Origin of the sequence: Bacillus cereus (assembly GCF_002561295.1) — a bacterium.
Classification (GTDB): Bacteria; Bacillota; Bacilli; order Bacillales; family Bacillaceae_G; genus Bacillus_A; species Bacillus_A cereus_S.
In genome coordinates this window covers 1-57,671 of sequence record NZ_NTUG01000016.1, presented here as the reverse complement: position 1 = coordinate 57,671, position 57,671 = coordinate 1, and the positions used below count along the sequence as shown (strand labels likewise).

Here is a 57,671-nt window from a genome sequence, read left to right as displayed (position 1 = left end):
AATTGATAAAGAACGGCTGGGCTGGCATAGGGCACACCAAAACTCTTCAATCTCGCTATATGACTGCATAGGAAGAGAAAAAACAGAATGACTCCGTATAGTCCAAATATGGCAGCGCAAAACATGGCTACAAAACGAAGGATACGTAGTGGAATTGCTGTACTATAATGAGCGAGTGCAAAGGAAGAAATAGCAGTGGACGCTACTACAATTACCATAATTGGACTAACAATTCCTGCTTCTACGGCAGCCTGTCCAATGATTAATCCACCGACAATTCCCATCGCTGAACCAATCGGCTTAGGCAGGCGTAGCCCTGCTTCCCGCAAAATTTCGATGGCTATTTCCATAAATAATCCTTCTATAATTGCAGGAAACGGAACCCCTTCCCGTCCCCCAAGAATTGAAATAGCCAACTTGGTCGGAATTAATCCAGGATGAAATGAAATAAAGGAAATGTACAAAGCAGGTGCAAAAAGAGAAATAACAGCTGCTCCAAAGCGCAATAAACGAATAAACGTACCTGGAATCCAACGTTCATAATAATCTTCGGACGATTGCATCAACATGCTAAATGTAACGGGAACAATCAAGGCAAAAGGTGTTCCATCCAATAAAATCGCAACGCGCCCTTCCATCAATGCAGCAATAACGCGATCAGGGCGCTCCGTACTCTGTGCTTGGGGAAAAGGACTGAGATAATTATCTTCGATGAGCTGCTCCACATATCCTGATTCTGGCACATTATCAATATTGATTTTCTGAATTCTTTTCTTAACCTCTTCTACCAATTCCGAATTAGCAATCTCTTTCATATAGGCAATAACCAACTCTTTTTTTGCCCGCTCTCCTACATAAAACTTTGTTAATGACAATCCCTCGTTTTCGCCATGTAGCCGTAAAAGAGCGGTATTATCAGACAAAACTTCTGTGAAGCCTACCCGCGGGCCTCTAACTGATCCCTCTGATATCGGCTCTTCAACATTCCGTGTTTTCCCTTTTTTTGTACCAAGAATTAATGCGCCTGCTAATCCATCGACTAAAAGTGCCGTTGAGCCTATCAACACTTTTGACATCAACTCTTTCATAGAATAGACTTCTTCTATTTCACTAATAGAAAGAACGCGATTCTTAATAAACTCCTTTGAAATGGTACCTTCCACATAAGATGGTGCACTCTTATATTCTTCATAAAAATTAAACATCAATGACTTCAAAATATGCATATTAATGAGATCTTTATCCGACAGTCCTTCCACAAAAACAAGCGCCGCTCGAATGTTTGTTCCCCCTATGTTAAACTTTCGAAAGTGGGCATCCGAGTTATAACTAATTTCTTTTTTTACAAGCTCTAGATTCAAGGTAAAATCGCCTGTAAAATAACCTGTTACGTTTTGAAAAGGCTTATCCTGATATGTATCGGTTTGTTGCTTCATCTTTGATTCCTGTTCTTTCATCCTCATCACTCTTTCTCTAATGTACGGATCCAGCTAAAAATGCGCGAGATCACATAAGGAACGAAAAATACGATAAAAGCTTGTACAAACACCTTCCAGTCTGGAAGATAAGAAACAAGCGTTTTCCACATTTCAATCACCTAATATCAGCAGTCAACACTGCGATTTTTTATCCTAATTGGAATTTCTTAAGCATTATTATGTCTTATATGTGGAAGTTTAATCCAATTGAAATTCAAGAATCACCTTCTGGTTGATATTAGCTTTTATTAAAAACTTATAATTGGATGTATGATTGAACAAAAAATACATTTTGTTATAAAGATTGAGCCTTTTTTGTCTATTACTAACGATGAAGCATATCCTTGCACAATCAAAAAAGAAGCATAACCCTAAGTTATGCTTCCTTTTATACATTTAAAAAATTACATCAATTGAATTAATTAAGTTTCCCTTTTTTAAACATCGAAACGATTGCTACAAACAATATTGCAATAATACCACTAAAGACAAATAAATAACTTAATGGAATCAAGAAGAAAGGCTCTACCAAAGTACCGTCCGGTTCTACTCTTGAGCCAATTATATTGAAGATAACTAAACATAAAATCCCTAAAAATATTGGTGTAGAAGCTAATAAATATTTATTTTTCATCATACATTCTCCTCTGTTTACATGATTAAGATTCATTTTTTTTATATTCTAAAATATCACCTGGTTGGCATTCTAAAACTTCACATATCTTTTCTAAAGTTGAAAATTTAATTGCTTTTGCTTTTCCGTTCTTTAATATCGAGACGTTTGCCATTGTAATTCCTAGCCTCTCAGACAACTCCGTCACACTCATTTTTCTTTTGGCTAGCATTACATCAAGGTTCACTATAATCGTCATACGTTACACCTCAAATCGTTAAGTCGCTATCTTCTTTTATTTCACTTGCTTTTCTAACTAAATGGGACAGCAGAGAAGTGAATATTGAAATAACAACTGCAAAAAATAAGATGAGTAGCATAATCATTACAAGGTTTGCTTGATAGCTTCCAACGACGAAAAGATATAGTAATGCTCCAATGTATAAAACACATTCAATCATCGATAACATACTTATCTTTTTTAACCTACCTGCATTTCTAATCGTAAAAGCTTGATCCAAGCGAATATCCGAACATATTTGCCATCCTAAAAATAAAGCGATAAAAAAGGGGATCCCTGTAATCCAAACAAATACTACAAAAAGATTATATAATGCCTTCAAACTTTCCGAGTCTAACAGTATAGCCCTTCCCGTTTTCGGCCCAATATACATGCAGAACAATAATCCAAAACATCCGCAAAAAATAATAATCAACTTTAACCATATGGATAATTCTTTCTGCTTCATAAAAAGAACACCCCCTTTACTAACTATCTATATAATATCTCCAACAAAACTATAAAGCAACAAAAGTTTATCGTAAAACAATAAATTTTTGTTATAAAAAAGAAAACCTAACAAAAAAGTAGTGCAGACCAATTTCTTAGTCTGCACTACTTTTTACTTAATGTTTTTTCAAATCCCTCAAATTAGATATATATAAAGCAATCACTAAAATGAGAATAGCTCCCGCATACAACAATGTTTCAACCGGTTCTTCATGAGAAACAATGATTAAGCGAATAAGCGCTGTAATTCCTATATAAATAAAATAGCGCAATGGAAAATGATAGTTCGATTTAAAATACTTAATAATCAATGCGATAAATTCAAAGTATAAAAAGTAAACGATAATACTTTCAACTAATTTATACGATGTATATTTTTGCGTGGAAAATATGTATTGTATAAATGTTATTGTTTCGTTAATTAAAAAGATAGATAAAACAATAGATAATATGATAAGAGCTATATTTAATATCCATTGTAGAACACTTGCAATAAATTCATCGACATTAAACGATTTCATTTCTTCTAGCACTCCTTAACAGGTAAATTATACTTATGTATTATAACAAAGTTATTTTGATATGAGATTTTTCAGAATTAACATATCATTCCAACCTTATACCTTGCATTACAAGTTATTTCCATGTTATCCTTATTACAACACTTGCATTGCAAGGTATTATGATAATCATTTACCTTGTATTACAAGTCATTAAAAGAGATATACGAGTAGGAGGCTAAAATGGCTGACTCAACACAAATGTTAAAAGGAATTTTAGATGGTTGTATTTTGGCCATCATTCAAGAAGGTGAAGTATACGGTTACGAATTAACAGAGAAATTGCATAGCTACGGTTTCCGCTCTTTTAGTGAGGGCACAATCTATCCATTACTATTACGTATGCAAAAAGAAGGATTACTTACGAGCGTATTAAAGGAATCAACTGCTGGCCCTAAGCGAAAATACTATCAATTGTCCGAATTAGGAGAAAAAGAACTAAACAGTTTTAAAGAACGCTGGACTGATTTGAAAATATCGGTAGAACAAGTCATACATAAAGGGAGTGAATAAAATGCTATCAACAAAATCCGAACAATTTTTAATCGAACTTAGAATGTATTTACTGCAACGTGGAAAAAAAGATGAAGATATCAATACAATAGTGGAAGAGCTCGAAGTTCATTTAACAGAAGCTGAATCAAGAGGGCAAAGTGTAGATCATATCATTGGGAAAAGTCGTAAACAGCATATGAAAAATATAGGGAAAGAACTTCCTACAGACAAAGAAGGATTACTCATTTTGATTCCCGCTGCCATTTTAGTGATTATTGCTTTTATGTGTGTAGCTCCAGCTATTAGAGGGGATTTCAAAATTTCACAAAACATACTGCTATTTGGATCATTACCAGTCTTCTTAACGCTGGCGCTATTTGCAGTTGTATTTTTCAAAGGTCTTCCGAAAACATATCCATCTACGAAACATTCAATCATTCTTTTAATAGTAACGCAAATCATTACGATCGGCGGATGGGTCGGCTTTTATCTTTGGTTAGATGGCAAACTTGATACAGACTATTTCATCGCAACTCCTATGCAAAACTATACTATCGCAGGTGTATGTATTCTTATTTTCATTGTGTTTGCATTATATACAAAATCATGGGTTACAGTTGTAGCTGCATTTGTAATCTGTATCGGCCCACTTTTAGAACATGTCATTCCACCTGAAATAAATAAAGATCCAATGTATATTACACTAGCGATTATCGCTAGTATTGTCATAGGTATTTTATTAATAATCTATTTCTACAAAAAAGGGAAAGCCACTTCCAATACTTAAGGAGTGGTTTTCTTTCTATTCTTCATACTTCCTCCCTTTATTCTCGCCTATAAAAAGAAATGGCGTATATTATACTACAAATAGACTCTGCCACTGCTATTAATCAACTTGCCTCTTTATGTAATGAGAACACCAAGTGAATCATACGAAATATGTTCAAGTGCAATACATTCCCTTGTACTAGAAACGTCTCTATTCATTCTCTTTCAAATTGAAAAATATCCTGATTAATCATTTGATGAAAGTATCTATCCATTTCTTCTGCTGAAACACTTTTTCTATTTTGTAACCACCATCCATTTAATGTTGTAATTACACCCGAATGGAATTCGATAATTAACTCCATTGGTATTTCATGATTTTTACAAATCTGATTTAATGCTTGATTCTCCTGTCTCTTCATCTCACGGGTTTGATAATGTATAAAGTTAATAAATTGTTCATCGTCCATTTGCGCCTCTAGTATTTTACCAATTTCTTCATGATGTAAAAACTGCTCCATCACTTGAAATGGTTTCGTTAATCGATCTAAAAGCGGTATAGTAAAAGCTTCCTCTTGATATTGTTTAAATCCAAATGCCAACAATGCATCTTTATCTTCAAAATGTTTATAGAATGTTGTTCGATGCACCATCGCACGATCACAGATTTGATTGATAGTAATAGCGCTATATTTCTGTTTTGATTGCGTCATTAATGCAAATAAAGACCCCCACAATAATTTATGTGTACGTCTAATACGTAAATCCAGCTGCCCCTCATTGTTTTTCATCTACACTTCTCCTTTTCTGTAGATTAATTATACAACTGCTGAAAATTGATTCTCCCTATTTTTAATCTACACATGTATATTATATTACAGATGTTTTTTTGTATACAAATGTATCAAAAAGAGAGACAAATAGTAGGAGGAAAATCAATACATGAATATGACAACCACGAGTTCTACAAGTAGCAAAGTTGATCTTTCTAATATTAAACATACACCCATTTTAATTGCATTAATTTTAGGTGCAATGGTAGCGTTTTTAAACGAAACGTTACTTGGTAATGCTTTAACTGTATTAATGAAAGAGTTTGACGTAACAGCTTCAACAATCCAATGGCTTTCTACAGCCTACATGTTAGTTGTTGGGGTTTTAGTACCGATTACAGCTTTACTTCAGCAATGGCTCACAACAAGACAAATGTTTTTAACCGCCATGTTAACATTTTTAGTTGGTACATTGATTGCTGGATTCGCACCAACATTTTCCGTTTTATTAATCGGTCGTATTGTCCAAGCAATCGGTACTGGGTTAATTTCACCATTATTAATGAATACGATTTTAATTATTTGTCCACCTGAAAAGCGTGGTGCCACAATGGGCTTAATCGGACTTGTTATGATGTTTTCTCCAGCAGTTGGCCCTACATTATCCGGATTGATCGTTGATTCACTGAATTGGAGATGGTTATTCTACACTGTTATTCCTATCGTAATCATTTCTATCTTGATTGGGATGAAGTACATTCAAAATGTCACAGAGTTAACACGACCAAAAGTTGATTATTTATCAATCCTTTTATCAACATTAGGTTTCGGTGGGATCGTGTATAGCTTTAGTGCTTCAGGTGATCTAGGCTGGTCGGATCCTAAAGTGTATTACTCTTTAATGATCGGAGCTATATCGTTATTCATTTTTGTTGTTCGTCAATTAAAGATCGATAATCCAATTTTAGAACTACGTGCATTTAAATTTCCAATGTTCACTTTAACTGTTGTATTAATGTTCATCATCATGATGTCGCTGTTCGCATCAATGACATTATTACCAATGTTCTTACAAACGGTTTTACTTGTTACAGCCTTTAAATCAGGGCTAATCATGCTACCAGGTAGTATTGTTAGCGGCATAATGGGGCCAGTTGCAGGTAAGTTATTTGATAAACTTAGTCCAAAGACGATTATCATCCCTGGCATTGGGTTAGTAGCTGTTGCAATGTGGCTATTCAAAGGCCTTAACCCAGAAACAACATTGACACAAATTATCTTGATGCACAGCTTATTAATGGTTGGACTCATGTTTGTGATGACAGCACAAACATATGGTTTAAATCAATTGACACCAGAGCTTTATCCACACGGTACAGCGCTCTTTAATACGTTATCGCAGGTAGCTGGTGCAATTGGAACAGCTATATTTATATCTAAAATGTCTTCAGGCACAACTCAATATATGGAAAACTCGGCAAATCCAATGGATTCGGCAGAAAAATTAAATAGCCTAACATCCGGCTTCCAAGGGGCATTTACGCTCGGATTAATCCTTGTAGTTGTTGCGCTCGTTGTATCATTTTTCCTAAAAGGACAGAAAAAGAAAGCAAAAGCCACTCAGCTCTTACACAACGAAAATTAGAAAATCCTACATTTTGTATTAACTGTAGATTGATTTCATAAGAACATCAAAAAGACATCTTTACTAATTAGAGATGTCTTTACTATGTAGAATTTATCCCGCATTAACGGGCAGTAACTGAACTTTATGTTAAAGAGAGGTCTTCCAATGATAAAAGTAACTAGACTTTCAATAGAAAAGGCACGGATAGAATACGCAGTATTAAGGGAAACAAATCATACAAAAGCGATATTATTTCGGTTATATGAAGACGCTGATGATAAAATCGATAGGCTTTCTATTATACGTACTTATCCTAGCGAAGCATTTGTTGTTGCAGAAAAAAATGCTCCCCATTTAGTTGAACAAGGTGGTATTCACCAATTATTTCAGATAATCGAATAGCGATGATAAAACTATAAAAGGCACGAAATAGGGTTATATTTTCTTCTGATGCCTCCAATAGTAAGTTTTTTCTTGAATATATTTTTTAGTTAAATAAAAAGATATACATCCAGGAGAGCAATATCCTTCATAATGAAAAAGGCAGCATAAACCTGCATCCGATGCAAAATTATGCTGCCTTTTATAAAGTTTCTAAGTTATTCCTAGTGAATATCGTGTTTTTTGAAATTGCCGCCTTTTACTTCTGCTACGTCATATACCGTAACAAAAGCACTTCCATCAATTTCATGAATGATTTCTTTCATTTTACTTTCTTCTAAACGGTTAATTACACAAGTAATTTCTTTAAATTGTTCCTTTGAATAACCACCGTATACTTCGTTATACGTCGCACTTCGACCTAAGCGCTCTCGAATGGTTTCTACCATTAATTCAGGTTCTTTCGTAATAATTTTAAACGTTTTAGAACCACTTAAACCGACTTCCACAATGTGAATAACTTTAGACGCAATAAAGTACGCAATTGCTGACAGGATTGCCCCTTGAAAGCCAAACACTGTTGAAACAACAATAAAGACAAACATATTTAAAAATAAAATAAGATCACTTGTACCAAACGGTAATTTTCGAGAAAGTAATACAGCTAGCATATCGATTCCATCTAATGCACCACCATTACGTAATGCAAGTCCCATACCAAAACCGATGATAATACCACCAACGACAGTCACTAGCAGTGTATCACCATGAATAATAGTTTTTACGTCATGCATAAGAACCGTACCAATTGCTAGTGAAGCAATACCGATAATCGAATAAATAGCGAAATTTCTACCAATTTGCTTATACCCTAACCAAACAAAAGGGATATTAAAGATTGCAATTAGAACTCCTAATGGTAATCCAAATAATTTTGAACTAACAATGCTTAAACCCGTCACACCACCGTCTGACACGTTATTTGGAATTAATACTGCTTCTAGTCCGTACGCTGTTATAAATGCTCCAATAATAACTGCTAATACCTTTAAAGCGACTTTTAGTTTATTAGGCCTACGTTTTTTAATTGTATTCATCTCATTCCTCATTTCAAACTATTTTCTCTCTTTATTCCTAATTATTATTTTAACATATTCTTATTTTAAGTAGAAATCTTCACAATCTCTTCTAATCTAAAGATTTTAAATCATATCTTCTTCCCTTATTATCACCTGTATAAGGTAACTCCATCATTTTCATTAATCTTTTCACTACTGAACTCGATTCGACATTCAAAAATCCTTTCAATTCTTTATTTGTGACTGTCGTTCCTAAAAGAAGTGCATAATCTTGCACTGCATACTTATGTGCTTCTTTCGAAAAAGCATTACATTTTGTACAATGCCACCCGCCTCTTACTTTAACCATTGAAATAAACATGCATTTTGAACATTGTACACCTCTTAGTAATTCATCTTTTGTAATGCTATATTGTTCAAGAAGATCTTGCTGTAACGGCGAATGTTCCATCATAATATGTTGCACTAATTTTTGTTGCTTCTTTACTGATAATCGTTTCTTTACATAGACACTTTCTAACTGTTTAATTTTATTCGGGATATTTGCACTATGAGTAATTTTTTGAGGAAGCTCTTGATTATGGCATGAAGTTTTAACAATTGTACGCGGTGTACTAATTACAACGAGGGATTCAATTGGAAGATTTGAAAATCCATGAGAGTGTAACCATGTTTGCAGTTGCATCTCCTGCCTTTTAACTTGTAACAGCGGATCTGGAAATCCTTCTGATTTTTGCTCTGATATACGGATGAGTTGATGAAATTCAGTATCAAAAAGCAATGTACCCATTATATTTTTGATTTCAGGAAAAAGAATAAAATGTGAGGATATGATGAGGGTATCAATTTAAAAGTAGTGATCTTGAGCAAATAATCTTATATCATGTAAAATATTGTACTCCCTATTCGGCAAAAAGCTCAACGGATAATCAATGGCTTGTTCACCTTTATATCCTGCCTTATGTTTCGCAAATTTTTCGGAGATTATATCTCTTTTCGGATGATTAGTAGGCAATCTTCTCAATAATGCTTCTAACTGACGCAAATAAACCGGCTTTTTCCGCTCTTTTACAATCATTTAAGCACCCCTTTAAAATATATCAGCGATTTTTTAAATATATCGGCCAATCGACAAAAAACGCCAAACATCCCCTAGAAAAAATCAGCACAAAATAAAAAAACCACCAAATATGTATTGGTGGAGACGGTGGGAGTCGAACCCACGTCCAAAGATATTGGCACTTAAGCTTCTACGAGTGTAGTCGATATATTAGCATTTCGCGAACTCTTCGGCCTATCGACAGGCTTCCGAGTTGCTAGTCTGATTATTCTCTTCCTTCGCCCTCAGACGGCGAACTCCGGCGTAGTCCACTTAGTTTGAGTCCCTTACCCTACCACATGGACGATGGAGGGAGGAACCGCTAAGCTGTATTAAGCAGCTAAAGCGAAGTTGTTTTGTTGTTTGCCAGTTATTGGCTTTGACGTTTTAACGAGGCCGATCCCCTCGACTCGCAACTTAAGCTCAAACTACCCCTGTCGAATCCGTAACGTCCCCATATAAGAAATGGAGCATACGAAGTATATTCGTGATAGCTACTTAATGAGCTGTTTTTCAATGTTCACTGGCCTTACAAGACTCATTATATCATACGTTCGACATTTTACAAATGTAAATTTCTGTATTACATCTTTTGACGATCACGGAATGCACGTGCGATTTCACGTTTCGCTTCTTTCTCTTTTAAATCATGACGCTTATCATATTGTTTCTTCCCTCGAGCTACACCAAGTGCCATTTTCGCAAATCCATTTTTCAAATAGATCTTAACTGGTACAAGTGTATAACCTGTCTCTTTTGAATATCCAATCAGCTTGTCGATTTCTTTTTTATGGAGAAGTAATTTCCTTGTACGAAGCGGCTCATGATTGAAACGATTCCCTTGTTCATACGGGCTAATATGCATATTATATACCCACACTTCACCATTATGTATACGTGCGAAAGCATCTTTCAAGTTTACGCGTCCGGCGCGAATCGACTTAATTTCCGTTCCTTGAAGGACAAGCCCTGCTTCGTATGTTTCGTCGATGAAATAATCATGAAATACTTTTTTATTTTGTGCAATAACCTTACCACTACCTTTTGGCATGATCTGTCCCTCCTCTATTTGTATTATTGTAACAAATGTTATTAAAAAGCGGAAGTGGCTCGCTCAGTATATGAGCGAAGCCACCCCTCTCTTACTTACGTTTTTTCTTTTTCTTCTTAAATCCTGGAACATTTTCAAAGAATGGCTTTTTCTTTTTACCGTTGCCGTCTTTTTGTCCTGGACGACCAGATGCTTTTCCTTGTCCACCACGTTCGTGTTTACGCCCACTACCACGCTCGGTATTACGTTCGCCACGATCACCGCGTTCGTGCTTACGGCCGTTACCACGTTCCTCACCGCGGCCACTGCGTCTCTTTCTACCACCTTTTGGCTGTTCAATCACAACTGGACGATCTTTGAATTTACGTCTTGGCGTTCCTTTCATACCGACGATTTCAAAATCAATCGCGCGCTCATCTTTGTTTACATTAATAACGCGAATTGTAATTTCATCACCGATGCGGAAGACATTACCTGTACGTTCTCCAATCATCGCAAAGTGTTGCTCATCATAACGGTAGTAATCATCTGTTAAATAACTAACGTGAACAAGACCTTCAATTGTATTTGGAAGTTCTACAAATAAACCAAAGTTGGTTACAGAGCTAATCATACCGTCGTACTCTTCACCGATCTTATCAAGCATATACTCAGCTTTTTTCAGTTCATCTGTTTCACGTTCTGCTTCAACAGCGCGTCGTTCCATATTAGAAGAATGCTCTGCAATCTCTGGAAGTTTTTCACGCCATTTCGCTTGCGTTTCATTATCAACTTTACCGTTAATAATGTATTCACGAATTAATCGATGAACAATCGTATCTGGATAACGACGAATTGGTGATGTGAAATGCGTATAGAATTCTGTCGATAATCCGAAGTGGCCTAGGCTATCTGCATCGTAACGAGCTTGTTTCATCGAACGAAGCATAACCGTTGAAATCACGACTTCTTCAGGTTGCCCTTGAACCATTTCAAGAATTTGTTGCAGCGCGCGAGGATGAACTTCATTCGCACGTCCTTTTACCGCATAACCGAAGTTTGTGACAAACTCAAAGAAACGCTCTAATTTATCTTCTTTCGGATCTTCATGGACACGGTACATAAACGGTACGTTCATCCAGTGGAAATGCTCGGCTACTGTTTCATTCGCTACTAACATGAACTCTTCAATTAGCTTTTCTGATACAGAACGATCACGCATGACAACATCTGTCGGTTTGCCTTCTTCATCTACTAATACTTTCGCTTCTTTAAAATCAAAGTCAATCGCACCGCGTCTCATACGTTTTTCACGTAAGATTTGTGCTAACTGCCCCATTTCTTTGAACATTGGCACTAACGGTTCATAACGCTTCATTAACGCTTCGTCTTCATCTTCTAAAATGCTTCTTACATCCGCATACGTCATACGCTCTGTTGTTTTAATAACACTTTGGAAAATCTCATGGCTAACAACATCACCAAGATTGTTAATTTCCATTTCACAAGAAAGCGTTAGGCGGTCGACTTTCGGATTTAATGAACAAATACCGTTGGATAAACGATGCGGAATCATTGGAATTACACGGTCCACAAGATACACACTCGTTGCTCTCTCCGCAGCTTCCACATCAATTGGAGAACCTTCATGGACGTAATGGCTAACATCCGCAATATGAACACCAAGTTTATAGTTACCGTTCTCAAGTTTTGTTACTGTTACCGCATCATCTAAATCTTTCGCATCGGCACCGTCAATTGTAACGATCATTTGATTACGAAGGTCACGACGATCTTTTAAATCTTCTTCTGAAATCGTTTCTGGTACACTGTTTGCGTGTTCCATCACATCTTCTGGAAATGCTAACGGTAAATGGTGTTTATGAATAACAGATAAAATATCTACACCTGGGTCATTTTTATGACCTAAAATTTGAATTACTTCGCCTTCCGCACTTAAACGATCTTGTGGATAGCTTGTAATTTTCACAACGACTTTATGTCCTTCTACCGCACCCATAGATGCACTTTTCGGAATGAAAATATCACTTGTCCAGCGCTTATTATCTGGAAGTACAAATCCGAAATTCTTCGACTCTGTATATGTACCAACTAATTCTTTCGTACCACGCTCGACAATACGAATAATTGCACCCTCTTGGCGTGATCCACTAGATTGTGAACTAATACGAGCTAATACTGTATCGCCATGAAGTGCACCATTTAATTCTGTAGGCGGGATAAAAATATCGTCGTCCCCTGTCTTCTTCTCTTCTGGAACAACAAAAGCAAATCCACGTGCATGTCCAATTAACTTACCGCGCACTAAATTCATCTTTTCTGGAAGGCCATAGCGATTGCTGCGCGTTCGAACAACAAGCCCTTTCTCTTCCATCATAACTAATGCCTTTACAAAATCTTTAAAGCCAACGGAATCTACAATACCGAATGCCTCTTCTAATTCTTGTATCGTTAGCGGTTTATACGCTTCTTCTTTCATAAATAACAACAACTTATCAATATGTTCTTGAATAATCTCTTCCAAGCACAAATACCTCCTTTAAACCCTCATATTATTTAGTGTATCCGAAATACACACTATGTATAAAGTGAAACTTCTATAAACACTCGTTTTCCAGCATTTATTCTGCTACTTCATTCTCATCTTAAAAGTTCATTTCTATATAATTTTTTGATTTGCTAGCATCTAAGTCGCGGTTTCGAAAACGAAAGAAGACCTACTCTTACTTCCTCCTTCTGTTCTCACTCGGCATGGGGCTCAAATAGGCCCTTGACCGATTCTTGCCATCGGCGAATCCTCTCTCCCACCTAAAAAGAGTCGTTTTATATATGGATTTTTAAGCACCTAACCCACGGCCTCGAAAACGAAAAAAGACCTACTCTTACTTCCTCTTTCTGTTCTCACTCGGCATGGGGCTCAAATAAGCCCTGACCGCTTCTTGCCATCGGCGGATCCTCTCTCCCACCTTAAAAAGAATGGTTTTAAATATCTTTAATCCCCCATGAAAAAAAGAGGCAACTAGATCTTACCAATCTAGTTGCTCCAAGAAGTTATATACATCTTCGTGTAGCTCATCACGTTGTTTATCAAGCGTAATGACATGTGTAGAGTCTTCATACCACTTTATGTCTTTTAAAGTAGATTCTACGCCGTTATAAATAATGTTTGCACTATCTGTATTAATCATTTCATCATGACGCGCTTGTACAACAAATGTTGGAGCATAAATCATATCGATATTATTGCGTACGTCACGAATTAAGTCTTGTAGTGCTTTTAATGTATTCATTGGTGTCTTTTTAAATTCCATCATTTCTTCTGCAATTTGCTCTGGTGACTTCTGCTCACGTTTTTTATATTCGCGCGCATATGCCAATATACCTTGATACATAATTTCTTCGCTTTTAATGTACATTGGCGCACACATTGGGACAACACCTAAAATCGGTAATGTATAAGAAAGTTTTAATGAGAATACACCACCAAGTGATAGTCCAACAGCGGCGATTTTCTCATATCCTTGATCTTTCAAATGTTGATACGCAGCCATAACATCTTTCCACCAGTCTTCAGGACCTGTATGAACAAGTTGCTCCGGTGGTACACCATGACCTTTATAAATTGGGGCGTGACACGTATAGCCTTTTTTCTCTAAAAAACGCCCAAGCATACGTACATCAGCTGAATTCCCCGTGAATCCATGTAGTAATAAAACAGCACGGTCTCCACCTTCGAATGTAAATGGTTTCGGAGATGCTAATTTCATCATCATCTTCTCCTCTTTCTCTTCTGTAATCTAGTCGTATTGTTTCTATCTACATTTAGTTTACCATAGTTCTATTTCCATAATCTAATTAGAAACTTTTTTCGAATAATGAAATACAAGTGAACACAAAAAAAGAAGAACCATTAGTACGAATCCACTAACGCTTCTTCTTTTTCCTATCTTGTAAAAGCAAAGTCTTTACTATAAGCTCAAGTACGTAACAGCAATTGTTAGTGCGAAAAATAGCACAGCTAAAACCACAGTAATACGGTTTAATACCGCCTCAACTCCGCGTGCTTTTTGCTTACCAAATAATTGTTCTGCACCACCTGAAATAGCACCTGAAAGACCTGAACTATTACTAGACTGCATAAGCACTAAAACAATCATTAAAATCGATACAATAATAAGTAAAACTGATAATAACGTATGCACCGGGCGTACCTCCTACATAGATTCAGTTAATTTAAATGTTAGCACAAATCCTATAGAAAAGCGAGAGCTGTTCCCACTGCTCTCGCTTCATTTATTACATAAACATCGTTGCAAATAGTGGTCCAAGTAAACAAGTTAAAATCGCTGTTAATGTCATTGTTACCGATCCAATAACACCTTCATGCTCATTGTTTTTCATCGCTCTCATGACACCCATAATATGCGATGCACATCCAAAACCAATTCCCTTACCAACAGAGTTTGTAACGCGGCTCCATTTCAATAGAAGCGGACCTGTAATTGTCCCTGTAACCCCAGCTACAACAACGAATGCCGCTGTTAAAGATGGAATCCCACCAACTTCCTCTGATACACTCATTGCAACTGGCATTGTTACTGATTTTGGTAAAGATGATAAAATTAAACTTTTATCTGTTCCCATAAGCGTTGCAATCACTAAATCACTTGCAATCGCAACTGTTGTTCCGACCAATACACCGCCTGCAATCGGCACAATGTATTTTTGCAATACATGGCGCTGTTTATATAATGGAATTGCAAATGCTACCACACCTGGTCCAAGCAGTTCGGAAATCCAGCCACCACCACTTTGCATGTACGTTTGATATGGTATATCCAGCACAAGTAATAAAACAATCATTAATGCTGTTGCTACAAGCATTGGAATGGTAAATGGTGTTGGTAATACTTTATAAATCTTTTTAGATAATTGATATAATAACAATGTAAGAATAACCCAACCAATTCCGATTAATATTTGGCTCATCGCGTTTCTTTTTCCTTTCTATTCGCAAGATATTGTCCTGTATGTCCTGCGACAATAATAATTAAAAATGTGCTCGCTACAATTGTAATGAAAAGAGAAATTCCTTTACTCATAAAAAAAGCACCGTAATTCATTAAGCCAATCGTTGGCGGAATCAATAAAAACGGCATAATAGCAACGAGTGTTTCTGCTCCTAAATCAAACCATTTCACTGGAAGAACCTTAAGGCCTAATAAAACAAGTAATAGAAACATCCCAATCAAACTTCCTGGAATTGGAATATCTAACATTTCTTGTACCCATGTTCCAATCATGTAAAACACGTAAAGAGCTGCAACTTGGACAATAATCTTTGTAAACTTCATGTTCATCATCCCTCATGTTTATACGATCTTCTACTTTATATCCTTATCATAGTATAAATTGTAAAAACCTGCAATTTGGCAACTTGACAGCAAAAAGACCATATGTTATACGCTTACACCCTTGGTATGACTGCATTTCCAATCGAAATTTATGTCAAAAACCTTGACCTAAAATAAAAAGTTTATATTTTCTGAATTTTAATATTGATATTTCAGAAAAATAAATCACCATTAAATAAATTCTATTCACTTTTAAACATCATATATATTACTCATACCCTCCAATTTACTTTCAACTGCATTATTAATTGACGATGCTCCTATCATTCTCAGCCAATTGAAAGGATAGGTGATGGACATATGACCAAAAAAGTTTTGTTTTTTAGTGATGCTGGTATTGATGACGCCATTACCTTAATACTTGCACGCTTCTCAAACGAAATTGAAGTTATTGGTGCTGTCGCAGACTATGGAAATGTTTCAAAGGAGATCGCCTCTAAAAATTTGTATTATTTAATACACGAAGTAGGCGGAATACCTATTCCTTTAATTGGCGGTGCAGAAAGTCCTCTTACTAGTGCTGTTCCTACCTTTTATCCAGAAGTACATGGTGTACATGGGCTAGGCCCTATCATCCCTAAAGAAAATAAACATGCTAAAAAATTAGAGAATTTCTTTGAAGTCGTTAAGCTTATTCAGCAATATAAAGATGACCTCGTTATTGTCAATACCGGAAGACTTACTTCACTAGCAGTGTTATTTGTTTTATATAAAGATTTAATGAAAGAAGTAAAATCCTACTATATAATGGGTGGTTCCTTTTTACATCCTGGTAATGTGACCACTGTAGCAGAGGCAAATTTCTACGTTGATCCTGTTGCGGCTAATCTTGTTTTCACATATGCTCAAAATGTTTCTGTATATCCATTAAATGTGACACAATATGCCCTTATTACTCCTGAAATGGTGAATTATGTTGATGCCAAAGGGAAATCAAAACTCACAAAGCCACTGCTGGACCACTATTATTATAATTTTTACAAAAAACTATTTCCAAAATTAGAGGGGAGTCCTGTCCATGATTTAATGCCTTTTATGGCATTGCTTGATGATAAGATGTTCACGTATCATCATTCCCCAATTTATGTAAATACAGAAGACTTATCTCGGGGAGAATCAATTGCTGATTTCCGCTCTTCTATCAAGGAAGCTCCTTTTATCGATAGGCCAACTCAACGAATCGCTATCGACTTTGACTATTCTCTTTTCTTCAAACACTATATGTCCATCATGACGGATGAAGCATTTTAATATAAAAAAAACAGACCGTGATTTCTCACGGTCTGCCTTTATTTTCTACAATTATTTTTTTAGGTTGTAGAAAGATTTTAAACCATCGTAAACAGCGATTTCGCCTAGTTCGTCTTCGATGCGTAATAATTGGTTGTATTTCGCAATACGGTCAGTACGGCTCATAGAACCAGTTTTGATTTGGCCAGCGTTAGTTGCAACTGCGATGTCAGCGATTGTAGCATCTTCAGTTTCACCAGAACGGTGAGATACAACTGCTGTGTAACCAGCACGTTTAGCCATTTCGATTGCTTCGAAAGTCTCAGTTAAAGTACCGATTTGGTTAACTTTAATTAAGATTGAGTTAGAGATACCTTTTTCGATACCTTCAGCAAGTTTTTGTGTGTTTGTTACGAATAAATCGTCACCAACTAATTGAACTTTTTTACCAAGACGCTCAGTTAATAACTTGTGGCCATCCCAGTCGTTTTCGTCTAAACCATCTTCGATAGAGATGATTGGGAAGTCGTTGCAAAGACCTTCATAGAAATCAACCATTTCTGCAGAAGTTAGGACACGTCCTTCGCCTGCAAGGTCATATTTACCAGTTTCTTTGTTGTAGAATTCAGAAGAAGCAACGTCCATTCCTAAGAATACGTTCTCGCCAGCTTTGTAACCAGCTTTTTCGATAGCTTCGATGATTACTTCTAATGCTTCACGGTTAGAACCAAGGTTTGGAGCGAATCCACCTTCGTCACCTACTGCAGTGTTAAGACCTTTGTCATGTAATACAGCTTTTAATGCATGGAATACTTCAGCACCCATACGGATTGATTCTTTGAATGTTGGAGCACCAACTGGTAAGATCATGAACTCTTGGAAGTCAACGTTGTTATCAGCGTGAGAACCACCGTTGATGATGTTCATCATTGGAGTTGGTAATTGTTTTGCATTGAATCCACCAAGGTAACGGTATAATGGAAGACCTACGAAGTCAGCTGCTGCGTGAGCTACTGCCATAGATACACCAAGGATAGCGTTAGCGCCTAATTTACCTTTGTTTGGAGTGCCATCTAATTCGATCATAGCACGGTCGATACCAGCTTGGTCAGTTACATCGAAACCAACGATTTCTGGAGCGATTGTTTCGTTTACGTTGTTTACTGCGTTAACAACACCTTTACCAAGGTAACGAGATTTGTCACCGTCACGTAATTCTACTGCTTCGTGCTCACCAGTAGATGCACCACTTGGTACGATAGCGCGTCCGAATGCGCCGCTTTCTGTGTAAACTTCTACTTCTACAGTTGGGTTACCACGAGAATCAAGGACTTCGCGAGCATAAACATCAATAATTGTTGACATAATATTTTCTCTCCTTTTATATATACAATTTAATTATTTAATAATTGTTTTACCTGTCATTTCTTTCGGCTGTTCCACATTTAAAAGTGTAAGCATTGTTGGAGCGATATCTCCTAAGATGCCACCTTCACGTAATTCAACATCATTTTTCGTAACGATGAAAGGAACCGGGTTCGTTGTATGAGCTGTCATTGGTCCACCATCAGCAGTTAACTCCTGATCAGCATTACCATGGTCAGCAGTAATAAGTGCTACACCATCTTTTGCAAGAATCGCTTCTACAACTTTTCCTAAACATTCGTCAGTTGCTTCTACTGCTTTAATTGTTGGTTCCATCATCCCAGAATGGCCAACCATATCACAGTTTGCAAAGTTAAGAATGATAACATCATGTTTATCATTTTCGATTTCATTTACTAAAGCGTCGGTTACTTCGTAAATGCTCATTTCAGGTTTCAAGTCATACGTTGCAACCTTCGGTGAGTTAATTAAGATACGCTCTTCTCCTGGGAATTCAGCCTCACGACCACCGCTAAAGAAGAATGTAACGTGCGGATACTTTTCAGTTTCCGCGATGCGAAGTTGTTTTAATCCCGCTTGCGCAACAACTTCACCTAAAGTGTTATCAAGGTTCATTGGCTTAAATGCCACGTAACCATCTACAGTTTCACTGAAGTGTGTCATACAAACGAATTCAGGAATGTGAGGTACTTTTTCACCACGATCGAACTCACGGAAGTCTTCGTTTGTAAATACACGAGCAATTTGAATTGCACGGTCTGGACGGAAGTTATAGAAGATAACTGCATCATCATTATTGATTGTTGCAACTGGCGTGTCATCTTCGTTAACAATTACAGACGGCAATACGAATTCATCGTAGATACCATTTGCATAAGAGTCTTCTACACACTCTTCTGCTGATTTATAAGTAGGGCCTTCACCATTCACCATAGCACGGTAACATTTTTCTACGCGATCCCAACGCTTGTCACGGTCCATGGAGTAATAACGACCAGAGATAGTCGCGAATTGTCCTACTCCTGTTTCTTTAATTACTTCATTTGTTGCATCGATATAACCTTTTGCTGTTTGTGGTCCAACATCGCGGCCGTCTAAGAATGCATGGATATAAACTTTCTCCACGCCTTCTTTTGCTGCTAAGCGAAGAAGAGCAAACATATGGTTCATGTGACTGTGCACACCACCATCAGAAAGTAAACCGAATAAATGAAGAGCAGTACCTTTTTCTTTCACGCTTTTAATTGCATTTTGGAACGTTTCGTTCTTATCGAACTCACCTTCACGAATTGCAACGTTTACGCGTGTTAAGCTTTGATATACTACGCGGCCAGCACCGATATTTAAGTGACCAACCTCAGAGTTACCCATTTGACCTTCTGGAAGACCTACCGCCTCACCACAAGCTGTAAGCGTTGTGTGAGGGAATTTGTTCCAGTAACCGTCGAAATTAGGTTTCTTAGCTTGTGCTACAGCATTCCCGTAAGTTTCTTCACGTAGTCCGAAACCATCAAGAATAATTAAAGCTGTTGGCTTTCTCATTTTACCGCCCCCAGAAGACCTAAGAACGAAGCAGGCTCTAAGCTAGCACCGCCAACTAAAGCGCCGTCGATGTCAGATTGTGCCATATACTCTTTAATGTTTTCTGGTTTTACGCTACCGCCGTATTGAATACGAACAGCTTCTGCAGCTGCTGGAGAAACAGCTTCTGCAACAACTTTACGGATGTGCGCACATACTTCGTTTGCATCTGCAGAAGAAGAAGATTTACCTGTACCGATAGCCCAGATTGGCTCATAAGCGATAACAGTTGCTTTCACTTGCTCTTCTGTTAAGCCTGCAAGTGCTTTTGTCACTTGACCTGCTACTAGATCAAATGTTTTTCCGCTTTCGCGCTCTTCTAAAGTCTCACCACAACAAACGATTGGTGTTAAACCATGTTCAAATGCTGCAAGAGTCTTTTTGTTTACTGATTCGTCTGTTTCAGCAAACATTTCACGACGCTCAGAGTGGCCAAGTACTACGTAGCCTACTTTTAAGTCGCTAAGTGCTACTGGGCTAATTTCGCCAGTGAATGCACCATTTTTTTCGAAGTGCATGTTTTGTGCACCTACTTGTAAGTCAGTTCCTTCAGTCGCCGCTACAAGACGCTCTAAGAAAAGAGCTGGAGAGCAAACTACTGCATCAACAGCTGAAGCTGCTGGGATTTGACCTTTTACTTCCTCTACGAAGCTAACTGCTTCAGATAGAGTTTTATTCATTTTCCAGTTACCTGCGATAATTGGTTTACGCATGCTTTGCACCGTCCTTTTTCTTTGGCTGCTACTTATTTGTCGTTAAGACAAACTACACCTGGAAGCTCTTTACCTTCCATGAATTCTAATGACGCACCGCCGCCAGTAGAAATGTGGCTCATTTTATCAGCCATACCGAATTTTTCAACAGCTGCTGCAGAGTCACCACCGCCGATAACAGAGTATGTATCTTCTGCATCTGCTAATGCTTGTCCTACTGCTTTTGTACCTTCTGCAAATGGAGTCATTTCAAATACACCCATTGGTCCGTTCCATACAACAAGCTTAGAGTTTTTAATTACATCAGCATAAATTTCAGATGTTTTTGGTCCGATGTCTACGCCTTCCCAATCAGTAGGAATAGAGTCGATACCAACGATTTTAGTTGTTGCAGTTTCAGAGAATTCTTCTGTGATTACAACATCAACTGGCATGTAGAAGTTTACGCCTTTTTCTTTTGCAAGTTCCATAAACTCTTTTGCTAAGTCAATTTTGTCATTTTCACATAGAGATTGTCCGATTTCATGTCCTAATGCTTTAACGAATGTGTAAGCAAGGCCACCACCAATGATTAGGTTATCAACTTTGTCAAGTAGATGACGAATTACACCGATTTTATCTTTTACTTTCGCACCACCGATGATTGCTGTAAATGGGCGTTCTGGGTTAGAAAGTGCTTTACCTAATACTTCTAACTCTTTTTCCATTAAGAAACCAGATACTGCTGGTAGGTAGTCTGCGATACCTGCTGTAGAAGCATGAGCACGGTGAGCTGCACCGAATGCATCATTAACAAATAGATCAGCAAGAGCTGCAAATTCTTTTGCTAGTTCTGCATCGTTCTTTTCTTCGCCCGCATAGAAACGTACGTTTTCAAGAACTAATACGTCGCCTTCGTTCATTGCTGCAACCATTTCTTGTACAGCTGGTCCGAATGCTTCGTCTGCTTTTTTCACATCTTTACCAAGAAGCTCACCTAAACGTGCAGCTACTGGAGTAAGACGCATTTCTTCTACTACTTGGCCTTTTGGACGGCCTAAGTGGCTTGCTAAAATAACTTTCGCACCTTGCTCTACTAAATATTGAATTGTAGGAAGAGCTGCACGAATACGAGTCTCGTCTGTTACTTTGCCGTCTTTCATAGGTACGTTGAAGTCAACGCGGCAAAATACACGTTTACCTTTTAAATCTACGTCACGAATTGATTTTTTGTTCATTGGATTTCCCTCCGACTAGTTAGGATTGACAAAACCCATTCAAAAGCTTATCACATTTGCTTCTAAAACGAAAGAAGAGAGAGAGGGAACAAACCCTCTCCCTCGTTTTGTCATTGATAACTTATAAACTTAAGAATTAAAGACCTTTAGCAGTCATGTATGCAGCTAAGTCTACTACACGGTTAGAGTAACCAGTTTCGTTATCGTACCAAGAAAGTACTTTAACCATGTTACCTTCCATTACCATTGTAGATAATGCATCGATTGTAGAAGAATTTGTGCATCCGTTATAGTCGATAGATACTAATGGCTCTTCGCTGTATCCAAGGATATCTTTTAATTCGCCTTCAGCAGCTGCTTTGAATGCTGCGTTTACTTCTTCAACTGTTACTTCTTTGTCAAGTTCAACAACTAAGTCAACAAGAGAAACGTTAGCAGTTGGAACACGTACTGCGCCACCGTTTAATTTACCTTTAAGTTCTGGTAATACTAATGCTACAGCTTTAGCAGCACCAGTAGATGTTGGGATCATGTTTTCAGCTGCTGCACGAGCACGACGTAAATCTTTGTGTGGTAAGTCTAAGATTTGTTGGTCGTTAGTGTAAGAGTGAATTGTTGTCATCATTCCGCGTTTTACGCCGAATTTTTCGTTTAATACTTTAGCGAATGGAGCTAAGCAGTTTGTAGTACAAGAAGCGTTAGATACTACGTTGTGGTTAGCTGCATCGTAGTCTTCGTGGTTAACACCCATAACTACAGTGATGTCTTCGTCAGAAGCTGGAGCAGAGATGATAACTTTTTTAACTGATCCACCTAAGTGTTTTTCAGCGTCTGCTTTTTTAGTGAAACGTCCAGTAGATTCTACTACGATTTCTACTCCGTAGTCGCTCCATGGTAATTGAGCTGGGTCACGCTCAGCGATAACTTTAATTTCTTTACCGTTAACAACGATGCTGTTTTCGTTAGCAGATACTTCTGCATTTAAAGTTCCGTGAACTGTGTCATATTTTAAAAGGTGAGCTAATGTTTTAGCATCTGTTAAGTCGTTGATTGCTACTACTTCTACCTCAGAGTTGTTAAGAGCTGCGCGGAATACGTTACGTCCGATACGTCCAAATCCATTAATACCAATTTTAGTCATTTGAATTTCCTCCTTGGGGGATTATATTAAAGGGTAATACCCTTTGTTAATTGTTTTGCTGCACCTTCGTCTGTAATTAGAATCGAAGTGTGCCCTTGCTTAATTACAGCTTGTATTGCTTTTGCTTTTGAAGAACCTCCAGCGACTGCAACAACGTGAGATACGTTTTGTAAATCCTTTAGTTGCATACCAACTGTTTGTACCTTATGAACGACATTACCTTGTTCATTGAAGTAATAACCGAAAGCTTCGCCGACTGCTTCACTTGCTTTAATCTTTAACCAATCTGCTTCTGAAGTACTTCTGCGACGTGCCATTGTTAACGCATCACCTATTCCATGAATGACGATATTGGAAGATCGAATCAACTCAAGAACTTCTTTCACGGAAGGCTCTGTCACAATGGACGCATATGCTTCGCTGCTTACATGATCTGGAACATACAATAAGCGATAATTACTCATCGTATTTTGTGCCATTTTCGCACAAATGGTATTGGCCTCTAATTCGACACCTTCTCCAATTCCACCACGCGCTGGGACAAATAGCATATGTAAATCTTTGCAATCTAGTTGCATCATGTCCGCAGCAGCAGCTAGCGTTGTTCCTCCAGCCACAGCAACGATATTATTCACTGTCAGACGGTCTTTTATACAAGTCACACAAGCGCGGCCCATCTCCAGCTTAACCCAAGGTGATTCATCACTATCACCAGGGACAACGAAAACTTCATCCAAGCCTAATGTTTCCTTAAGTTGTTTTTCTAAAACCTTTAACCCGGAAATTTCTTTCATAAAGTCTTCCAAAGCAAGAACCACTGTTGTTCCTTCTTCTGTTAAAGTCATTCCAGAAGAGGCGACGTGAACTAAGTTTTGTTCTTTCAAAACTTGCACTTCACTTCGCAATACTCGTTCTGTCATACCAAGACTTGCAGATAAGTTCCTTCTTCCAATCGGCTGCATGAGACGAATGTGCTGAAGGATTTGCATTCTTGTTTGCATAACAGGTAGCAGATCAGGTAATAATTTTTTTGTATTTTGAATCCATGAGCGCATATCTTTTCTCCTCACTGCATCGGTTCATTTTCCCTTATGGTCGTTTTGTGTCCCGTAGTGACATTTTTTGTCCCACTAGGTTTAAAAAAATAATCCCTGCTACGTGTATTATTGTAACAGGAGATAGAAACTTATTCAACTCTTAACTGCATTCTTTATATAGTTTATTATGACATCTTTGTGAATGACACCATATTCGACCTGTTTTCCGCCTATTTCCACAACCGGAATCATAATTTGATACTTTTCTAAAAGCTCATCATCTTCATATATATCTATTTCCTCAATTTCAAAGAAATATTCATGTTGCACTTCTTCTAACAACTGTTTTGCCTTCTCACAAAGGCCACAATCTGTTTTCGTATATAAAACAACCTTCATCTTCTTCACCTATCCAATTGTTTTTCGAAGAGACGAAGCAGGAATATTCATTTGCTCTCGATATTTCGCAACTGTCCTTCTTGAAATAACAATTTCATGCTCTTCTTCTAACAATTTTGAAATTTTTTGATCTGAAAGTGGTTTTTTCTTATTTTCTTGTTCTACAAGCGTTTGAATCAATTGCTTAACACGTTTTGTAGAAACAGCCTCATCTTCTGTTGTAACCACTGCATTACTAAAGAAAGACTTCATTTCAAATAAACCGTGCGGCGTTTGTACATATTTATTACGTGTAGCACGACTAATGGTAGATTCATGTACACCTAGTTCTTCTGCTACTTCTTTTAAAGAAAGTGGCTTTAAATACTCCGGCCCTTTCCAAAAGAAATCGCGCTGTTTCTTCATTATAATTTCCATTACTTGCAAAAGCGTTTGTTTTCGTTGTTTTAAGCTACGCATAATCCACTGTACATGCTGATACTTCTCAGATACATAGGAGGCAACTTCACTCTCACTATTATGAAGAAGCGCACTATACTCCGAATGAATTTCAATTCTCGGCATATTACGTTCATTCATTTGTAGCACAAGGCGATCCTCTTCTTTTTTCACAGCCATATCAGGAACAATATAATGCGGCTTCTCAGAAGAAAATGCAAGCCCCGGTTTTGGCTGAAGTGATGTAATACAATCTACAGCCGACTGTAATTCCTCATTACTACATTTCATAAGGTGGGCAAGCTTTCGCCAGTCTTTCTTAATAAAATACGCAAAATATTCATCCACAATCATTTCTGAAAGTACATCTCTTTTTTGTAAGCGCTTCAATTGAAGTGATAGACACTCCTGAATATTACGCGCTCCCACCCCTGCTGGCTCTAGCGACTGAACAAGCTCCATAGAATGTTCTACTACATCAATAGGTGCCGCCACTAACTCTGCTAATTCTTCATTCGTTTCCTGTAAATAACCATTTCCATCCATGTTCATAATGATGAAAGAAGCTGTTTTCCGCTTTTCTTCATCTATTTTATAATACTGTAATTGATCTAATAAATGTTGCTGAATCGACGTAGAATCTACACTGTAAATCTCCATTTGGTTATCGACTTGCTTGCTTGTACTTGTACTTGTACTTTTGCTTGAACTCTTTTTCTTTTCCCTCTCAAAGCCATTTAACTCAATAAGGGGATTCTCCATCGATTGCTCATACAAAAACTCCGATAATTCCTGCACATTATATTGAAGCATTGTAATCGCTTGTCTTAACTCTTGTGTCATGGCCAAACGTAAACTTTGTTCTTGTAAAAGACTTGCCTTCAATCTAATCTCCCCCTTGTTTCTATTGTACAATAAGTTTCCTAAAAGGAGAATCCTGTGCAGATACCCTTTCCAAAATATTATTAATTTATATGTATTAATGATATTTACATCTTACAACTGCAAAGTGAATAATATTGAAGGAAAATAATAAAAAGTATGTAAATAAAAATTAAAAACCTTTCTTTTTTTGAGTGGAAAAGAGGATCCGATCATGCATAGCAGCGGTCAGGGCCCCATTTCGCCCCATGCCTCGTTAAAACAGAAAGATATAACGAGCAAAGATCTCTTTTTGTTTCCATAGCCGTGAGTTAGGTGACGGGAAGTTGAAATAAATTGACGAAATGACCTAAAACCTTTCCTTTTGGGGTGGAAAAGAGCATCCGATCGTGCGTAGATACAGTCAGGGCCCCATTTCGCCCCATGCCTCGTTAAAACAGAAAGATATAACGAGCGAAGATTTTTTTGTTTTCATAGAAGTGACGTATACGTTTGAAAATCAAAATAACTAAACAGAAGTTTTTATTACCTAATACCAATACTAACTCTTATAAGTAGATATAACAAGATAAAATCGCTTGTGACGAGATAATCATTGTGTATATTGTCGAACAGTCGATATGGTGTGCCGAATCACCTATATATCTTGATAAGCGCTCAATAAAAAAAGTCCTAACTTACAAATGTAAGTTAGGACTTTTTAACGCGCCCAGAGGGATTCGAACCCCCGGCAGACGTGGTACCGGAAACCACCGCTCTATCCGACTGAGCTATGGGCGCATGAATAATATATTGGTAATTATATCTTCTTATTTCCATGTACGCAACTACTATCATACAAAAAGAACCTGTATCATTTCTTCAAAAACAACACAACAAACCTAAATTTGGAAATTATATTTTCGCCTCTATTCACAAATTATAATCTTTGAATTGATATTCCAAAGGAGGCTTCACTCAATGACTGTAATTACAAAATTAAAACAAACGGTTTCTGGGTTAAAAAGTGCACAAGCAAGTTTAGAAGGGTTCGCTCTTGATACGGATAACCAACAAGCAAAGCAACTTTTTCAAACGGCTGCACAACAGACGCAATCAATCATTGATTCTTTAAACCCACGTGTCGAAGAAGTTCAACAAGAAGAGCCTCAATACGGTCAACAATAAGTAAAGCTTTCGTCTTACATGATGATATGCACTTTACAATGAATTGAAAAAGGATGATTCCATATCATCCTTTTTCAATCAAATTACATAAAGCAATAGAAATGGAATGATTGTGATGCGAAAACTTAGCACAATTACCGTGCTATTCATACTCTTACTGGGTGTAACAACAGGATGTACCAGCCCTTTAGATAAAGAGGTAAAACAAGAAACCGATAAAAAAACGAAGAAAAAAGAAGAACCAAAGTTAACGAAGGTAAGTATGGAGGAATCTTTTAATCAATCTATATCACATGACGCGAAAAAAAGAGTACTTGCCATGGAGGAAATACTGGAAGCTAGAGCCGCTAACTCCAACACAGATCTTTACATAGCTGTTAAGCCGGAGCATCATGAACGGCTTCAGTTAAAATCATTAAAAACAAAAATCAAAAAACAATTGAAAGACGAAAATCCAACTTTCGATATTTATGTAAGTACTGATCGAAAAATTTTTATGTTATTAGATAAAATGGAAACCAAAATTAAGAAAAAAGAAGCAGACAAAGCATACATTAAAAAACAATTCAAAACAATTCACGCAGAAATGAACTCCGATACTTAATTGTACGTTCTCTAAAGGAAAAGGAAGGATTCACATGCCAAGTAAAGATAAAGACCTCACACCAGTACAACAAGAATATAAAAAGTTTGAACAACAACGCGAACCAAAGAGACCCGTTTTAAAAAATTGCATAAAAGCTTTCTTTGTAGGTGGGTTCATTTGCTTCATCGGGCAACTTATCTCTACCTTCTACATCACATATTTTGATTTCACAGAGCGTTCAGCAGGAAACCCGACAGTTGCAACACTGATCTTTATTTCTATGTTACTTACAGGCTTTGGAGTATATGACCGCCTTGCGCAATTTGGAGGTGCTGGTACAGCAGTACCTGTTACCGGATTTGGAAATTCTGTTATATCAGCTTGTATCGAACATAAGACAGAAGGTTTCGTCCTTGGAGTCGGTGGCAACATGTTTAAATTAGCCGGATCTGTTATTTTATTTGGTGTATTCGCCGCTTTTGTTATTGGCCTGATTAAAACCATTCTCATCCAGTTAGGAGGAATGTAAATGTTACAAGGACACCGAACATGGGTATTTGAAAATAAGCCGGTTATCATCTCAACAGGAGTTATCGGTGGACCATTCGAAGCAAAAGGAAAAATTCCTGAAGACTTTGATGCCCTTCATGAAGATTTATGGCTTGGGCAAGATTCTTATGAAAAAGCACATAAAGTGTTATTTGAAGAAGCTTGCAGTCGCGCAACTGAAAAAGCAAAGCTTCGAAAAGAAGATATTCAGTTCATTTTAGCAGGTGACCTTATCAATCAAATCACCCCCTCTAGCTTTGCTTGCCGTACACTCGGTGCTCCCTATATTGGATTATTTGGCGCTTGCTCTACTTCTATGGAAGGTCTTGCTCTCGGTGCAAGTATCGTAAATGCAAAAGGGGCAAAATATTTATTAACAGGTGCATCAAGCCACAATACTGCTGTTGAAAAGCAATTCCGTTACCCTACTGAATACGGTGGACAAAAGCCCCCTACCGCCCAATGGACTGTCACAGGGGCTGGCGCCGCTCTTTTGAGTGATCAAGGAGAAGGTCCACGTGTTACATCAGCAACGATTGGACGAGTTATTGATATGGGTTTAACAGATCCATTTAACATGGGAGGCGCAATGGCTCCTGCTGCCGTCGATACAATCGAAGCTCATTTGCGCGAAAGACAAATTGATGCATCCTATTATGACTTAATCGTAACAGGCGACCTTGGCCATGTCGGACGTGAAATAGCCTATGATTTACTGCATAAGCACGGAACGAACGTAACAAGCGAACAATTTCAAGATTGCGGATTACTTATTTATAGGGAAGGTCAGCCCGTAATAGCAGGGGCAAGTGGCCCTGGTTGTTCTGCGACCGTCGTATACGGACATTTATTGAACAGAATGAAAAAAGGAGAATTCAATCGCATACTTGTCGTGGCTACTGGTGCTTTACTATCTCCTCTTACCTTCCAGCAAGACGAGTCTATTCCGTGTATCGCTCATGCCGTATCAATTGAATTTGGAGGTGTACAACAATGATCTTTTTCTGGGCTTTTGTCATCGGTGGGCTCATCTGCGTAATAGGACAACTTATGTTTGACGTCGGTAAACTTACGCCTGCTCACACAATGTCAACACTCGTTGTTGCTGGTGCGATACTAGATGGATTCGGTTTATACGAGCCTTTAATTGATTTCGCGGGGGCTGGCGCAACAGTTCCCATTACAAGTTTCGGAAATGCCCTTGTTCACGGAGCTATGGCTGAAGCAGCTAAACATGGCATTGTCGGGGTTATAACCGGGATGTTTAAAGTAACAAGCGCTGGTATATCTGCTGCTATTATCTTCGGATTTATCGGGGCATTATTATTTAAACCAAAAGGATAAGAGGTGTTCTCATGACTGTTATTGCCAGTGTAAAAACGTGTCTCGCCAGTTTAAAAAGTGCACAAGCAGGTTTAAGTACCCTTTCACAAAATGCCGCTGAAGAAGAAGCAAAACGAGTCTTCCATGAATGCATGTTGGAAATGGACAGTGTAATCGCTGACCTTAACAATAGAATTTCAGTATTAGAACGAGAAGAACCACAATATAAAGGATTTTAGCTGAACAGGAGGGAATAAACTATGCCTCATGTACCAGATTGGCTGCTTGTCATTATACGCTCCTTCGCTATTTTAATTATTTTATTTTCAATGACAAAATTGCTTGGGAAAAGGCAAATTTCACAGCTTTCATTTTTTGAATACGTTGCAGGTTTGACAATCGGTAACATCGCTGCTGAAGTTACAACAGGACTAGAGCGAAACTTTTGGCATGGTGTTTCTAGTATGCTTATTTTTTCTCTCGTTCCATTTTTCGCAGGTATGGTTGCTTTAAAAAACAAGCGACTCAGAAATTTCATTGAAGGAAAGGCGACTATTTTTATAAAAGATGGAAAAGTTCTTGAAGATAATTTAAAAAAAGAGAATTATACTATCGATGAATTATTGGAGCTTCTTAGAAAGAAAAATGCATTTAACATAGCTGATGTTGAGTTTGCTGTATTGGAATCGGGCGGGGAACTAAATGTCCTATTAAAAAGAGACAAACAGCCCCTTACCCCAAAAGATATTGGTTTACAAGTAGCACCTGCAAAAGAAACACAGACGGTAATTATGGATGGAAACGTACTAGATGAACCCCTTTCAGCTAGTGGGCATAATCGTGCTTGGCTACACGCTGAGCTGGAAAAGATCGGGGTCGTAATAGAAAATGTGTTTATTGGACAAGTCGACTCTTACGGACAACTAACTGTCGATATATATAATGATCAAATTCAAATGCCATCTCCTCAAGATAAGCCATTACTTTTAGCTTCCTTAAAGAAATGCCAAGCAGACTTAGAATTATTTTCTCTAGAAACAAAATCAAAATCAGCAAGTCAAATGTATAACAAAAACGCAAAACAAATTGAACAGATTTTAAATAGAGTAACTTATCTCTTAAAAGAATAGGTAACAAAAGAACGCTTCTATGTGAAAAGGCGTTCTTTTTTCTTTTACAGACATATACTTCTCCTATTACGTTTAAATTTATATAATTCGGTTATGATGTTGAAGATACATAAGCAGGTAATTCCAAAAATATATCGAATAAATCATGGTACAACTACATATTTTTTTGATTTAAAGTGGTTTCGTTTGACCTTTATTGACCATAATTGTATTATAAAACTAAGAAAGCTTTTAAAGGAGGAAATAACAGATGAATTTAATTCCTACAGTAATTGAACAAACAAATCGTGGAGAACGCGCTTACGATATTTACTCTCGCCTATTAAAAGACCGCATCATTATGCTTGGTAGTGCAATTGATGACAACGTAGCAAACTCAATCGTTTCCCAGCTTTTATTCTTGGAATCTCAAGATCCAGAAAAAGATATCCACATATACATCAACAGCCCTGGTGGTTCTATCACAGCAGGTATGGCAATTTACGATACAATGCAATTTATTAAACCACAAGTTTCAACAATTTGTATCGGTATGGCAGCATCTATGGGTGCATTCCTACTTGCAGCAGGTGAAAAAGGAAAACGTTATGCACTTCCAAACAGTGAAGTAATGATTCACCAACCACTTGGTGGTGCACAAGGTCAAGCGACTGAAATCGAAATCGCTGCAAAACGTATCCTATTCTTACGTGAAAAATTAAACCAAATTCTTGCTGATCGCACAGGTCAACCATTAGAAGTACTACAACGCGACACAGACCGCGACAACTTCATGACAGCAGAAAAAGCACTAGAATACGGCTTAATCGATAAAATTTTCACAAACCGTTAATATAACTAAAAGCGGAAGTGGCTTGCTCAGAATGGGAGGGGGATGGAGCTTCTGACAAAGAGGTGCTTTTTACCTCGGCGGAAGAAGCGAAGCCACCGACCATTCTAGCCGCTGGAGCTAGATACAACTAAAAGCGGAAGCGGCTCGTTTAGAATCGCTACCCAAAAAGGCTATCGCCCATGCGATAGCCTTTCTTATTGACCACTCCCCCAAATATATCAGCGATTCGATACAATATATCAACCGTTCGACAAGATTACCTCTCCTCCACCCTCTCCATACACATTCGTTTCATACAGAAAAGTGACAAACTTATTAAAAAAAGCAAATGTGTGATTTGGCTCACAATTTTATTCTAATCTTTATGTTACAGTGTAATTGATAATTCATATCATTTATTTCGAGGTGATAATGATGATAAAACAAATTAATTTTCATCATACCGTTTATGATTTAACGACTCAATATCCTGAAATTATCCCCATTCTAAAGAACCTTGGATTTGAAAACATAACAAAACCTAATATGCTGCAAACAGTTGGACGAGTAATGACAATTCCGAAAGGATGCCGAATGAAAGGTATTTCATTTGATGTAGTAAAAGAAGCTTTTCAAAATAGCGGATTTCATATTAACGAGTAGAGGAGAATCCTTATGAGCGAAATCATTAATAACAGGGAACAAAAAGATATAAATAACGCTGAGCGCCAAACTATCTTAAAGACGATTATTAAAGATCTTCATAACGGAAAAAGCATAGAAGATGTAACAGCTCAGTTTCAAGAAGCGATCGGAAATATTACCGTAGCAGAAATTTCAAAACTCGAACAGGCGCTTATGGAGGAAGAAGGAATTCCAGTTGAAGAAGTACAACGCTTATGCTCCGTGCATACAGCTGTTTTCAAAGGATCTATCGAAGAAATCCATCAATCTAATAAGCAGGAAGAACAACCAGGCCACCCCATTCATACATTTAAAATAGAAAATAAAGAAATTGATCTACTTGTGAATTTTAAACTTCAACTTCACTATGAACGTTTTGAAAAAGAAGATAGCAAAGAAAACATTTATAAATTACTAGAAGACTTAAATTTATTACTAGACGTTGATAAACATTATAGCCGGAAAGAAAATCTGCTTTTCCCTTATTTAGAGAAATACGGTATTTATGGGCCAACTCAAGTTATGTGGGGCGTTGATGATAGGATTCGTGCTGCTATTAAAGAAGCAAAACAAAAATTAATAAATTATAATCAAGATAAAAAATCAGTCTTAGACAGCGTTTCTTTCGTCATTCATGACGTAACTGAAATGATTTTTAAGGAAGAGAATATTTTATTTCCAATGGCCCTTCAAACTCTTACAGAAGATGAATGGCTAAAAATCGCTCATGAAAGTGACGAAATTGGCTATTGCTTAACAAGTCCTACAAGCACATGGAAACCTGAAAGAAATAGGATCAAAGAAGAAGCCATATCTGAAGGCTTGATTCGTTTTGAGACAGGTATATTATCTTTAAAACAGTTAGAACTCATGTTAAATCACTTACCTGTTGATATTACATTCATTGATGAAAATGATGTTGTACGCTCCTTCTCTCATGGGAAAGAAAGAATCTTTGCTCGTACGAAAGCTGTCATTGGTCGAACAGTACAAAACTGTCATCCCCCAAAAAGCGTTCATGTCGTTGAAAAGCTCTTAGAAGACTTCAAATCAGGAAAAAAAGATTGCGAAGATTTTTGGATTCAATTTCAAGATAAATATGTATATATTCGTTATTTCGCAGTGCGAGATGCAGATGGAAAATATATGGGTACTGTTGAATTTACACAAAACATTCAACCAATTCGTGATCTCCAAGGAGAGAAACGGATTCTTTCATAATTTATCTAGCATTAACAAGCAGTAAGCCCCCTACTTCAAGATTTAGAGAAAAACGAGGGGGATTGAGCCCGTCAACACAATCTATCGACCATAAACAGTAAAAAAGCTATCGCTCCATGCGATAGCTCTTTACTGTTTATTTTGTACATATGCTGCCAGCGCTTCTAAAGCGGCTTCTGCATCTGAACCTTCTGTTATAATCGTTACATTACTGCCGACTGCAATCGCTAAGCTCATAATTCCCATTATGCTCTTCGCATTGACTGTTTTTCCATCTTTCTCAATAAAAATATCAGCATGAAAACGATTTGCCTCTTGTACAAACAACGCAGCCGGACGTGCTTGTAAGCCGTTTTTTAATGCAACCTCAACTTGTTTCTGAACCATAGCTCCCATTTCCCCTTTACCATTATTTTTTTGCTACCGGTTCCCCCGCGCGTAATTTCTCTGCAATTTCATCGATTTTACGCAAGCGATGATTGATACCTGATTTACTAATTTTCCCCCCAGATACCATCTCACCCAATTCTTTCAATGTTACATCTTGATAACTAATACGTAGTTGTGCGATTTCTCGCAATTTATCCGGTAAGACATCCAGTCCCACTGTCTCATCAATGTAACGAATATTTTCAATCTGCCTTAAAGCGGCACCAATTGTTTTATTTAAATTGGCTGTTTCGCAATTTACTAAACGATTAACTGAGTTACGCATATCGCGAACAATCCGAATATCTTCAAATCTTAGCAATGCATTATGTGCACCGATAATGTTTAAAAACTCCGTAATTTTTTCTGCCTCTTTTAAATACGTAATGTACCCTTTACGCCTTTCCAGCGTCTTACTATTTAAATCAAATCCGTTCATCAGTTCACATATAGAATCATTATGTTCCTTGTATAACGAAAAGACCTCTAAATGATAAGATGATGTTTCTGGGTTATTTACTGAACCGCCTGCTAAAAATGCACCTCTTAAATACGATCGTTTACAGCATTTCTTTTCAATTAACGCTTGTGAGATATTGCGAATAAATGAAAAGTCTTCTCTCACAATATGCAAATCCGCTAATATTTCACGGGATTTCTCAACAAGCCGAACGATGTATACATTATTTTTCTTAAGTCGCATCTTTTTACGAACAAGCAATTCCACCGTCACGTCATATCCTTTTTTCAACAATGTATAAATTCTTCTTGCGATTGCCGCATTTTCTGTTTGAATATCAATTGAAAGACGACGGTTTGAAAAAGAAAGTGATCCGTTCATTCGAAGTAATGCTGATAACTCTGCTTTCTCACAGCATTCTTTCATTTCAAGTTTCGTAAGTTCTTTCTTTGTTTCGGATGCAAATGACACAGCCCCACCTCCTTATACGATATTTTGGAACAAAAAATCTTGTCCTATATGAATGAGTAGCGTTATCTCATACAGAGATAACGCATGTTTATAATAACGAATATAAAATAGAAGCTAATTTTAATGTATCATGCCTTACAACTTGATCATCATACTTTACTAATTCATCTTGAATTAAGCGAATGTCATTTTCAGCAAAGCGGTGTTCATCAGCCACAACAGGTTCAGACATTTCTTTTGCATACAGTTTACGTAAATCAGCAGGAATATCATGATTATTTACAATCGCTGTATCGATGAATGGTGCCCCAAGGTGATCATGTAAAGCCTGCACATGATCAAATGCTGTATACCCCATCGTTTCCCCAGCTTGCGTCATGACATTACATACATATACTTTTTTCGCCCTTGCAGCAAGAACCGCTTTACCGATTTTTTCTACAATTAAGTTTGGCAAAATACTTGTGTACAAACTACCTGGCCCGAAGACAAGTAAATCTGCTCGTTGAATTTCCATCAATGTCTCATACAATGGCTCTACATCACCTGGTGTTAAAAACACACGATTGATTTTTTTCCCGAAGTATGGAATTTTCGATTCACCTGTTACAATTTGCCCATCTTCCAGTTCGGCATGAAGTACAACACTTTGATTGGCTGCTGGTAAAACACGCCCTCTTACGTTTAATACCTTACTCGTTTCTGTAATAGCATGGAAAAAGTCGCCTGTAATCGAAGTCATACCAGCTAATAATAAGTTACCTAGTGCATGCCCCCTTAAACCTTCTCCAGACGTAAAGCGATGTTGAAATAAAGCTTCCACCAGGGGTTCTACATCCGATAACGCAACAAGTACGTTGCGAATGTCACCTGGTGGTGGAATTTCTAACTCATCACGTAATCTACCTGAACTGCCACCATCATCAGCCACTGTAACAATTGCTGTAATATCAACAGGATATTTCTTCAATCCTCGTAATAAAACAGATAGTCCAGTTCCTCCTCCCATGATGACAATTTTAGGTTTCCTCTCTTTTTTCATCCTTTAATGGCCCTTTCTCTTCTCCACATCACGATGAGATATATGAACGATATATTCTGGCTTCAAATGTTTTCCAAGGTATTCTGCAAGTGTCACAGAACGATGTTGCCCACCTGTACATCCAATCGCAATTACAAGCTGACTCTTGCCTTCCCTTTTATAATGAGGGAGCATGAAAGTAATAAGATCCGTCAACTTTTCTAAAAATTTATGTGTCTCATTGAATTTGAGAACATATGACGAAACTTCTTCATCCAGTCCTGTTAACGGCTTCATCTGTGGAATATAATATGGATTTGGTAAAAAACGAACATCAAATACTAAATCTGCATCAATTGGAATGCCATACTTAAACCCAAACGACATCACATTTACACGAAATGCTTGCTCGTTTTCTGTAGAAAACAGGTGAACAATTTTTTCGCGCAATTCTTTCGGTTTTAAATCAGACGTATCGAGTACAATATTCGCTCTCGCCTTCATGTCTGTTAATAAATTACGCTCAGCCTCAATTCCTTTTAACGGAAGCCCTGTTGGCGCAAGTGGATGCGAACGTCTCGTTTCTTTGTAACGCGTTACAAGCGTACTATCTTTCGCATCTAAAAATAAAATATGAGGAATAATCCAAGTACGCTCTGATAAATCATCAAGCGCTCCCCATAAATGTTCAAAGAATTCGCGGCCACGTAAATCAATTCCAAGTGCCACTTTATTCATTTTCCCTTTCGAGTCTGCCATAAGTTCAACAAACTTTGGCAATAACATCGGCGGTAAATTATCTACACAAAAGTATCCTAAATCTTCGAAACTTTGCAGGGCTACTGTTTTTCCTGCACCGGACATCCCCGTAATAATTACCATTTTAATATCATTATGCGCTGTCATTGTATCCCCTCCTTGGCGGTTTAGCTTGGATCCAATCGATATGAAAGTAATTCAAAGTCTGGTGTATATACAAACGTACCGTAGATGATTCCATTTCCTTTAATTAAATAATCAATAATGTGATAATCTCCCGGCGCCATTGCTAACTCATCAATTTTATCAAATGTATGCCAACCAATGATGCCTTCTTCGCTTTCTAATTTGTTTTCTCCTGCAAAATCTGTCGCTAAAAAGGAGAACATCATCCATTCAGAAACAACTTTATCGCCTTCTTGAATGACAAAAGTGAAGACTCCCTTTAATGCTGGGTTTTTTAAATAAATGCCTGTTTCTTCACGATATTCGCGGACAACGGAATCTCTCACTGTTTCCCCGCGCTCCATTTTCCCGCCCGGTGCAACCCACCAGTTCCGACGAGGTTTTTGTAGTAGGAGAACTTCATTATCTTTAATTAACACACAGTTTGTTACTCTTTGCATGCTTCTTCACCTCAGCTACTTATGACAAATTTCTTCATCACATACTTATTTCATTATACTATCAAAAACACTTTGTCACAATGAAGGGGCTCCCACCCTAATTGAACTCCCCTCCACCTAGCCCTGTAAGCTTGTGGTGGGAAATCTCACTGTTTATCACCTGGAAAAATATACAAAAAAAGAGTGGTTTTCTTTAAAAAAGAAAAAATCGAGAAGACCCCATCCTCACTTCATGTAGAGGATGGGGTCTTCTCGTTTAAAATGATTAAAAACCTTATAATTTCTATATCTTATAAAGTGAAACTTTTAACAACAGTAGCCATTTCTCTTTTACTCATTATTCGGTAAGTCCACTCTAAAAAAAGAGGGCCGTAATCCTTATTGATCATCCACGATAATATACGCTGTTCTTATTGGCCCGTGTACACCTACAACGAGATTCATTTCAATATCCGCACTATTTGACGGACCAGAAACGAAATTCAAGCAAGCTGGCAATTTATCTCCCGCTTTATTTTGATGGTGAATGACTTTTGTAGCCTGGGTTAACCTTGGCACAATCGTACTTTTAGGAACAATTGCAATATATGACTCAGGAAGAAGACTAACATGCCTTCCTTTTAACCCATCATTGAATAAAACAACGGTTCCTGATTCAGCAAGAGCGATATCACTAAATGTAATGCCAAGATCAGCCCCTTTCGCAAATGTTATGTTCTCTTCTTTATGATCTAAGCCCCACTTACGAAATTGTATTGTACCTTCATTGCTTACAAATTGACTGAGACCATATTCCTTGAACCGTTCATCATTAGAATACACGACAGATTGGATATTCCATTCTGTTAGAAAAGATTGTAATGTTTCAACAAGCTTGTCCTTTGTTGTCCGCTTAACTTGTGTATGAATTACCTCGCATTGCTCTATTAACTTTAGTACAAGTTCATCTTGTGTTAACCCATCAAAAACAGTCCACTGCGGGGAAAAAGACCAGTTCGGTTTTTTCACTACTTCTGGACGTTTCCTACCAAGTTTTTCTGATAATTGGAGTAAAAATTCTTCACGATTTTGGATGGCCATTATCGTTCTCCTTTACACGTTTTTTAAACCAATCTCTAAACGGCTGTTTTTCTGGAAACGGAAAATCCCTTGCATCCGTCCAGGCTTTTAACGGACCAATTCCACGCTCAATCTTATCCCCTTTTGCAAGAGGCTTTAATGCATACGGAGCGCTCTTCGCAGCAAAAGAAAACAATCTAGAGCTATTCACCGCTTTTTCAAAACCTTTCATAGCCACATTCCAAGCTACAGGTGATTGTTTCGCTTCTTCTACAATGTTGCGGCGATGTTTAATTAATAAATCATGTAACGGTATTTTCACTGGACATGCTTCCGTACAAGCACCACAAAGGCTAGATGCATAAGGTAAATCTTTATATTCATCGTATCCTCCTAGAAGGGGTGTCAACACAGCTCCAATCGGTCCTGGATAAATGGAGCCATACGCATGTCCACCGATATGCCGATATACGGGACATACATTAATACATGCCGCACAGCGAATACACTGAAGGATACTTTGAAATTCTGTCCCTAAAATATTAGAACGGCCATTATCAACAATGACTAAATGAAATTCCTCAGGTCCGTCCGTCCCACCAGGCTCGGTTAACCCTGTAATATAACTTGTTAACTTTTGTCCTACAGAGCTCCGGCATAGAAGTGTTACTAAAACATCAAGCTCTTCCCATGTCGGAACAATACGTTCCATTCCCATAACTGTAATTAACGTTTTCGGAAGCGTTGTGGTAAGTCTTGCATTCCCCTCATTTGCCACGATAGAAATAGATCCAGACTCTGCAACAGCAAAGTTACATCCTGTCACCCCTACATCCGCTGTAAAAAAATCATCACGCAAATAATCCCTTACAAACCTCGCCATTTCCGTAGGATCAGATGTTCCAGTATAATCTAACTTTTCTTTAAATATTTCACAAATGTGTTCTTTATCCTTATGAAGACACGGAACAACAATATGTGATGGAGGGTCGTGGTCGTTCACTTGCAAAATAAATTCAGCAAGGTCCGTTTCTAACACTTCTCCTCCAGCTTCTTCAATCGCTTCATTTAAACTAATCTCTTCCGTTACCATAGATTTTGATTTTACAATTTTTTTGGCATTTTTCTTTTTTACAATCCTTTTTACATATTCTCTTGCGTCTTCTGCAGTCTTCGCAAAATAAACAAAACCACCATTTTTCTCAATATTTTCACTCAGTTGATATAAATAATAATCAAGGTTTTCTAATGTATGCTTTCGAATTTCTTCTCCTAAAGCTCGCCATTCCTCCCAATTCCCAAGACTCTCAGTAGCTTTTAATTTCTTGCCTCTAAGGCCATCTTGCGCTTTCCTGACAGCCTTTCTCATGAATTGATCCCCTATGCCTGTTTCCGTACGCTTATGAAAGGGATCGTTCCCAATTTTCATTCCCATCTTTATATCCCCCTCTTATTTTCGATCTTCATTTAATACTTGAGCAATATGTTTTACATCAATTGGATAGCCATTGCGTGTTAAACGTCCTTTTATATTCATTAAGCAGCTACAATCCATCCCGATCAACAGTTCTGCACCGGTTTCCATAATATGCTTTACTTTTTCATCGACCATTTGCTCAGAGATTTCTGGCATTTTCACAGAGAACGTGCCCCCAAATCCGCAGCAATCATAATTATGTGATAACGAAACAACTTCCAGTCCCTTTACACATTTCAATAGTTTTTGTGGCGGTTCCTTAATCCCCATTAAGCGGCTCATATGACAAGATGTATGAACCGTTGCTTTTTTATGAAGCTCCGCACCTAAGTCTTCTTTCCCTAATACTTCAACGAGAAATTGTGTGAATTCATATGTTTTATTTGCAAGTTCAGTAGCTTTTTTCTTCCACTCTTCTTCACTTTCAGAAAATAAACTAGAAAACTCGTGAACCATCATAGCGCAAGATCCTGATGGTGCTACAACATATTCCGAACCAGCAAAAGATTCAATCATATGTTTTGCAGCTGTTTTTGTCTCTTTATGATAGCCACTATTATAAGCAGGTTGTCCGCAGCAGGTTTGGTCTTTAGGGAAATCCACTTCACACCCTAAATCTTCAAGAATTTCTACAACATCTTTTCCTACTTCTGGATAAAAAACATCTGCAACACAAGTGATAAATATTGACACTTTCATATTTGATACCCCCAAATAAAATAGCTCGTTAATGCGGGATAAAGCAGAAAAGTAAGCACAAGTAACTTTTCAGCAAAACAATCGCTTTCATATATTCTTGGTAAAAAATACAAAAAATATAAATATAAATAATAAAAAAAGTGATTGAGAGCTATCTCTCAATCACTTTTTCTTACTAAAATATGATACAATCGCAAACCCTAATATAAACGTAATAACTGAGCTCACAATCGAAATACCACCAGTCGGAACGCCCGGGAACACTACCGCAATCGATCCGATAACAAGTCCAATAATTGCCGCAAATGTTGCACTTTTAAAATGTGTCAACAAGTAACTAATTCCTTTACTACTTACAACAAATCCAACCATAACACCTGCACCAATTACTGCAATAAGTGGGAGGTTTAATGTCGTTAACGCATTAATTGCTGTTGGATATACACCGATGATTAATAAAATAAATGATCCACTAATCCCTGGAAGTAACATAGCCATACTAGCCATCCATCCTGCCAAGAATAACCCAATTGCATTTAAAATAGTTAACGTCGTAATTGGATCTGCTGCTTTATCTGGCTTAAAAAGTGCTGTTACAGCCACAAGAGCCGCTGCAACGATTAGTATGACAATATGGCCACCTTTAAATGTTTCTTTCGCATTCGCTTCCTTCATTAACATTGGTAAAATACTTAAAATTAAACCAAGGAAGAAAAACTGTGTTGGCTCATAATGATATTCCAGCAAATACTTAATCACATGACTTAATGTTAAAAACGCTGCCGCTACACCCATAGCAAGCGGAATTAAAAACCCTAAATGCTTTTTCCACTCACGGCTAAAGAACCCGCTAATTGCCGCAAGTAATTGCTCATAAATTCCAAGTACAACAGCGATTGTTCCACCACTCACACCAGGAATCAAATCACTAACTCCCATACAAAAACCACGATATATGTTACGCCATTCCATACTGAATAAACTCCTCATTTCTCATAGTCATTTTTCCCGTAAATTTTAGTATAACAATAACCGTTTATACCTACCATCGGAAATTTGACAAAAATTTTACATTTTAAACAAAAAATAAAGAAAGCCACCATCTATGATGGATAGCTTTCTTCTACAAAAAAATTCATATTCTTATTTTTCTGTTACAGTTTTTAATTCCTCTAACAGCTCTTCTACGTAATGCTGTGCACTTTGTGCTGCAATACTGCCATCTCCAGTTGCAGTTACAATTTGACGAAGCATCTTTTCGCGAACATCACCAGCTGCGAAAATACCAGGAACTTTCGTTTCCATACGTTCATTTGTTTCGATATAACCATTTTCATTTGTAATGCCTAGTTCAGTAAATGGTTTTGATAATGGTAACATACCAACATAAATGAAGACACCGTCAGTTTTAAACTCTTGTTCTTCACCACTGTTTACATCTACAAGTGTTACGCTACCTACTTTACCATTCTCTTCATTGATTTCTTTTACAGTATGATTCCAAATGAAGTCTACTTTCTCATTTTGGAACGCACGGTCTTGTAAAATTTTCTGTGCGCGAAGAGCATCACGACGGTGAACGATTGTTACTTTTGATGCGAAACGTGTTAAATACACACCTTCCTCAACAGCAGAGTCTCCGCCGCCAACAACAACAAGTTCTTTTCCTTTAAAGAATGCGCCGTCACATACTGCACAATATGATACACCGCGGCCACCAAGTTCTTTTTCACCTGGTACACCGACTTTTTTGTACTCTGCACCACTTGCAACAATAATGGCACGTGTTTTATATTCCTTTTTACCAGCTACAATTGTTTTATATTCTTTACCATCGATGACTTCTTTCACATCACCGTATGCATATTCAGCACCAAATTTCTTTGCATGCTCGAACATTTTATTCGATAAATCAGGTCCCAAAATAGATTCATAACCTGGATAATTTTCTACATCTTCTGTATTCGCCATTTGTCCGCCCGGAATACCGCGTTCAAGCATAAGCGTACTTAAATTTGCACGAGACGTATACACTGCAGCTGTCATACCAGCTGGCCCAGCACCAATAATAATGACATCATAAATTTTTTCTTCTGACACACTATTCACTCCTATTCATTCCTACCATAACTTACCCTCATTATACTGTGAGTGCCTGTTTTTTCCCAATGATTTGCCTATTCATGAGTGCGCTTTACTACTTGCACATATTTTCTCACAGTTGCTACAGATACATTATATATATTTCCAAGTTCGGTCTGTGTCATTTTATTTTTCTGCTGATTACGCACAATATATTCGATTGCCGCCGACCAGCCAAACACATTCGTAAACACCGTCCCAGATGTATATAAACGTATAAATGTACAAAACCAAAAATGTAAGCATTCTTCAATCAATTCGTCTTCTTTATTTGTATAGTTATATAAAGCATCCGCAATTTTAACGCATTGTTCAAATGGTTGTAACTCACTTGGAATATTTTTATGACTACTCGTTAAAAAGAAATACTTTGCTAGTTGTGAAACAATTGGCACACGATTTTTCGCCTGCGTCACATCAAAGAAGAAACCAATTTTCTCAGGTGTCGTTAATTCATTCATTAAATATAACGCTAGCATTTGCTCTTCTAACGTTTCACTTTGGCGGAAAGATTTTTGCAGTTCTTCAAATAAAATGTTTTGTCCTTCATCAGCTAACTGTAAGGCATTCCACGGCTCTTTCCCTTTTTTATCTGGGTGCAATTCCACAACCGATTGCCACATTTTTTCCGCCGTATGTTGATCTTTTATCATATAAGCAGAGTATGCAAACCAATAATAAAAGCTGACATCTCCTTCATAACCTTGACGCTTTAATAATCTTAACCATTTATATGCTGATTCAAAGTGACCAATTGTTGCAAATGTTGTCCCTAGCTTTAATCGATGTTCAAATGACATCGGATATACGGATTCTAATTGCCCTGCTAACGCTTCTACTTGTTTATGCTCTCCAATTGAATATAGAAAAATAAGTGTATTACAAAGCGCATGCATATTGCCTGGGTTTTTCTCTAAAATCATCTCCGTTAACTTGAGTGCTTGCTCTACATTTCCTGATTGAAAATGCGCAATTGCTAAGTTATTATACCCCGACCAAAATTCTGGATAATCCTTCGTTACAACTTCAAGCGTAGCAATCGCTTCCTCCAATTGTCCGTTACGAATATAACGATTCGCCTCTTCCTGCATAGCAATTAATTCATCTTCATCTTCAATTTCTTCCGTATCAAATGACTCTTCTTCCATAATCTCAAGTAATTCTAACGTATCTTCTACGAATTCCTTTTCTTTAGCTACCTCTAAATACTTCTCCGCATACTTCTTTGCCTGCTGAAACAAACCAAGATATGCATAATTGTTTGCTACAAAATAATAGCACTGCTCAATATCAGCGTTAGAACGAATGAGTTTCAAGAAAATTTGATTCGACTCTTGATACTCTCCTACCTCAGATAATACCGTCGCTAATTGGCATAAAATAAACGGCTCTTTCTCACCTTGTGCCGCTCTTCTAAAGTATTTAATTGCATCTTGTAACTTATGACCTTGATAAGCTTTCATTCCTTTCTTATAAAAGAAATCAGCTAATTGATTAAAAGAGATAACTTGTCCGTTCTCCTTATATATCCGTTGATTTTTCCCCATATATCCTCCAGTTTTTTGTTTTCTTCGCTCATACATTTTCTATCTATAAGTATAAACGATTCCGTAAAAAACAAAACAGTATATTATAATCAATTATTTCCTTTTTATTCATAAAAAGAGAAGGGAAATGTTACATTTTTAACATTGACCTTCTCCTTGCTGCCATTTCTTCCTTCGTATAAATAATACGCATTGGATTTCCACCTACAAAAGCACCACTTGGTACATCACGATGAACAAGCGTACCCGCTGAAATAATGGCACCATCCTCAATTGTTACACCTGGCAATATAGTTGAATTTGCCCCAATCATCACTTCATTCCCTATGACTACTTCCCCAAGTCGATATTCCGTAATTAAATATTCGTGAGCTAAAATCGTTGTGTTATAACCGATTATTGAATTTTCTCCCACTGTAATCTTTTCCGGAAACATAATATCAGGCATCGCCATAAGGGCAAATGATGTTTGCTTTCCTACTTTCATTCGCAAAAATGTACGATACAACCAATTTTTCATCGATAAAAATGGTGTATAACGCGCGATTTGAATAACAATAAAATTTTTCATGACTTTAAAAAAGGATACAGTTTTATATACATTCCATAATGAATTTGCTCCTGAAACAGGGTAGCGCGTTGTCCGTCGCACTTTGTTCTCTCCCCTTATCTACTTACTCAGATAAAATAGATAACAAATCACTCATTTTATCTAATACATAATCCGGCTTATACGACTCTAAGTATTCTCTACCTTTAATCGTCCATGCCACTGCTGCTGTTTTCGTGCCTGCATTTTGTCCGCCTACAATATCGTGGTGATTATCACCAACCATTAATGTTTCTTCTGGTTTTGCATGTAGTAACTGGAGCGCTTTTTGAATTGGTTCTGGGTGTGGTTTCACGTGCTGTACATCGTCAATCGTAACAACCACATCAAAAAATTCGTTTAACTTTGAAAGCTTTAAACCCATTTCTACTGTTTGTCTCGCCTTCGTTGTGACAATTCCGATTTTATAACCTTGTTTCTTTAATTCTTGAACCGTCTCATACACAGTTTCATATTCTTCTACTAGTTCATCATGATGGTCATGATTAAATTGACGATAGCACTGAATCATCTCGTCCACTTTGCCCTCATCCATTGAACTAAATGTCTCATGCAAAGATGGACCGATAAACGGCAATACATCTTCTCGCTTATACTGATTTGGATAATACTTATGTAACGTGTGTAAAAAAGAAGAAATAATGAGTTCATTTGTATTTATTAATGTTCCATCTAAATCAAATAACACCGTATTTATTTTCATATGCTAATATCCTTTCGCCATCTGAATATGAAAGAAGCAGCATCTCATACAAGATGCTACTTTTTCTAGTCTTCTAAATATCTTTTATCAGCTTGCCCCATTTTACGTCTCACAATAATGAAAATGATTGAAATAACAACAAGCCCAATAGACACAACTTGTGCAATACGAAGCGGCCCTAACATTAAGCTATCTGTACGTAACCCTTCCACAAAGAAACGGCCAACTGAATACCAAATTAAATACGTAAAGAATAATTCACCACGTCGTAAATTCGCTTTGCGTAATAACAACAATAGAATTACACCTGCAAAATTCCATAATGATTCATATAAGAACGTTGGGTGATAATAAACACCATCAATATACATTTGATTCACAATAAACTCTGGTAAATGTAAGCTTTCTAAAAACTGTCTCGTTACTTCACCACCATGAGCCTCTTGGTTCATAAAGTTTCCCCAGCGCCCGATTGCTTGTCCAAGCAAAATACTCGGTGCCGCAATATCAGCTAACTTCCAGAAAGAAAGCCCGCGTCTCTTCGCAAAGAAAATCCCCGTAATAACCGCCCCGATTAAACCACCATGAATCGCTAAGCCACCTTGACGAATATTAATAATTTGCTTTGGATCTTGCATATAATATTCCCATTCAAAAATAACATAATATGCGCGTGCGCAAAGAATTGCGATTGGCACTGCAATTAAAACAAGATCGACAAACGTATCTTTTGGAATACCTAACCGTTCACCCTCGCGTGTAGCAAGCCAAAGGCCAAGCAAAACACCTGTCCCGATAATAAGCCCATACCAATAGACTGGGAATGGTCCAAGTTGAATGGCTATGCGGTCTAACTGTGGTACAGACCCTAACAGCATATGTATGACCTCCCTCTCCTAAATTACTCCTGATTCCCTAGTTCAATCGCACTCATTAGGCGTTCTGAAAATTGTTGGGCTGCATTAACTCCCATTCTTTTCAACCTAAAGTTCATCGCTGCTACTTCAATAATAACAGCTAAGTTTCGACCAGGTCGCACCGGAAGTGTAATCTTCGTAAGCTCTGTATCTATAATCTTCATTTTCTCTTCATCCAGACCTAGGCGATCATAGTTTTTCTTTTGATCCCAAATCTCAAGACTAATGACAAGTGTAATACGCTTATAATTTCGTACGGCACCTGCGCCAAATAACGTCATTACATTAATGATTCCTAAACCACGAATTTCTAATAAATGCTCAATTAAATCTGGAGAGCTTCCGACTAATGTATCTTCATCTTCTTGACGGATTTCTACACTATCGTCAGCTACTAAACGATGACCACGTTTTACAAGTTCAAGTGCCGTTTCACTTTTCCCGACACCACTTTGACCTGTAATTAAAACACCCACACCGTAAATATCCACTAACACACCGTGAACAGCAGTTGTTGGTGCCAACTTACTCTCTAAATAGTTTGTTAAACGACTTGATAATCTTGTTGTCGTTTGGGAAGAACGTAAAAGAGGCACACCAGATTCACGTGATGCTTGCAATAATTCCTCTGGCACATCTTGACTACGCGTTATGATAATACACGGTGTCTCTTCTGTACAAAGAACTTTCATTCTTTCCTGTTTTTGCTCACTTGTTAAAGTCTCACAAAATGTAAGCTCCGTTTTTCCAAGCAACTGGACGCGATCAGCTGGATAATATGTAAAAAAACCGGCCATTTCAATTCCAGGTCGCGATAAATCACTTGTATCAATTGGACGATGAATCCCTTCTTCACCACTTATTAACTCCAACTGAAATTGTTCAATTAAATCTTTTGTCCTTACTTTTGGCATATGTAAACCTCCACTCCGCTGCGGGTTCAGTCTCATTTGATGTAAAATTCCATTCTATCCGATATTGTACCATTTTTTTCTGTAAACAAGAAATGTGGTTTCTATTAAATAGAAAAAAACATTTCATAAAGATCATGAAATGTTTTTCTTTTTGTCATTTTTCTATTTCTTTTCAGATAACGGCTCTACAATTACTTTATCAATCAGCATATTTAAAATAGAAATACAAATTGCCGCAAGGATTGCTACACCAAATCCTGATATATTAAAAGCATCACCTAATAAAGAATCTGTCATTTTTAGCGTAATTGCATTAATCACGATTAGGAAGAATCCAAATGTTAGTACCGTAATCGGTAACGTAATTAAAATTAATAATGGTTTTACAAACACATTTAAAATCGACAAAATAACACTCGCAATAATTGCCGTTTGTATATTTTCTATGTAAAACGCGTCTGGTGCAATCCCTTTCAGTAAACCTGATACAACAATTAGCACAACGCTATTTACAAGAAGTGATAGAATCCATCTCATTTTCTTACACATCCTTTTGACATATATATCTAATCATACGCTAATGAATTGGAAACGCCAAGTGACCATTAAAAAAACAGCTTAAAACCTTTCTTTTTTTGTGGGGAGAGAGCATCCAGCCATGCATAGAAGCGGTCAGGGCCTTTTTTATCCCCATGCCTTATGAAAACAAAAGGAGGAAATGAGCAGAAGTCTCTTTTTGGCTTCGAAGCCGGGATTTGTATGCTGAAAATCAAAATAGATTTATAAGTTGAAAAATGACTAAAAAACCTTTCTTTTTTGGCGGGAAGAGAGCATCCAGCCATGCGTAGAAGCGATCAGGGCTGACAATCAGTGGGGGATGGATCCCCCCCACTGATTGAAGTTTCACTTTATCCCCATGCCTTGTGAAAATAGACAGAGAGAACGAATGTTGGTCTCTCTTTATTTTCATAGCCGTTACTTGTATGTTAATAATCAAAATGTATTCCGTTCTTCATACTTGTATACCTATCATTCTAAAGTAATTCCCTTGCAACCTTACCACTTTTCCCGACTAAAATAAGGGCCACACCATCTTGTCTCATGCGTTTTGACATAAATCCAACTAAAATCTGTATCTACAATATATATGTCTCCTTTATACAGATCATCTGTTTCATATAATAAGTCACTTACATGAAGCAAAGATGCATTCTCAAGAATCAGTATATCGTCTGAATGCTGATGGAAAATATAACAAGTTTTCTTTCGTTCCTCATGAAATGTTCTTTCCGCTTCTTCTCCTATTAAACATTGTTTTTTCTCCCAACTAAACACATGCCACAAATAACCACATGCATAACGGTCGCTATATAAAAAAATTTCTTCTTTTTCTTCTCGGCTTAAATGATTTACAAAATGATTTTCCCACCGTTTTCTTAAATAGGGGCCCCACTTGGAAATCTCTCTTACTTTCATTTTTTTGCTTTTTAGTCTATCTATAAACTCCATCTTACGCCTCCCCAAGAACAAAACAAGGAGCTAGCCAAATTGGCTTAGCTCCCTACTTCAACTTCTTTCATTTTCGCTTTCATTCGAGCTGTATCACGCTCTAAAACGCCTTTTAAATACTTTCCTGTATAAGAACGCTCTTCTTTTACAACTTGCTCCGGTGTGCCTGACGCAACGATTTGTCCACCTTTGTCTCCACCTTCTGGGCCAAGGTCAACAATGTAATCTGCTGTCTTAATGACATCTAGGTTATGCTCGATAACAAGCACTGTTTCCCCACTTTCAACAAGGCGCTGCAGTACTTCTAGAAGACGTGCAATATCATGCGCGTGTAACCCTGTTGTCGGCTCATCTAAAATATACAACGTACGTCCTGTAGATCGGCGATGTAATTCAGATGCGAGTTTCACACGCTGCGCTTCACCACCTGATAATGTCGTAGCTGGCTGACCTAATTTCATATAGCCTAGACCTACATCTACGAGCGTCTGTAACTTACGTTTAATTTTCGGGATGTTCGCGAAGAATTCTACCCCATCTTCAATCGTCATTCCTAGCACTTCAGAAATGTTTTTATCTTTATATTTCACTTCTAACGTTTCACGATTATAACGTTTCCCATGACAAACCTCACATGGAACATACACATCCGGTAAGAAGTGCATTTCAATTTTTATAATACCGTCACCACGGCAAGCCTCGCAGCGCCCACCTTTTACGTTAAAGCTAAAGCGTCCCTTTTGATATCCGCGTACTTTCGCTTCATTCGTTTGCGCAAATACATCGCGAATATCATCAAACACACCTGTATATGTTGCTGGGTTTGAACGTGGTGTACGCCCGATTGGTGATTGATCAATATCAATAACTTTATCTAAATGTTCCAGGCCTTTAATGTCCTTATGTGCCCCCGGCTTACTTTTCGCTTTATATAATTTCTGCGCTAACGATTTATATAAAACTTCATTGATCATCGTACTTTTTCCGGAACCAGATACACCTGTTACCGCTACAAAAGTACCAAGCGGGAATGACATCTTCGCGTTTTTCAAGTTATTTTCTTTCGCACCAATAATCTCAACTTTACGACCGTCCCCTTTACGCCTTTCAAGTGGAACAGGAATAAACTTCTTACCGCTTAAGTATTGTCCTGTTAATGAATTATCATCATTCATCACTTCATCTGGTGATCCAGCTGATACAACTTGCCCACCATGGATCCCTGCACCAGGACCGATATCAAGCAAGTAATCGGCAGCCATCATTGTATCTTCATCATGTTCAACAACGATTAACGTATTTCCTAAGTCGCGCATTTCCTGTAATGTACGAATGAGACGGTCATTATCACGCTGATGCAAACCAATGGATGGCTCATCTAAAATATATAGTACACCAGTAAGACGAGAACCAATTTGTGTCGCCAAACGAATACGCTGTGCTTCACCGCCCGATAGCGTTCCTGCTGCACGACTTAAAGTTAAATAATCAAGTCCAACATTCACTAAGAAACTTACGCGCTCTTTAATTTCACGTAAAATTAAACGAGCAATCTGTTCTTGCTTCTCCGTTAATTCAATGTTCGAGAAGAAATCGTAAACTTCTTGAACAGAATACTTCGTTACATCCGCAATCGTTTTCCCACCAACAAAAACAGCTAAACTTTCTGGCTTCAAGCGGCCACCTTTACATTTCGGACATGCTTGCTCTGCCATATACTTTTCCATTTGTTCACGAATATAATCAGAGCTCGTTTCACGGTAGCGACGTTCGATATTTGGAATAACTCCTTCAAATAAAATCTCACTTTCTTTCACTTGTCCAAAGTCATTCACATAGCGGAAATATACCTTTTCTTCTCCGCTTCCATACAACACCTTATCGAACAAATCTTTCGGAATATCTTTAACTGGCATATCCATATCAATGCCATAATGATTACACACCGATTGTAATAATTGCGGATAATATTGCGAACTAGTCGGTTCCCACGGAGCAATCGCATGCCCATTTAACGATAAGTCCCAATTTGGAATGACAAGCTCTAAATCTACTTCTAATTTCGAACCAAGCCCATCGCAAGACGGACACGCACCAAATGGACTATTGAACGAGAACATACGTGGCTCTAATTCACCGATTGAAAAACCACAATGCGGACAAGCATGATGCTCACTAAATAAAAGTTCCTCTTCTCCCATTACATCAATTAACACACGACCTCCACCAAGCTTGAGTGCACTTTCAAGAGAATCTGCAAGGCGGCTCGCAATCCCATCTTTCACAACGATACGGTCAATTACAACTTCAATCGAATGCTTTTTGTTTTTATCTAACGTAATCTCTTCAGATACATCAAGCATTTCTCCGTCCACACGAACGCGTACATACCCTTGCTTCTTTATATCTTCTAACACTTTCACATGTGCACCTTTACGCCCTGACACAATCGGTGCTAACACTTGTAACTTCGTGCGCTCTGGATATTCCAAAACACGGTCTACCATCTGTTCTACCGTTTGTGATGTAATTTCAATCCCATGATTCGGACAGATCGGCGTCCCAATCCGTGCAAATAATAGACGTAAATAGTCATAAATCTCCGTCACGGTTCCAACCGTTGAACGAGGGTTACGACTCGTCGTTTTTTGATCAATTGAAATGGCTGGAGACAAACCTTCAATTGTATCCACATCCGGTTTATCCATTTGCCCTAAAAACTGGCGCGCATACGCGGATAAGGACTCCACGTATCTGCGCTGCCCTTCGGCATAAATCGTATCAAAAGCTAATGATGATTTACCAGAACCAGATAAACCCGTCACAACAACGAGCTGATCTCTCGGAATGGTTACATCAATATTTTTCAAGTTATGTGCCCTCGCACCTTTTACAACAATAAAGTCTTTGCTCACTATGTTCACCCTTCCGCTTGTAATTCTAGCAGTAAATCTCTCAGCTCAGCTGCACGCTCAAAGTCTAGTGCTTTTGCTGCTTCCTTCATTTCTGCTTCCACCTTCGCAATCGTTTTCTCTCGTTCTTTTTTCGTCATTTTCTTAGCTGGCGCCGCATCATACACTTCTGTTTCTTCTGCAGCTGTTGTTGCACGAATCACGTCACGCACTTCTTTTTGAATGGTTTTCGGCGTAATGCCATGCTCCTCGTTATAAGCTTCTTGCTTTTCACGACGACGCTTTGTCTCTTCCATTGCAATACCCATCGACTTTGTTATGCGGTCTGCGTACATAATGACATGACCATTTTCATTACGCGCTGCACGGCCAATCGTTTGAATCAATGATCGCTCTGAACGTAAGAAACCTTCCTTATCCGCATCTAAAATCGCTACAAGCGATACTTCTGGAATATCAAGTCCTTCTCGCAATAAGTTAATACCGACAAGCACATCAAACTTACCAAGGCGAAGGTCGCGAATGATTTCAATCCGCTCTAATGTTTTAATTTCAGAATGAAGGTAGTTCACTTTAATCCCAACATCTTTTAAGTAATCTGTTAAATCCTCTGACATTTTCTTTGTTAATGTCGTAATTAATACACGCTCATTTTTCGCAATCCGGTCTTGTATTTCTCCTAATAAATCATCAATTTGTCCTTCGATTGGCCTTATATCAATTTGCGGATCTAAAAGCCCTGTTGGACGAATGATTTGCTCCACAACTTCCGGTGCATGCTCTAATTCGTACGGACCTGGTGTGGCTGATACGTACACAACTTGATTCGTCTTCTCTTCAAACTCTTCAAACATAAGCGGTCTATTATCCATTGCTGAAGGCAAACGGAATCCATGATCAACGAGCACTTGCTTACGCGCCTTATCTCCGTTATACATCGCTCTCACTTGGGGCACCGTTACATGTGATTCATCCATTACAATCAGGAAATCTTCCGGAAAATAGTCTATTAATGTATACGGCGTTGAACCCGCTGGACGGAGCGTCAAATGGCGTGAGTAGTTCTCAATCCCTGAACAAAATCCCATCTCGCGCATCATTTCTAAATCGTATCGAGTTCGCTGCTCAATCCGCTGTGCTTCTAATAACTTACCGTTATCATTTAATTCTTTTAAACGTTCTTCTAATTCTTTTTCAATATTTTCGATGGCCACTTTCATTTTTTCTTCACGTGTAACGAAGTGAGATGCCGGGAAGATTGCTACATGTTCACGTTCTGCTAATACTTCACCTGTTAAGGCATTTACTTCACGGATACGATCAATCTCATCACCAAAGAACTCAATTCGAATACAATGTTCATCAATCGATGCCGGAAAAATCTCAACTACATCTCCGCGCACTCGAAATGTTCCACGCTTAAAATCAATATCATTACGACCATACTGCACATCAACAAGCTCACGAAGCAATTGATTGCGGTCCTTTTCCATCCCAACGCGCAGTGAAACAACGAGCTCACGATATTCTTCCGGAGAACCTAAGCCGTAAATGCAAGACACACTCGCTACGATAATTACATCATCTCGTTCAAATAAAGCCGATGTTGCTGAGTGGCGTAATTTATCAATCTCATCATTAATTTGTGCATCTTTTTCAATAAACGTATCGGTTTGTGGCACATACGCTTCCGGTTGATAATAATCGTAATAACTAACAAAATATTCAACAGCATTGTTTGGAAAGAAATCTTTGAGCTCACTATATAACTGGCCTGCTAATGTTTTATTATGAGCCATTACAAGCGTTGGCTTCTTCACTTCTTTAATGACATTCGAAATCGTAAATGTCTTTCCCGTTCCTGTCGCTCCAAGCAACACCTGATGTTTCTTACCATTATTAATTCCCGCTACCAACTGCTTTATCGCCCTCGGCTGATCACCTTGCGGGGAATATTCTGAGACAATTTCAAATTGATGTTCCAAACAAAACCGACCTCCTCGTAAAAAATCTGTATTCCCATTTTACCACGAATGCCCATAAAAAAACCAAGAAAACGAACAGATATTCGGTAAAGTTTTCGACAATGTATACATAAAAAAAGGAAGGACCCTTCTTTGTATAAGTCACTTCCCTTTTTAATTTCATTTTTCTCATCGATTTTAATATTAGATTGTGAACACCCTACTAAACTTACTATAAAAAGATATATCAAACTCGTTCTTTTTCTGATTTTCATCCTCCCCCATTCAAATCATTCATATACACGTAAAAGATTCTTTATAACTACTAGCACAACCTTTTATCAAATGAAAAAGCCACTCTTATTTTATAAAAGTGACTTCTCTTTTCCTTTCTCCTTCTTCGGAAAAAACACATATGAACATGTAATAATCGTATCAATAAGAAGTACAACACCCCATATTTGACTTACACGACTTGCCGCCTCATTTAAAACAATACCTCTTTCCAGCCAATCGCCCCACTGTTCAATTGGCACGAGCCCATACAGAAAGAAAAATATAATATGCACAACAATAAATAAGACGAAATGTATACTCCATTGCCCTATTTCCTGCTTCGCATAAGCCCAGCCTGTTAACTCTACCGTTTCTTCTATATGAGGAAGCGGTTCATTGCGCCATTTGGCAACAAGCTTCTGCACACGTATATCTAATTTCTTCAAATCTTTTTTTCCATAAAAGAGCGCATATAGTAATATCACTAAAGTAATGATTTGAAAGTTAGAAAACTTACCCGTTTCATAATAATCAATAACACCTAAAGCTAAAATAAAGACTTCATTGAGGAGTAATACAATTCCAGCAACGAAACTCGCTTTCTGTAATCTAAACCCGTAACGTAGTAAAAAGAATCCGATAGCTGATACCCAAAATACAATTTCCGCACCAATTAAAAAATACCAACGATATTCTGCAAGTATACTCATTTCCCACGCTCCCTCTCATCATATATGCGAAAAGCCTCATCCATATACGCTAAAAGCTCCTCTTCAATTGGATACATATTCATCTTCTGTGAATCTTCTTTCGATTTTCGTACTTCCCACAATTTATCTAAAAACGCTTCATCACCATTTGCCATCTCCATACATTTCTCCATTAACCTTTTTGTAGCCTCTTGTACTTCATCATTTGATGCATCCTTACCTTCTTTCATAAAATTACGTAATTGTTTCAATGCATCTACCCATTCTCGAACGTTCACATCTTCCTCGCTCATATTGGGTAAATTGCGAAGAAGCCCTTGTTCTTTCTCTGAAAATACCTTTCGCTGAAACATTTCACGTATACGAGGCGACTGCCTTGAAAGTTGAATGAGTTCGAACATGATCTTCCAATCTAGCTCTCCTTCAAGTTCCACTGAATAAACGACAGCCCGCAAAATCTTTTCCATTCGATTCAATTTTTTCTGCTCTTCTTGTACAAATGTAAGCTGTTTTTCCAGCGATTCTTTCAAACTTAATTCATCTGTCATTAGCATATTCATAATCTCTTTTAACGAGAAACCCATTTCTTTTAGAAACAAAATTTGCTGCAACCGAATGACATCAGTTTCACTATATAAACGGTGCCCACCTTCTGTTTTTCCGCTCGGTTTCAATAAATCAATTTGATCGTAATAACGGAGCGTCCTTACTGTAACCCCTGTTTCTTTCGTAAGTTCTTGAATCGAAATCATTCCCATCACCCTTCCCTCTTTCATTGTAAAAGATGACGTAACGTAACTTTCAAGTGTTTTTGTTAAAAAATACAAAAAAGCTGATTACATAAATAAATCAGCTTTTACGGAAATAATATTTTTTGAATTGTACGTCCACATGTCAAAAGGATCGCACCAACTAAAACGCTCGTTGCTGTTTTGTGATAGTGTGCTGATACTAGTAAATAATACGATAAGCCAACAACTCCAATAACAACGATCGTACTCGGCACTGGATTGTGAACGAAATTTTGCATACCCCATATAAATGCAAATAATGCTGCTATCACGCATAAAACCGCTAATCCCATTCTATTTTCCCCTTTATTTATCTATTTATAGAACTTACCTCGCTACTCACTCTCTTCTACTTTTCTAAACTGCCACTTCGGCCAATAATTCACAAAGAAGTATATAAACTGCCCAATCACAAAAAGAATAAATGGCGTCCCCGCACTCCCGTAAACAATCAAATTATACATACCCCATACCGCTAAACTTAGCGTATAAAACAACCCTAAATATTTAAATGCTTTATCTGATTGATGTCTTTCGTATTCATCTTGCATTCTCATTCTTTTTTCACCCCTTATTCTAAAATAAATATATCCTCCACCTTCATCCCAAAATACTTCGCAATCTTCAGCGACAATTCCAGACTCGGGTTATACCGATGGTTTTCAATCGCCACGATTGTCTGCCGCGTCACTTGCATCGCTTTCGCCATTTCAATTTGCGTAATATTATTTTGCTTTCTTAATTCTTTAATCCTATTTTTCACACCCATAGGCTCCACCTTCAAAAGTAAAGATATCTTTACTTTAATTATAAAAATTTTCCAATTCAAAGTAAAGATATCTTTACAAAAAAAAGGAGACATATTGACTATGTCTCCTTTTTCACCTTACATAAAACCTAATACATACACAAGAATATAACCAAGAACGGAAAGACAAACAGATCCTATTAATCCCGCAACAAACGCTTTACTTCCTAATTTACGGAACGTTGTAAACTCTACATTTAAGCCAAGCCCCGCCATTGCCATTGCGATAAGCATGTAAGCAACGGTTACAATGGACTCTGCAATATTCTCCGGTATAATGCCTAACGAATGCACCGCACTCATTGCCAAGAACCCGAAAATAAACCAAGGAATCGGAATATCACGCCATGAACTTTTTTGTCCATTCCCTTCACTACGGTTAAACCATAAGCCAATTAAAATAGCAACCGGCACAAGCATAGCAACGCGCGTTAACTTTACAATAACTGCAATATCAACAGATGCGCTCCCGCCTGGCGCCGCAGCAGCGATGACGTGCGCAATCTCATGCAGCGTCGCTCCAGAAAACACACCGTAACCGTAAGGAGATAAGCCAAGAACAGGATATAATAACGTATAAATGAGTGTGAAAATTGTACCTAAAATAGCAATAATGGCTGCACCAACCGCCGTTTCATCATCTTTCGCTTTCACTTGCGGCGCAATTGCCACAACCGCGGCTGCGCCGCAAATCGCTGTCCCGCATGCCGTTAAAATACCAAGCGTCTTATCTACTTTAAAAACGCGTGTTAACGCATATACCACAACAAGCGTAAAGGCAATAACAACCCCGGCAATCACCAACACTTTTGGCCCAGCCTTTGCGATATCAACTAGATTCAAACGCATTCCTAGCAAAATAATTCCGAAGCGAAGTAACTTCTTACTAGCAAAATTTGTTCCTAAGGTTGCTTCATAAGGCACACTAATTGTCGCTCTCCAAATCATACCGAGCAGAATAGCAATAACCAATTGGCCCATAATATTTAAAAATGGTAGTCCCGCTAAATATTTCGCACAAATCGCAATTAACAACGTAATCCCAATCCCTTGCGAAAAGCCGAGACGCTTCTTCTTTTGTATAACAAGTGTTTGTTCCATCTCGTACCACTCCAATAATCATATTGGAACATGCATGTTCTTTCTATTTACATTATAGAATGATTTCAATAATAAGTTTAATACCAATATTCAATATCAATCATCAGAAAAACTTATGGTACTATTAAAAGCGGAAGCGGCTC

Annotated in this window: 61 protein-coding genes, 1 tRNA gene, 1 other RNA gene and 1 pseudogene (1 of these 64 running past the window's edge); 15 read left to right on the top strand and 49 right to left on the bottom strand. The window is 37.7% G+C overall.

The window, feature by feature from the left end; all coding sequences use genetic code 11:
* The 5 genes from CN373_RS12440 to psiE form a co-directional block, all read right to left on the bottom strand.
* Positions 1-1,436: the 5' portion of a spore germination protein gene (locus tag CN373_RS12440; protein ID WP_425290447.1), read on the bottom strand. Its footprint begins 106 nt before the window's first position; the window shows 1,436 of its 1,542 coding nt (coding positions 1-1,436); its start codon is at positions 1,434-1,436; its stop codon lies beyond the left edge, outside the window.
* Positions 1,437-1,896: 460 nt separating this feature from the next.
* Positions 1,897-2,112 (bottom strand): DUF3955 domain-containing protein, encoded by a 216-nt coding sequence (locus CN373_RS12430; protein WP_000792593.1) that lies wholly within the window; start codon positions 2,110-2,112, stop codon positions 1,897-1,899.
* Between the two features lie 25 nt (positions 2,113-2,137).
* A complete protein-coding gene (locus tag CN373_RS12425) occupies positions 2,138-2,350 on the bottom strand; it encodes a helix-turn-helix domain-containing protein (RefSeq protein WP_000152707.1) in 213 nt (70 codons plus the stop codon).
* Between the two features lie 10 nt (positions 2,351-2,360).
* Positions 2,361-2,840, bottom strand: coding sequence for a DUF2975 domain-containing protein (locus CN373_RS12420; RefSeq protein WP_000810218.1), 480 nt, complete (start codon positions 2,838-2,840; stop codon positions 2,361-2,363).
* A gap of 157 nt (positions 2,841-2,997) precedes the next feature.
* Positions 2,998-3,402 (bottom strand): phosphate-starvation-inducible protein PsiE, encoded by a 405-nt coding sequence (psiE, locus tag CN373_RS12415; RefSeq protein WP_000834721.1) that lies wholly within the window; start codon positions 3,400-3,402, stop codon positions 2,998-3,000.
* Positions 3,403-3,624: 222 nt separating this feature from the next.
* Between psiE and CN373_RS12410 the strand changes: the two genes are divergently transcribed.
* Both CN373_RS12410 and CN373_RS12405 read left to right on the top strand, forming a co-directional pair.
* Complete coding sequence (locus CN373_RS12410) at positions 3,625-3,954, top strand: PadR family transcriptional regulator (protein ID WP_000785676.1); 330 nt, start codon at positions 3,625-3,627, stop codon at positions 3,952-3,954.
* A gap of 1 nt (position 3,955) precedes the next feature.
* Positions 3,956-4,723, top strand: a complete 768-nt coding sequence (locus CN373_RS12405; protein ID WP_000953329.1) for a hypothetical protein — start codon at positions 3,956-3,958, stop codon at positions 4,721-4,723.
* A gap of 196 nt (positions 4,724-4,919) precedes the next feature.
* Here the strand turns inward: CN373_RS12405 and CN373_RS12400 are convergent, their stop codons facing one another.
* Positions 4,920-5,495 carry a TetR/AcrR family transcriptional regulator gene (locus CN373_RS12400; RefSeq protein WP_000794276.1) on the bottom strand — a complete coding sequence of 192 codons (576 nt, stop codon included), beginning with the start codon at positions 5,493-5,495 and terminating at the stop codon, positions 4,920-4,922.
* A 151-nt stretch (positions 5,496-5,646) separates the two neighbouring features.
* Here CN373_RS12400 and CN373_RS12395 point away from each other — a divergent pair, with 151 nt between their 5' ends.
* Entirely contained in the window at positions 5,647-7,122 is a 1,476-nt protein-coding gene (locus CN373_RS12395) for an MDR family MFS transporter (RefSeq protein ID WP_001057570.1), read from the top strand.
* A 147-nt stretch (positions 7,123-7,269) separates the two neighbouring features.
* Entirely contained in the window at positions 7,270-7,506 is a 237-nt protein-coding gene (locus CN373_RS12390) for a hypothetical protein (RefSeq protein ID WP_000598780.1), read from the top strand.
* 203 nt (positions 7,507-7,709) lie between these two features.
* Here the strand turns inward: CN373_RS12390 and CN373_RS12385 are convergent, their stop codons facing one another.
* The 9 genes and pseudogenes from CN373_RS12385 to CN373_RS12345 form a co-directional block, all read right to left on the bottom strand.
* Positions 7,710-8,582 (bottom strand): YitT family protein, encoded by an 873-nt coding sequence (locus CN373_RS12385; RefSeq protein ID WP_001092162.1) that lies wholly within the window; start codon positions 8,580-8,582, stop codon positions 7,710-7,712.
* Positions 8,583-8,673: 91 nt separating this feature from the next.
* Positions 8,674-9,642, bottom strand: a pseudogene (locus CN373_RS12380) (nuclease-related domain-containing protein).
* A 118-nt stretch (positions 9,643-9,760) separates the two neighbouring features.
* Positions 9,761-10,119, bottom strand: a transfer-messenger RNA (tmRNA) gene (gene ssrA, locus CN373_RS12375).
* A 127-nt stretch (positions 10,120-10,246) separates the two neighbouring features.
* Positions 10,247-10,714: an SsrA-binding protein SmpB gene (gene smpB / locus CN373_RS12370; protein WP_001123909.1), complete on the bottom strand. Its 468-nt coding sequence runs from the start codon at positions 10,712-10,714 to the stop codon at positions 10,247-10,249.
* A 91-nt stretch (positions 10,715-10,805) separates the two neighbouring features.
* Entirely contained in the window at positions 10,806-13,238 is a 2,433-nt protein-coding gene (gene rnr, locus CN373_RS12365; RefSeq protein WP_000391071.1) for a ribonuclease R, read from the bottom strand.
* A gap of 502 nt (positions 13,239-13,740) precedes the next feature.
* Entirely contained in the window at positions 13,741-14,481 is a 741-nt protein-coding gene (locus tag CN373_RS12360) for an alpha/beta hydrolase (protein ID WP_000761987.1), read from the bottom strand.
* Between the two features lie 201 nt (positions 14,482-14,682).
* Positions 14,683-14,916: a preprotein translocase subunit SecG gene (gene secG, locus CN373_RS12355; protein WP_000557260.1), complete on the bottom strand. Its 234-nt coding sequence runs from the start codon at positions 14,914-14,916 to the stop codon at positions 14,683-14,685.
* Between the two features lie 94 nt (positions 14,917-15,010).
* The gene (locus CN373_RS12350) at positions 15,011-15,703 is read right to left on the bottom strand and encodes an LrgB family protein (protein ID WP_000078294.1); all 693 of its coding nucleotides are present in this window, start codon (positions 15,701-15,703) and stop codon (positions 15,011-15,013) included.
* Positions 15,700-16,068, bottom strand: a complete 369-nt coding sequence (locus CN373_RS12345) for a CidA/LrgA family holin-like protein (RefSeq protein ID WP_000673210.1) — start codon at positions 16,066-16,068, stop codon at positions 15,700-15,702. Before CN373_RS12345 ends, CN373_RS12350 begins: the two co-directional genes overlap by 4 nt.
* Before the next feature lie 360 nt (positions 16,069-16,428).
* Here CN373_RS12345 and CN373_RS12340 point away from each other — a divergent pair, with 360 nt between their 5' ends.
* Positions 16,429-17,379: a nucleoside hydrolase gene (locus tag CN373_RS12340; RefSeq protein ID WP_098359453.1), complete on the top strand. Its 951-nt coding sequence runs from the start codon at positions 16,429-16,431 to the stop codon at positions 17,377-17,379.
* 51 nt (positions 17,380-17,430) lie between these two features.
* On the opposite strand, the gene eno is transcribed toward CN373_RS12340, so the two are convergent.
* The 9 genes from eno to CN373_RS12295 all read right to left on the bottom strand — a co-directional run bounded on the left by eno (position 17,431) and on the right by CN373_RS12295 (position 26,932).
* Positions 17,431-18,723, bottom strand: coding sequence for a phosphopyruvate hydratase (gene eno / locus CN373_RS12335; RefSeq protein WP_000103958.1), 1,293 nt, complete (start codon positions 18,721-18,723; stop codon positions 17,431-17,433).
* A 33-nt stretch (positions 18,724-18,756) separates the two neighbouring features.
* Positions 18,757-20,286 (bottom strand): 2,3-bisphosphoglycerate-independent phosphoglycerate mutase, encoded by a 1,530-nt coding sequence (gene gpmI, locus CN373_RS12330; protein ID WP_001231157.1) that lies wholly within the window; start codon positions 20,284-20,286, stop codon positions 18,757-18,759.
* Positions 20,283-21,038, bottom strand: coding sequence for a triose-phosphate isomerase (gene tpiA, locus CN373_RS12325; protein WP_001231041.1), 756 nt, complete (start codon positions 21,036-21,038; stop codon positions 20,283-20,285). The genes gpmI and tpiA overlap by 4 nt, the downstream gene beginning before the upstream one ends.
* A 32-nt stretch (positions 21,039-21,070) precedes the next feature.
* Complete coding sequence (locus CN373_RS12320) at positions 21,071-22,255, bottom strand: phosphoglycerate kinase (protein WP_001036328.1); 1,185 nt, start codon at positions 22,253-22,255, stop codon at positions 21,071-21,073.
* Positions 22,256-22,391: 136 nt separating this feature from the next.
* Positions 22,392-23,396, bottom strand: coding sequence for a type I glyceraldehyde-3-phosphate dehydrogenase (gene gap / locus CN373_RS12315; RefSeq protein ID WP_000161233.1), 1,005 nt, complete (start codon positions 23,394-23,396; stop codon positions 22,392-22,394).
* A gap of 26 nt (positions 23,397-23,422) precedes the next feature.
* Positions 23,423-24,451, bottom strand: coding sequence for a gapA transcriptional regulator CggR (cggR, locus tag CN373_RS12310; protein ID WP_001258181.1), 1,029 nt, complete (start codon positions 24,449-24,451; stop codon positions 23,423-23,425).
* A 135-nt stretch (positions 24,452-24,586) separates the two neighbouring features.
* Positions 24,587-24,832, bottom strand: a complete 246-nt coding sequence (locus CN373_RS12305) for a glutaredoxin family protein (RefSeq protein WP_000869742.1) — start codon at positions 24,830-24,832, stop codon at positions 24,587-24,589.
* Positions 24,833-24,841: 9 nt separating this feature from the next.
* On the bottom strand, positions 24,842-26,155 hold the full coding sequence (gene rpoN / locus CN373_RS12300) for an RNA polymerase factor sigma-54 (protein ID WP_098359452.1): 1,314 nt from the start codon (positions 26,153-26,155) through the stop codon (positions 24,842-24,844).
* Positions 26,156-26,856: 701 nt separating this feature from the next.
* Positions 26,857-26,932: transfer RNA gene (locus CN373_RS12295), tRNA-Arg, on the bottom strand.
* A gap of 180 nt (positions 26,933-27,112) precedes the next feature.
* On the opposite strand from CN373_RS12295, the gene CN373_RS12290 reads away from it, so the two are divergent.
* The 10 genes from CN373_RS12290 to CN373_RS12240 all read left to right on the top strand — a co-directional run bounded on the left by CN373_RS12290 (position 27,113) and on the right by CN373_RS12240 (position 33,623).
* Positions 27,113-27,319, top strand: coding sequence for a DUF1657 domain-containing protein (locus CN373_RS12290; protein WP_000216162.1), 207 nt, complete (start codon positions 27,113-27,115; stop codon positions 27,317-27,319).
* 115 nt (positions 27,320-27,434) lie between these two features.
* The gene (locus CN373_RS12285) at positions 27,435-27,923 is read left to right on the top strand and encodes a YhcN/YlaJ family sporulation lipoprotein (RefSeq protein ID WP_001228963.1); all 489 of its coding nucleotides are present in this window, start codon (positions 27,435-27,437) and stop codon (positions 27,921-27,923) included.
* Between the two features lie 34 nt (positions 27,924-27,957).
* Positions 27,958-28,434: a stage V sporulation protein AC gene (gene spoVAC, locus CN373_RS12280; protein ID WP_001139349.1), complete on the top strand. Its 477-nt coding sequence runs from the start codon at positions 27,958-27,960 to the stop codon at positions 28,432-28,434.
* On the top strand, positions 28,435-29,451 hold the full coding sequence (gene spoVAD / locus CN373_RS12275; protein ID WP_000938946.1) for a stage V sporulation protein AD: 1,017 nt from the start codon (positions 28,435-28,437) through the stop codon (positions 29,449-29,451).
* A complete protein-coding gene (spoVAE, locus tag CN373_RS12270) occupies positions 29,448-29,798 on the top strand; it encodes a stage V sporulation protein AE (RefSeq protein WP_000575923.1) in 351 nt (116 codons plus the stop codon). Before spoVAD ends, spoVAE begins: the two co-directional genes overlap by 4 nt.
* 11 nt (positions 29,799-29,809) lie before the next feature.
* On the top strand, positions 29,810-30,016 hold the full coding sequence (locus tag CN373_RS12265) for a DUF1657 domain-containing protein (RefSeq protein ID WP_000215891.1): 207 nt from the start codon (positions 29,810-29,812) through the stop codon (positions 30,014-30,016).
* Between the two features lie 21 nt (positions 30,017-30,037).
* Positions 30,038-30,907, top strand: a complete 870-nt coding sequence (locus CN373_RS12260; RefSeq protein WP_001120940.1) for a DUF421 domain-containing protein — start codon at positions 30,038-30,040, stop codon at positions 30,905-30,907.
* Between the two features lie 250 nt (positions 30,908-31,157).
* The gene (gene clpP, locus CN373_RS12255; RefSeq protein ID WP_001049162.1) at positions 31,158-31,739 is read left to right on the top strand and encodes an ATP-dependent Clp endopeptidase proteolytic subunit ClpP; all 582 of its coding nucleotides are present in this window, start codon (positions 31,158-31,160) and stop codon (positions 31,737-31,739) included.
* Positions 31,740-32,153: 414 nt separating this feature from the next.
* A complete protein-coding gene (locus tag CN373_RS12245) occupies positions 32,154-32,381 on the top strand; it encodes a DUF1858 domain-containing protein (RefSeq protein WP_098359450.1) in 228 nt (75 codons plus the stop codon).
* Positions 32,382-32,393: 12 nt separating this feature from the next.
* Complete coding sequence (locus tag CN373_RS12240) at positions 32,394-33,623, top strand: DUF438 domain-containing protein (protein ID WP_098359449.1); 1,230 nt, start codon at positions 32,394-32,396, stop codon at positions 33,621-33,623.
* Between the two features lie 129 nt (positions 33,624-33,752).
* Here the strand turns inward: CN373_RS12240 and CN373_RS12235 are convergent, their stop codons facing one another.
* The 25 genes from CN373_RS12235 to CN373_RS12110 all read right to left on the bottom strand — a co-directional run bounded on the left by CN373_RS12235 (position 33,753) and on the right by CN373_RS12110 (position 57,528).
* Positions 33,753-34,010, bottom strand: a complete 258-nt coding sequence (locus CN373_RS12235; RefSeq protein ID WP_000250296.1) for an HPr family phosphocarrier protein — start codon at positions 34,008-34,010, stop codon at positions 33,753-33,755.
* A gap of 22 nt (positions 34,011-34,032) precedes the next feature.
* Positions 34,033-34,983 carry a DNA-binding protein WhiA gene (gene whiA / locus CN373_RS12230; RefSeq protein ID WP_000006557.1) on the bottom strand — a complete coding sequence of 317 codons (951 nt, stop codon included), beginning with the start codon at positions 34,981-34,983 and terminating at the stop codon, positions 34,033-34,035.
* A gap of 88 nt (positions 34,984-35,071) precedes the next feature.
* Entirely contained in the window at positions 35,072-36,025 is a 954-nt protein-coding gene (locus tag CN373_RS12225) for a gluconeogenesis factor YvcK family protein (protein ID WP_098359448.1), read from the bottom strand.
* 3 nt (positions 36,026-36,028) lie between these two features.
* The gene (gene rapZ, locus CN373_RS12220; RefSeq protein WP_000123973.1) at positions 36,029-36,910 is read right to left on the bottom strand and encodes an RNase adapter RapZ; all 882 of its coding nucleotides are present in this window, start codon (positions 36,908-36,910) and stop codon (positions 36,029-36,031) included.
* 20 nt (positions 36,911-36,930) lie between these two features.
* Positions 36,931-37,389 carry an NUDIX hydrolase gene (locus tag CN373_RS12215; protein ID WP_001190078.1) on the bottom strand — a complete coding sequence of 153 codons (459 nt, stop codon included), beginning with the start codon at positions 37,387-37,389 and terminating at the stop codon, positions 36,931-36,933.
* Between the two features lie 378 nt (positions 37,390-37,767).
* The gene (locus CN373_RS12210; RefSeq protein ID WP_001007542.1) at positions 37,768-38,469 is read right to left on the bottom strand and encodes a LutC/YkgG family protein; all 702 of its coding nucleotides are present in this window, start codon (positions 38,467-38,469) and stop codon (positions 37,768-37,770) included.
* A complete protein-coding gene (locus tag CN373_RS12205) occupies positions 38,450-39,883 on the bottom strand; it encodes a LutB/LldF family L-lactate oxidation iron-sulfur protein (RefSeq protein WP_000525457.1) in 1,434 nt (477 codons plus the stop codon). The genes CN373_RS12210 and CN373_RS12205 overlap by 20 nt, the downstream gene beginning before the upstream one ends.
* A gap of 15 nt (positions 39,884-39,898) precedes the next feature.
* Positions 39,899-40,624, bottom strand: coding sequence for a (Fe-S)-binding protein (locus tag CN373_RS12200; protein WP_000868612.1), 726 nt, complete (start codon positions 40,622-40,624; stop codon positions 39,899-39,901).
* 162 nt (positions 40,625-40,786) lie between these two features.
* Positions 40,787-41,596, bottom strand: coding sequence for a DUF368 domain-containing protein (locus CN373_RS12195; protein WP_000455208.1), 810 nt, complete (start codon positions 41,594-41,596; stop codon positions 40,787-40,789).
* Between the two features lie 171 nt (positions 41,597-41,767).
* Positions 41,768-42,724, bottom strand: a complete 957-nt coding sequence (trxB, locus tag CN373_RS12190; protein WP_001288075.1) for a thioredoxin-disulfide reductase — start codon at positions 42,722-42,724, stop codon at positions 41,768-41,770.
* A gap of 77 nt (positions 42,725-42,801) precedes the next feature.
* Positions 42,802-44,313: a tetratricopeptide repeat protein gene (locus CN373_RS12185; RefSeq protein WP_000517709.1), complete on the bottom strand. Its 1,512-nt coding sequence runs from the start codon at positions 44,311-44,313 to the stop codon at positions 42,802-42,804.
* 130 nt (positions 44,314-44,443) lie between these two features.
* Positions 44,444-44,965, bottom strand: a complete 522-nt coding sequence (locus CN373_RS12180; protein WP_001255054.1) for an acyltransferase — start codon at positions 44,963-44,965, stop codon at positions 44,444-44,446.
* A gap of 22 nt (positions 44,966-44,987) precedes the next feature.
* Complete coding sequence (gene ppaX / locus CN373_RS12175) at positions 44,988-45,626, bottom strand: pyrophosphatase PpaX (protein ID WP_000700951.1); 639 nt, start codon at positions 45,624-45,626, stop codon at positions 44,988-44,990.
* Between the two features lie 65 nt (positions 45,627-45,691).
* A complete protein-coding gene (lgt, locus tag CN373_RS12170) occupies positions 45,692-46,504 on the bottom strand; it encodes a prolipoprotein diacylglyceryl transferase (protein WP_000924225.1) in 813 nt (270 codons plus the stop codon).
* A 23-nt stretch (positions 46,505-46,527) separates the two neighbouring features.
* Positions 46,528-47,457 carry an HPr(Ser) kinase/phosphatase gene (gene hprK / locus CN373_RS12165; protein ID WP_001127242.1) on the bottom strand — a complete coding sequence of 310 codons (930 nt, stop codon included), beginning with the start codon at positions 47,455-47,457 and terminating at the stop codon, positions 46,528-46,530.
* Between the two features lie 162 nt (positions 47,458-47,619).
* A complete protein-coding gene (locus CN373_RS12160; protein WP_001267288.1) occupies positions 47,620-47,994 on the bottom strand; it encodes a phage holin family protein in 375 nt (124 codons plus the stop codon).
* A gap of 519 nt (positions 47,995-48,513) precedes the next feature.
* On the bottom strand, positions 48,514-48,966 hold the full coding sequence (locus CN373_RS12155; RefSeq protein ID WP_098359447.1) for a DUF4275 family protein: 453 nt from the start codon (positions 48,964-48,966) through the stop codon (positions 48,514-48,516).
* A 44-nt stretch (positions 48,967-49,010) separates the two neighbouring features.
* Positions 49,011-51,881, bottom strand: coding sequence for an excinuclease ABC subunit UvrA (gene uvrA, locus CN373_RS12150; protein WP_098359446.1), 2,871 nt, complete (start codon positions 51,879-51,881; stop codon positions 49,011-49,013).
* 5 nt (positions 51,882-51,886) lie between these two features.
* A complete protein-coding gene (gene uvrB / locus CN373_RS12145; RefSeq protein ID WP_000401011.1) occupies positions 51,887-53,863 on the bottom strand; it encodes an excinuclease ABC subunit B in 1,977 nt (658 codons plus the stop codon).
* A gap of 344 nt (positions 53,864-54,207) precedes the next feature.
* A complete protein-coding gene (locus tag CN373_RS12135) occupies positions 54,208-54,828 on the bottom strand; it encodes a hypothetical protein (protein WP_000025227.1) in 621 nt (206 codons plus the stop codon).
* Entirely contained in the window at positions 54,825-55,586 is a 762-nt protein-coding gene (locus CN373_RS12130; protein WP_000525423.1) for a MerR family transcriptional regulator, read from the bottom strand. Before CN373_RS12130 ends, CN373_RS12135 begins: the two co-directional genes overlap by 4 nt.
* 98 nt (positions 55,587-55,684) lie before the next feature.
* A complete protein-coding gene (locus CN373_RS12125; protein WP_000521909.1) occupies positions 55,685-55,912 on the bottom strand; it encodes a hypothetical protein in 228 nt (75 codons plus the stop codon).
* A gap of 42 nt (positions 55,913-55,954) precedes the next feature.
* A complete protein-coding gene (locus CN373_RS12120; RefSeq protein ID WP_002058416.1) occupies positions 55,955-56,170 on the bottom strand; it encodes a hypothetical protein in 216 nt (71 codons plus the stop codon).
* A 20-nt stretch (positions 56,171-56,190) separates the two neighbouring features.
* Positions 56,191-56,388, bottom strand: a complete 198-nt coding sequence (locus tag CN373_RS12115) for a helix-turn-helix transcriptional regulator (RefSeq protein WP_002058411.1) — start codon at positions 56,386-56,388, stop codon at positions 56,191-56,193.
* A gap of 117 nt (positions 56,389-56,505) precedes the next feature.
* Positions 56,506-57,528 (bottom strand): YeiH family protein, encoded by a 1,023-nt coding sequence (locus tag CN373_RS12110; protein ID WP_000438465.1) that lies wholly within the window; start codon positions 57,526-57,528, stop codon positions 56,506-56,508.
* Between the last annotated feature and the right edge of the window lie 143 nt (positions 57,529-57,671).

Coding starts and splice junctions, on each gene's coding strand:
- CN373_RS12430 (WP_000792593.1), bottom strand. CDS start 2,112: ATGAAAAATAAATATTTATTAGCTTCTACACCAATATTTTTAGGGATT.
- CN373_RS12425 (WP_000152707.1), bottom strand. CDS start 2,350: ATGACGATTATAGTGAACCTTGATGTAATGCTAGCCAAAAGAAAAATG.
- CN373_RS12420 (WP_000810218.1), bottom strand. CDS start 2,840: ATGAAGCAGAAAGAATTATCCATATGGTTAAAGTTGATTATTATTTTT.
- psiE (WP_000834721.1), bottom strand. CDS start 3,402: ATGAAATCGTTTAATGTCGATGAATTTATTGCAAGTGTTCTACAATGG.
- CN373_RS12410 (WP_000785676.1), top strand. CDS start 3,625: ATGGCTGACTCAACACAAATGTTAAAAGGAATTTTAGATGGTTGTATT.
- CN373_RS12405 (WP_000953329.1), top strand. CDS start 3,956: ATGCTATCAACAAAATCCGAACAATTTTTAATCGAACTTAGAATGTAT.
- CN373_RS12400 (WP_000794276.1), bottom strand. CDS start 5,495: ATGAAAAACAATGAGGGGCAGCTGGATTTACGTATTAGACGTACACAT.
- CN373_RS12395 (WP_001057570.1), top strand. CDS start 5,647: ATGAATATGACAACCACGAGTTCTACAAGTAGCAAAGTTGATCTTTCT.
- CN373_RS12390 (WP_000598780.1), top strand. CDS start 7,270: ATGATAAAAGTAACTAGACTTTCAATAGAAAAGGCACGGATAGAATAC.
- CN373_RS12385 (WP_001092162.1), bottom strand. CDS start 8,582: ATGAATACAATTAAAAAACGTAGGCCTAATAAACTAAAAGTCGCTTTA.
- smpB (WP_001123909.1), bottom strand. CDS start 10,714: ATGCCAAAAGGTAGTGGTAAGGTTATTGCACAAAATAAAAAAGTATTT.
- CN373_RS12360 (WP_000761987.1), bottom strand. CDS start 14,481: ATGAAATTAGCATCTCCGAAACCATTTACATTCGAAGGTGGAGACCGT.
- CN373_RS12350 (WP_000078294.1), bottom strand. CDS start 15,703: ATGAGCCAAATATTAATCGGAATTGGTTGGGTTATTCTTACATTGTTA.
- CN373_RS12345 (WP_000673210.1), bottom strand. CDS start 16,068: ATGAAGTTTACAAAGATTATTGTCCAAGTTGCAGCTCTTTACGTGTTT.
- CN373_RS12340 (WP_098359453.1), top strand. CDS start 16,429: ATGACCAAAAAAGTTTTGTTTTTTAGTGATGCTGGTATTGATGACGCC.
- eno (WP_000103958.1), bottom strand. CDS start 18,723: ATGTCAACAATTATTGATGTTTATGCTCGCGAAGTCCTTGATTCTCGT.
- gpmI (WP_001231157.1), bottom strand. CDS start 20,286: ATGAGAAAGCCAACAGCTTTAATTATTCTTGATGGTTTCGGACTACGT.
- tpiA (WP_001231041.1), bottom strand. CDS start 21,038: ATGCGTAAACCAATTATCGCAGGTAACTGGAAAATGAATAAAACTCTA.
- CN373_RS12320 (WP_001036328.1), bottom strand. CDS start 22,255: ATGAACAAAAAATCAATTCGTGACGTAGATTTAAAAGGTAAACGTGTA.
- gap (WP_000161233.1), bottom strand. CDS start 23,396: ATGACTAAAATTGGTATTAATGGATTTGGACGTATCGGACGTAACGTA.
- cggR (WP_001258181.1), bottom strand. CDS start 24,451: ATGCGCTCATGGATTCAAAATACAAAAAAATTATTACCTGATCTGCTA.
- CN373_RS12305 (WP_000869742.1), bottom strand. CDS start 24,832: ATGAAGGTTGTTTTATATACGAAAACAGATTGTGGCCTTTGTGAGAAG.
- CN373_RS12290 (WP_000216162.1), top strand. CDS start 27,113: ATGACTGTAATTACAAAATTAAAACAAACGGTTTCTGGGTTAAAAAGT.
- CN373_RS12285 (WP_001228963.1), top strand. CDS start 27,435: ATGCGAAAACTTAGCACAATTACCGTGCTATTCATACTCTTACTGGGT.
- spoVAC (WP_001139349.1), top strand. CDS start 27,958: ATGCCAAGTAAAGATAAAGACCTCACACCAGTACAACAAGAATATAAA.
- spoVAD (WP_000938946.1), top strand. CDS start 28,435: ATGTTACAAGGACACCGAACATGGGTATTTGAAAATAAGCCGGTTATC.
- spoVAE (WP_000575923.1), top strand. CDS start 29,448: ATGATCTTTTTCTGGGCTTTTGTCATCGGTGGGCTCATCTGCGTAATA.
- CN373_RS12265 (WP_000215891.1), top strand. CDS start 29,810: ATGACTGTTATTGCCAGTGTAAAAACGTGTCTCGCCAGTTTAAAAAGT.
- CN373_RS12260 (WP_001120940.1), top strand. CDS start 30,038: ATGCCTCATGTACCAGATTGGCTGCTTGTCATTATACGCTCCTTCGCT.
- clpP (WP_001049162.1), top strand. CDS start 31,158: ATGAATTTAATTCCTACAGTAATTGAACAAACAAATCGTGGAGAACGC.
- CN373_RS12245 (WP_098359450.1), top strand. CDS start 32,154: ATGATAAAACAAATTAATTTTCATCATACCGTTTATGATTTAACGACT.
- CN373_RS12240 (WP_098359449.1), top strand. CDS start 32,394: ATGAGCGAAATCATTAATAACAGGGAACAAAAAGATATAAATAACGCT.
- CN373_RS12235 (WP_000250296.1), bottom strand. CDS start 34,010: ATGGTTCAGAAACAAGTTGAGGTTGCATTAAAAAACGGCTTACAAGCA.
- CN373_RS12225 (WP_098359448.1), bottom strand. CDS start 36,025: ATGAAAAAAGAGAGGAAACCTAAAATTGTCATCATGGGAGGAGGAACT.
- rapZ (WP_000123973.1), bottom strand. CDS start 36,910: ATGACAGCGCATAATGATATTAAAATGGTAATTATTACGGGGATGTCC.
- CN373_RS12215 (WP_001190078.1), bottom strand. CDS start 37,389: ATGCAAAGAGTAACAAACTGTGTGTTAATTAAAGATAATGAAGTTCTC.
- CN373_RS12210 (WP_001007542.1), bottom strand. CDS start 38,469: ATGGCCATCCAAAATCGTGAAGAATTTTTACTCCAATTATCAGAAAAA.
- CN373_RS12205 (WP_000525457.1), bottom strand. CDS start 39,883: ATGGGAATGAAAATTGGGAACGATCCCTTTCATAAGCGTACGGAAACA.
- CN373_RS12200 (WP_000868612.1), bottom strand. CDS start 40,624: ATGAAAGTGTCAATATTTATCACTTGTGTTGCAGATGTTTTTTATCCA.
- CN373_RS12195 (WP_000455208.1), bottom strand. CDS start 41,596: ATGGAATGGCGTAACATATATCGTGGTTTTTGTATGGGAGTTAGTGAT.
- CN373_RS12185 (WP_000517709.1), bottom strand. CDS start 44,313: ATGGGGAAAAATCAACGGATATATAAGGAGAACGGACAAGTTATCTCT.
- ppaX (WP_000700951.1), bottom strand. CDS start 45,626: ATGAAAATAAATACGGTGTTATTTGATTTAGATGGAACATTAATAAAT.
- lgt (WP_000924225.1), bottom strand. CDS start 46,504: ATGCTGTTAGGGTCTGTACCACAGTTAGACCGCATAGCCATTCAACTT.
- hprK (WP_001127242.1), bottom strand. CDS start 47,457: ATGCCAAAAGTAAGGACAAAAGATTTAATTGAACAATTTCAGTTGGAG.
- CN373_RS12160 (WP_001267288.1), bottom strand. CDS start 47,994: ATGAGATGGATTCTATCACTTCTTGTAAATAGCGTTGTGCTAATTGTT.
- CN373_RS12155 (WP_098359447.1), bottom strand. CDS start 48,966: ATGGAGTTTATAGATAGACTAAAAAGCAAAAAAATGAAAGTAAGAGAG.
- CN373_RS12135 (WP_000025227.1), bottom strand. CDS start 54,828: ATGAGTATACTTGCAGAATATCGTTGGTATTTTTTAATTGGTGCGGAA.
- CN373_RS12130 (WP_000525423.1), bottom strand. CDS start 55,586: ATGGGAATGATTTCGATTCAAGAACTTACGAAAGAAACAGGGGTTACA.
- CN373_RS12125 (WP_000521909.1), bottom strand. CDS start 55,912: ATGGGATTAGCGGTTTTATGCGTGATAGCAGCATTATTTGCATTTATA.
- CN373_RS12120 (WP_002058416.1), bottom strand. CDS start 56,170: ATGCAAGATGAATACGAAAGACATCAATCAGATAAAGCATTTAAATAT.
- CN373_RS12115 (WP_002058411.1), bottom strand. CDS start 56,388: ATGGGTGTGAAAAATAGGATTAAAGAATTAAGAAAGCAAAATAATATT.
- CN373_RS12110 (WP_000438465.1), bottom strand. CDS start 57,528: ATGGAACAAACACTTGTTATACAAAAGAAGAAGCGTCTCGGCTTTTCG.